Source organism: Enterobacter cloacae complex sp. IR5384 (assembly GCF_049237265.1).
Lineage (GTDB): Bacteria > Pseudomonadota > Gammaproteobacteria > Enterobacterales > Enterobacteriaceae > Enterobacter > Enterobacter cloacae.
This window is the reverse complement of record NZ_JBMKHJ010000027.1, coordinates 1-54,458: the sequence shown is the minus strand read 5'-3', so window position 1 is coordinate 54,458 and position 54,458 is coordinate 1. Positions and strand designations below refer to the sequence as shown.

Genomic DNA, 54,458 nt, shown 5'->3' with positions numbered 1-54,458 from the left:
CACTCCCAGTTCCGGCTTGGTGTCGCCTTCAACTTTAAAATCTTCAATAAAACCTTCGTCCTTCAGCACGTTGGCGATTGCCACTTTCAGCTTGGAGGAAGGCATGGTGACCGCAGCTTTATTCGCGGCCTGACCGTTACGGATACGGGTCAGCATATCCGCGATCGGATCTTGCATGCTCATCTGTCTTTACTCCCGTGATTCAATTGGTGACAATTACCAGCTAGCCTTTTTCAAGCCTGGCACTTCACCGCGCATGGCGGCTTCACGCAGCTTAATACGGCTCAACCCGAACTTGCCCACATAACCATGTGGACGACCTGTTTGACGGCAGCGGTTACGCTGACGAGACGGGCTGGAATCACGCGGCAGAGTTTGCAGCTTGAGAACTGCGTTCCAACGATCTTCGTCGGAAGCGTTCACATCAGAGATGATCGCTTTCAGTTCAGCGCGTTTAGCGAAGAATTTATCAGCTAAAGCTACGCGTTTTACTTCGCGTGCTTTCATTGATTGCTTAGCCATTCAGTAACCCTACCTTACTTGCGGAACGGGAAGTCAAAGGCAGCCAGCAGAGCACGGCCTTCTTCGTCAGATTTCGCAGTAGTGGTAATGGTAATATCCAAACCACGCACGCGGTCGACTTTATCGTAGTCGATTTCTGGGAAGATGATCTGCTCACGGACACCCATGCTGTAGTTACCACGACCGTCGAATGACTTAGCGGACAGGCCACGGAAGTCACGGATACGAGGTACAGCAATAGTGATCAGGCGCTCAAAGAACTCCCACATGCGTTCGCCACGCAGAGTTACTTTACAGCCGATCGGATAGCCCTGACGGATTTTGAAGCCTGCAACTGATTTGCGTGCTTTGGTGATCAGCGGTTTTTGACCGGAGATTGCTGTCAGGTCAGCTGCTGCGTTATCCAGCAGTTTCTTGTCAGCGATCGCTTCACCAACACCCATGTTCAGGGTGATCTTCTCGACCCGAGGGACTTGCATGACAGAATTGTAGTTAAACTCAGTCATGAGTTTCTTAACTACTTCGTCTTTGTAGTAATCATGCAGTTTCGCCATCGTACTACTCCAAATTACTTGATAGTTTCGCTGTTAGACTTGAAGAAACGGACTTTTTTGCCGTCTTCGAATCTAAAGCCTACACGGTCAGCCTTGCCGGTTGCCGCATTGAAGATTGCAACGTTAGAAACCTGAATAGCAGCTTCTTTTTCAACGATGCCGCCTGGTTGGTTCAGGGCCGGAACCGGCTTCTGATGTTTCTTAACCAGGTTGATACCTTCAACAATGACCTTGCCGGAAGACAGGACATTTTTTACTTTACCGCGTTTACCTTTATCTTTACCGGTTAACACGATAACTTCGTCATCACGACGGATTTTCGCTGCCATGATTCGCTCCTTAGAGTACTTCTGGTGCCAGAGAGATAATTTTCATGAACTTCTCAGTACGAAGTTCACGAGTTACCGGCCCAAAGATACGCGTGCCGATTGGCTGCTCGCTGTTATTGTTCAAAATAACGCATGCATTACCATCGAAGCGAATGACAGAACCGTCAGGGCGACGAACACCCTTCTTGGTGCGCACCACTACCGCTTTCAGCACATCACCTTTTTTGACCTTACCACGTGGAATTGCTTCTTTGATGGTGATCTTGATGATGTCGCCTACGCCTGCGTAGCGACGGTGCGAGCCACCCAGAACCTTGATACACATTACGCGACGTGCACCGGAGTTGTCGGCGACGTTCAGCATAGTCTGTTCTTGGATCATTTTAGTGCTCCGCTAATGTCAACTACTACCTGAGACTCTAAAATCAGAGCCGTTAAAAAGCCCCATATCGAGGGCGCGGCATTATAACACCGCTTCTGCAATATGGGTAGAAAAAATAAACGGCTCATCGCTGAGCCGTTTATTCGTATCGAGAACGGGTACTGTATTACAGAACCGCTTTCTCTACAACGCGAACCAGCGTCCAGGACTTAGTCTTGGACAGTGGACGGCATTCACGGATTTCAACCTTGTCGCCGATACCACATTCGTTGTTCTCGTCATGTACGTGCAGTTTGGTCGTACGCTTGATGAATTTACCGTAGATCGGGTGTTTCACAATGCGTTCGATAGCAACAACGATGGATTTCTCCATTTTGTCGCTAACAACACGACCTTGCAGAGTACGGATTTTATCGGTCATTACGCACCCGCCTTCTCAGTCAGTAAAGTCTTAACGCGTGCAACATTGCGACGCACTTGCTTCAGCAGGTGGGTCTGTTGCAGCTGGCCACTTGCAGCCTGCATACGCAGGTTGAACTGCTCGCGCAGCAGGTTCAGCAGCTCAGCGTTCAGCTCTTCAACGCTCTTTTCACGCAGCTCTTTTGCTTTCATTACATCACCGTCTTAGTTACAAAGGTGGTTTTGATAGGCAGTTTCGCTGCTGCCAGGCCGAAGGCTTCACGGGCCAGCTCTTCCGGAACACCGTCCATTTCATACAGGACTTTGCCCGGTTGGATCAAGGCAACCCAGTACTCCACGTTACCTTTACCTTTACCCATACGAACTTCCAGCGGCTTCTCGGTGATCGGTTTGTCCGGGAATACACGGATCCAGATCTTACCTTGACGCTTAACTGCACGGGTCATTGCACGACGTGCTGCTTCGATCTGACGTGCAGTCAGACGACCACGGCCAACAGCTTTCAGACCGAAAGTGCCGAAGCTAACATCCGTACCCTGCGCCAGACCACGGTTGCGGCCTTTGTGCACTTTACGGAATTTTGTACGCTTTGGTTGTAACATCAGCGACGCTCCTTATTTACGGCCTTTACGCTGCTGCTTTTTAGGTTGAGCAGCCGGTTTTTCCGGTTGTTCAACAGCAGCCATACCACCCAGGATCTCACCTTTGAAGATCCATACCTTAACGCCGATTACACCGTAAGTGGTGTGCGCTTCAGAGGTGTTGTAGTCGATGTCAGCACGCAGAGTGTGCAGCGGTACGCGACCTTCACGGTACCATTCGGTACGTGCGATTTCCGCGCCGCCCAGACGGCCGCTAACTTCAACTTTGATACCTTTAGCGCCCAGACGCATTGCGTTCTGTACAGCACGCTTCATAGCACGACGGAACATAACACGACGTTCCAGCTGAGAAGTGATGCTGTCAGCAACCAATTTAGCGTCCAGTTCAGGCTTACGAACTTCAGCGATATTGATCTGTGCAGGAACGCCAGCGATATCCGCTACGACCTTGCGCAGTTTTTCTACGTCTTCGCCTTTCTTACCGATAACGATGCCAGGGCGAGCAGTGTGAATAGTCACACGGATGCTCTTAGCTGGACGCTCGATAACGATACGAGATACAGACGCTTTAGCCAGTTCCTTCGTCAGGTACTGACGTACTTTAAAATCGCTGTCCAGGTTGTCAGCGAATTCTTTGGTGTTCGCAAACCAGGTAGAGTTCCATGGTTTTACAATACCCAGGCGAATACCATTAGGATGTACTTTCTGACCCATTGCTAGTCTCCAGAGTCTCAGCGATCGGACACAACCACAGTAATGTGGCTGGTGCGCTTCAGGATGCGATCTGCACGACCTTTCGCACGCGGCATAATGCGCTTCATGCTTGGGCCTTCATCTACGAAAATTTTCGCGACTTTCAGATCGTCGATGTCAGCGCCATCGTTGTGTTCAGCGTTAGCAATGGCAGATTCCAGTACTTTCTTGACCAATACCGCAGCTTTCTTGTTGGTATAGGTCAGGATGTCCAGGGCCTGCGACACTTTCTTACCGCGAATCAGGTCAGCAACAAGGCGAACCTTCTGTGCAGAAGAACGAGCATGGCGATGTTGAGCTAAAGTTTCCATCTCTTCCTCCTACCTTATTTCTTCTTCGCTTTTTTATCAGCAGCGTGGCCGCGATAAGTACGAGTCGGTGCGAATTCACCCAGTTTGTGACCAACCATTTCGTCGGTAACAAAGACTGGAACGTGCTGACGACCATTATGGACAGCGATGGTCAAACCGATCATGTTAGGAAAGATCGTTGAACGACGGGACCAAGTGCGCAGGGGCTTCTTGTCTCCGCTTTCCACCGCTTTCTCTACCTTCTTCAGCAAGTGCAGGTCAATAAAAGGACCTTTCTTGAGAGAACGTGGCATGGCTTATCCTCTAAAATTATTTGCTACGGCGACGTACGATAAATTTATCAGTACGCTTGTTGCTGCGGGTCTTCTTACCTTTGGTCTGAACGCCCCACGGAGTTACCGGGTGCTTACCAAAGTTACGACCTTCACCACCACCATGTGGGTGGTCTACTGGGTTCATCGCAGTACCGCGAACGGTAGGACGAACACCACGCCAGCGTGCAGCACCAGCTTTACCCAGAACGCGCAGCATATGCTCAGCATTGCCAACTTCGCCCAGAGTAGCGCGGCAGTCTGCTTCGACTTTACGCATTTCACCAGAACGCAGACGCAGGGTGACATAAGCACCGTCACGCGCAACGATCTGAACGTAAGTACCCGCGGAACGCGCCAGCTGACCGCCTTTACCTGGTTTCATTTCTACGTTATGAACGGTAGAACCAACCGGGATATTGCGCATCGGCAGGGTGTTGCCTGCTTTGATTGCAGCATCAACGCCAGACTGAATCTGGTCGCCAGCTTTCAGGCCTTTAGGGGCCAGGATGTAACGGCGTTCGCCGTCTTTGTACAGAACCAGCGCGATGTTCGCGGAACGGTTCGGATCGTACTCAAGACGCTCAACAACTGCTGGGATACCGTCTTTGTTGCGTTTGAAGTCAACAATACGATAAGCCTGCTTGTGGCCACCACCGATGTGACGAGTGGTGATACGGCCATTGTTGTTACGACCACCGGATTTGCTGTTTTTTTCCAGCAACGGAGCAAAAGGTTTGCCCTTGTGCAGCTCAGGGTTAACCACTTTAACTACGTGGCGACGACCCGGAGATGTCGGTTTACATTTAACAACTGCCATTGTATTACTCCTCCGACTTACTCAGCGCCGCCAACGAAGTCCAGGTTCTGGCCTTCTTTCAGGGTGACGTAAGCTTTTTTCCAGTCGCTACGACGACCGATACGCTGTCCGTGACGTTTAACTTTCCCTTTAACTACCAGGGTGTTAACGACTTCGACTTCGACTTCAAACAGTTTCTGCACAGCAGCTTTGATCTCTGCTTTGGTCGCGTCTTTAGCAACTTTGAGAACGATGGTGTTTGTTTTTTCCATCGCAGTAGACGCTTTTTCAGAAACGTGCGGTGCGCGCAGCACCTTCAGCAGACGTTCTTCACGAATCATGCCAGCATCTCCTCAACTTGCTTAACAGCATCAGCAGTCATTACGACTTTGTCGAAGGCGATCAGGCTAACCGGGTCGATACCAGTCGCGTCGCGTACGTCAACCTTGTGCAGGTTGCGCGCGGCCAGGAACAGGTTCTCGTCCAGCTCACCGGTGATGATCAGCACATCTTCCAGAGCCATGTCTTTCAGTTTCTGTGCCAGCAGCTTAGTTTTAGGCGCTTCTACAGAGAACTTCTCGACAACGATCAGACGATCCTGACGTACCAGTTCGGACAGGATGCTTTTCAGCGCGCCGCGGTACATCTTTTTGTTAACTTTTTGACTGTGGTCCTGTGGACGCGCAGCGAAGGTCACGCCACCTGAACGCCAGATCGGGCTCTTGATAGAACCTGAACGCGCACGGCCGGTACCTTTCTGGCGCCATGGCTTTTTGCCAGAACCAGTTACTTCAGCACGAGTCTTCTGAGCACGAGTACCCTGACGAGCACCAGCTGCATAAGCAACAACAACCTGGTGAACCAGCGCTTCGTTGAAATCACGACCGAAGGTAGTTTCGGAAACAGTCAGCGCGCTCTGCGCGTCTTTCAATACTAATTCCATTGCTATCCCCTTACGCCTTCACAGCTGGTTTAACGATCAGGTCGCTACCGGTTGCACCCGGGACCGCACCTTTAACCAGCAGCAGGTTGCGCTCAGCGTCAACACGTACTACGTCCAGGCTCTGAACAGTTACACGTTCGTTGCCCAGCTGACCTGCCATTTTCTTGCCTTTGAACACTTTGCCCGGAGTCTGGTTCTGACCGATAGAACCCGGAACGCGGTGAGACAAGGAGTTACCGTGAGTAGCGTCCTGGGTACGGAAGTTCCAGCGCTTAACGGTACCAGCAAAACCTTTACCTTTAGAGGTACCGGTTACGTCAACTTTTTTAACGTCAGCAAACAGCTCAACGCTAATGTCCTGACCTACGGTGAACTCTTCGCCTTCAGCAAGACGGAATTCCCACAGACCACGGCCAGCTTCAACGCCAGCTTTAGCGAAGTGACCCGCTTCTGGTTTGGTTACACGGTTAGCTTTTTTAGCACCAGTGGTAACCTGAATAGCGCGGTAGCCATCGTTAGCCAGATCTTTAACCTGAGTAACGCGGTTTGCTTCAACTTCGATTACGGTTACTGGGATAGAAACGCCATCTTCAGTGAAGATGCGGGTCATACCCACTTTTTTACCGACTAAACCAATCATTGTTTCAACCTCTCAATCGCTCGATGACCTGATTAACCCAGGCTGATCTGCACGTCTACACCGGCAGCCAGATCCAGACGCATCAGAGCATCAACGGTTTTCTCAGTTGGCTCAACGATGTCAACCAGACGCTTGTGAGTGCGGATTTCGTACTGATCACGCGCGTCTTTGTTCACGTGCGGGGAGATCAGAACGGTGAAGCGCTCTTTGCGGGTCGGCAGCGGGATCGGACCACGGACTTGCGCACCAGTGCGCTTAGCAGTCTCGACGATTTCCGCGGTTGATTGATCGATCAGACGATGATCAAACGCTTTAAGGCGGATACGGATTCTTTGGTTCTGCATGAGACCAGAGCTCCAATTATTTTATAAACGAAAATGATTACTCCTCAAACCCATTACGATTGATGGGAGAGTGTAACCGTTCTTACGTAGCTCCCCAATTGGGAGCATTGTTGAGTAACAAAATGAGTCACTCCGGTTCAGATTGAACCCGCCGTCAATTACGACAAGCCCGCGCATTATACGTAAATCTGGGCAAGACGCAAGTGCCGTTTAGAATTTAAGCGCTAAAGGTGTACCTTGCGTAAGGCCTCGCACTATTTTCTGCAATCCGTCCCCTTTCTTCTGTTCTTATGAAACCACTACGCAATTACATTTTTTGGCTATTGCCAGGCATTCGTGGTGTGGAGAGTATGCGCTGAAATTCACTTGAGGTTTCGTTCATGCTTACTCTCCTCCCCTTCCTGCTCATCTATTTTGTTCTCTCATGTTTACTGGTGCGTGAAGATATTCGCTCAGGCATTCTCCCTGATAAATATCTCTGTCCCCTGTTATGGGCTGGTTTGCTCTATCAACTCTGTCTTCACCCTGATTTTCTGCCTGGTGCAGTGGTCGGGGCGATGGCAGGGTATGTCGGCTTTGCCATGATCTACTGGGGTTATCGGCTAATATTTCGCCGTGAAGGGATGGGCTATGGCGATGTGAAGTATCTTTCGGCACTCGGTGCATGGCATGGTTGGTGCGTGTTGCCCGAACTGGCACTGGTTGCCGCACTATTGGCGCTGCTCTACCTTCTTATGACTTCGTTGTTCAACCCTGCCAGACGGACATTAAAAAACCCACTGCCTTTTGGGCCATTTCTGGCGGCAGCGGGTTTATGTGTAGGTTGGCAGACGCTGGTTAATCTTCCACTTTAATCTGCGACTGGAGATAGTTTTGCAGGCCAATTTTGCCAATGAGATCCAGCTCGGTTTCCAGCCAGTCGATATGCCCTTCTTCATCGGCCAGAATCTGGATCATCATATCGCGGCTAACGTAGTCATGGACGCTGTCTGCGTAGGCAATAGCTTCGCGAAGGTCTTTTGCGCCTTCAAGTTCAAGTCTGAGATCGGATCGCAGCATCTCTTCAACATCTTCACCGATGCCGAGTTTACCGAGGTCCTGCAGGTTGGGGATGCCTTCGAGAAATAAAATACGCTCGATATATTTATCGGCATGTTTCATCTCATCGATGGATTCGTGATACTCAACGTCGTTGAGGCGCATGAGGCCCCAGTTTTTAAACATTCTCGCATGGAGAAAATACTGATTGATTGCGACAAGCTCATTTCCCAATAATTTATTGAGATAACTTATGATTTTAACATCACCTTTCATTATATAGTCCCTCCGCTTCCACTCATTGAAGCGTAGATCGGGCTACAGGGATGTCAAAAAAAAGATGGGCGCTTACGCGATCTCTTTGTATTCCGGGATCTGCATCAGTTCATCCTGCATGATTTCACGCGCTGCGCGTACGCATTTACCGCATTGATTTCCCACTGGAACAAACTTGCGAAGTTGCTGGAAGGACTGTGGCTGAAACTGGCGAACGGCCTGACGTATTTTTTTGTCACTCACACCATTACATAAACAAACGTACATAAAGACTCCCGTTCAAAATATGCGCAAAGTGTAAGTGAGAATGGTTATGATTACAATAGCACAAACGCCAGTATACGGGGCGGGAGCAAACAAAAAATGCGAAAATTTGTGACAAGTACACACGCTAAGAAAACAAAAAAGGACGCCGAAGCGTCCTTTTTTTTATTCGGGGATAATTAATTAGCCCAGAACTTTAGCAACAACGCCCGCGCCAACGGTACGGCCGCCTTCACGGATTGCGAAACGCAGACCGTCGTCCATCGCGATTGGGTGGATCAGAGTCACAACCATCTTGATGTTGTCGCCTGGCATTACCATCTCTACGCCTTCTGGCAGTTCGATGGTACCGGTCACGTCAGTTGTACGGAAGTAGAACTGTGGACGGTAGCCTTTGAAGAACGGAGTATGACGGCCGCCTTCGTCTTTGGACAGGATGTACACTTCAGATTCGAACTTGGTGTGTGGCTTGATTGAGCCTGGCTTCGCCAGAACCTGACCACGTTCGATTTCTTCACGTTTGATACCACGCAGCAGAACACCAACGTTCTCACCAGCACGGCCTTCATCCAGCAGTTTGCGGAACATTTCAACGCCAGTACAGGTAGACTTCGCAGTCTCTTTGATACCAACGATTTCAACTTCTTCACCCACTTTGATGATACCGCGCTCTACACGACCGGTAACAACGGTACCACGACCGGAGATGGAGAATACGTCTTCGATTGGCAGCAGGAATGGCTTGTCAATCGCACGCTCTGGTTCTGGGATGTAAGAATCCAGGTAGCCAGCCAGTTCGATGATTTTCTCTTCCCACTCTGCTTCGCCTTCCAGCGCTTTCAGCGCGGAACCACGAACGATTGGGGTATCGTCACCTGGGAAATCGTACTGAGACAGCAGTTCACGAACTTCCATCTCTACCAGTTCCAGCAGCTCTTCGTCATCAACCATGTCGCATTTGTTCAGGAACACGATGATGTAAGGAACGCCTACCTGACGACCCAGCAGGATGTGCTCACGAGTCTGAGGCATTGGGCCGTCAGTCGCAGCTACTACCAGGATCGCGCCGTCCATCTGCGCAGCACCGGTGATCATGTTTTTAACATAGTCGGCGTGGCCTGGGCAGTCTACGTGTGCGTAGTGGCGAGTCGGGGTGTCATATTCAACGTGAGAGGTGTTGATGGTGATACCACGAGCTTTTTCTTCTGGTGCGTTATCGATCTGGTCGAATGCACGAGCAGAACCACCGTAGGTTTTAGCCAGAACGGTAGTGATTGCAGCAGTCAGGGTAGTTTTACCATGGTCAACGTGGCCGATAGTACCAACGTTGACGTGCGGTTTTGTACGTTCAAATTTTTCTTTAGACACGGCTATATTCCTTACTATAGTGCTCTCCCCTCAGGAGAGAGCACGGGACTTAGGTTTTAATCCTGTGGATTACTTACCACGGGCTTCAATAACGGCCTGAGCAACGTTGTTAGGCGCATCATCATACTTCAGGAATTCCATGGTGTATGATGCACGACCTTTGGTCAGAGAACGCAGCTGAGTTGCATATCCGAACATTTCAGACAGCGGAACTTCAGCGTGGATCTTAACGCCAGTTACTTCGGATTCCTGACCGCGCAGCATACCGCGACGACGGCTCAAGTCACCGATAACGTCACCGGTGTTCTCTTCAGGAGTTTCTACTTCAACCTTCATGATTGGCTCAAGCAGAACTGGTTTTGCTTTCTTAAAGCCTTCTTTAAAGGCAATAGACGCAGCCAGTTTAAACGCCAGTTCAGAGGAGTCAACGTCGTGGTAAGAACCGAAGTGCAGACGGATACCCATGTCAACAACCGGATAGCCAGCCAGAGGGCCCGCTTTCAGCTGTTCCTGGATGCCTTTATCAACGGCAGGGATGTATTCGCCAGGAATTACACCACCTTTGATGTCGTTGATGAACTCGTAACCTTTCGGGTTAGAGCCCGGCTCCAGTGGGTACATGTCGATCACAACGTGACCGTACTGACCGCGACCACCAGACTGCTTAGCGTGTTTACCTTCGATATCGGTAACTTTCGCGCGAATCGCTTCGCGGTAAGCAACCTGAGGTTTACCCACGTTCGCTTCAACGTTGAACTCGCGCTTCATACGGTCAACGATGATGTCCAGGTGCAGTTCACCCATACCTGCGATGATGGTCTGGTTAGATTCTTCATCAGTCCATACGCGGAATGATGGGTCTTCTTTCGCCAGACGGCCCAGAGCCAGACCCATTTTTTCCTGGTCAGCTTTGGTTTTTGGTTCAACCGCGATGGAGATTACCGGCTCAGGGAATTCCATACGCTCCAGAATGATCGGGTGATCCGGGTCACACAGGGTGTCACCGGTGGTCACGTCTTTCAGACCGATAGCTGCAGCGATGTCGCCCGCACGAACTTCTTTGATCTCTTCACGTTTGTTAGCGTGCATCTGTACGATACGGCCAAAACGTTCACGCGCCGCTTTCACGGAGTTCAGGATGGTGTCACCGGAGTTAACCACACCAGAGTAAACGCGGAAGAAGGTCAGGTTACCCACGAATGGGTCGGTAGCAATTTTGAACGCCAGTGCAGAGAACGGCTCGTCGTCGCTTGCGTGACGCTCAGCCGGAGTATCTTTACCGTCGTCCAGGATGCCGTTGATCGCAGGAACGTCAACCGGGGATGGCAGGTAGTCAACTACCGCATCCAGCATCGCCTGAACACCTTTGTTCTTGAACGCAGAACCACAGGTTACCAGGATGATTTCGTTGTTCAGAACACGCTGACGCAGAGCTTTTTTGATCTCTTCTTCAGTCAGTTCTTCACCACCCAGGTATTTCTCCATCAGCTCTTCAGAAGCTTCAGCAGCGGATTCGATCAGGTTCTGGTGCCATTCGTCAGCCAGGTCCTGCATCTCAGCCGGGATATCTTCGTATTCGAAGGTAACGCCCTGGTCTGCATCGTTCCAGTTGATGGCTTTCATTTTCACCAGGTCGATAACGCCGGTGAAGCCTTCTTCAGCACCAATTGCCAGCTGCAGCGGAACAGGGTTCGCGCCCAGACGGGTTTTGATCTGACCAACAACTTTCAGGAAGTTAGCACCCATACGGTCCATTTTGTTAACGAACGCGATGCGTGGAACTTTATATTTGTTCGCCTGACGCCATACGGTTTCAGACTGTGGCTGAACACCACCAACTGCGCAATAAACCATTACCGCGCCGTCAAGAACACGCATGGAACGTTCTACTTCGATGGTGAAGTCAACGTGCCCTGGGGTGTCGATGATGTTTACGCGATGCGGTTCGTACTGCTTAGCCATACCTGACCAGAATGCAGTAGTCGCTGCGGAGGTGATAGTAATACCACGCTCCTGCTCCTGTTCCATCCAGTCCATGGTGGCTGCGCCGTCATGAACTTCACCGATTTTATGGTTTACACCGGTGTAGAACAGAATACGTTCGGTAGTAGTGGTCTTACCGGCGTCGATGTGCGCACTGATACCGATGTTACGGTAGCGTGCGATGGGTGTTGTACGAGCCATTTGATTCCTCGTTTGTTTCTTTAGGCGTTCAGTTAAGTAACCCAGAGCGGGCAGCTTCTCTGAAGCGCCCGCCTGGTGACTAATACTCCGAAGGGATTACCAACGGTAGTGTGCGAACGCCTTGTTGGCTTCTGCCATACGGTGAACGTCTTCACGTTTCTTAACTGCAGTACCTTTGTTTTCTGCAGCATCAGAAAGTTCGTTCGCCAGACGCAGAGCCATGGATTTATCACCGCGTTTACGAGCAGCTTCAACGATCCAACGCATTGCCAGGGCATTACGACGAACCGGACGAACTTCAACTGGAACCTGATAAGTAGAACCACCAACGCGGCGGGACTTAACTTCTACAGTTGGGCGAACGTTGTCGAGAGCGACTTCGAAAGCTTCCAGTTCATTTTTACCAGAACGCTGAGCCAGGGTCTCCAGCGCGCTGTATACGATTGCTTCTGCAGTAGATTTTTTACCATCTACCATCAGGATATTTACAAATTTTGCCAGCAGTTCTGATCCGAATTTCGGATCTGGAAGAATTTTACGCTGACCAATGACGCGACGACGTGGCATGGGAATACTCCGTTGTTAATTCAGGATTGTCCAAAACTCTACGAGTTTAGTTTGACATTAAGATAAATCAGTTTGGCCTTACTTAACGGAGAACCATTAAGCCTTAGGACGCTTCACGCCGTACTTGGAGCGAGCCTGCTTACGGTCTTTAACACCTGAGCAGTCCAGCGCACCACGAACGGTGTGGTAACGAACACCCGGAAGGTCTTTAACACGACCGCCACGGATCAGGATCACGGAGTGCTCCTGCAGGTTGTGACCTTCACCACCGATGTAGGAAGTCACTTCGAAACCGTTAGTCAAACGCACACGGCATACTTTACGCAGTGCGGAGTTTGGTTTTTTAGGAGTGGTGGTATACACACGAGTACATACACCACGTTTCTGCGGGCATGCTTCCAGCGCAGGCACGTTGCTCTTTGCAACTTTGCGTGCACGTGGTTTGCGTACCAGCTGGTTAACTGTTGCCATTAAATAGCTCCTGGTTTTAGCTTTTGCTTCGTAAACACGTAATAAAACGACCTCATACAATATGAGGACGCGAAATTTTAGGGCTACGTCGAAAAGGTGTCAAGAAATATACAGCGATCTCAAATCACCAGTTCATTTGACTGGCGTGCGTCACAGTAAGATTGACGAAATCAGTATAGCCAACCACGTCAATTTTGGCTGAAATTTGACCAGAAAGACCCCGCGCATCCAGATCGTCCTTTAGCGCAGAGACAGTTATGGGGGCATTTGTAAGGATTTCAACGAAACGGCTGCCTTCCAGCGCAGCAAGTACGCCATCCTGAATCAGCAGCAGGTCATCACCTTCGCGCAGCATGCTCAGTAGCGTGTCGATATCACATTGCCACGGTGAGCGGCTCAGGGTATGGAGCATGGCAGCCTCAGAAAGTCAGAACAGTGTCGTAGTGAGAGAGTTGTTCGCGTAGCGCAGCAGAAGACAGGCACGTGACATCCAGAACAAAAGGCGTCTTCTCATCTAATCCGCGAGCGGCCAGCGAGTCGGCACACACATAGAAGGTTTCAATGTCGTACAGCGGCAACACTTTAAAGGTGGCGATGTAATCCCGCATCAAAATCGCCTGCGGTTGCTGTCCCGCCAGAAGCTGAAACACCCCGTCCCCTAAAAAGAAGACGCCGATCTCCTCGGTCAATGCAGATGTCGCGAGCAGCGCATCCAGCCCTTCTCGGCCCGATGCGCTACCGTGCGGGGCAGTGGTAAAAACAAACGCTACGCGTTTCATCAGAATTGCACCACTCGGTCACAGGTGAGCGCAGCCTGCGCCAGCGCGCCCAGACCACTTAGTGAAAATCCGGGCTGCAGGTTGGAACCGGCTAAACCAAGACGCGCGGCTTCGGTTGTATCAGCCACACCGCGACGCAGGGCCGCTGCCACGCAGATATGCAATTCAACACCCTGCGTCTCATTTAACGCCTGCCAGGCGCGCACCAGATCAAACTCATCGCTGGCCGGCGACGTAAACTGGTTCGCGTTATAGACCCCTTCCCGATAAAAGAAGACGCTCACCAGTTCATGTCCGGCTTTTAGCAGCGCCTGGGCAAATTGCAGCGCGCTCCTGGCCTGCTGAGTGCCATACGCCGGGCCTGTCACCATTAACGCAAAACGCATTACTTATCCTGCCCCAGGAAATCACCGCTTTTGAACTGGCGAATATAGAGGTAGACCGTATGTTTGGAAATGTTCAGGCGGTCAGCCACCTGATTGATGGCGTCTTTGATATCAAAAATGCCTTTTTCATAGAGATTCAGCACGATCTGACGGTTCTTGGCGTTGTTCGATACGTTGCGATCGGCATTCACCTCTTCAATCGTGAACTCCAGCGTCTGCGTGACGAGATCCTCAACTGAAGAGGCAAAGTTAACAGAAGAGCCCACGTCTGGCGTTTCAGGCGGAATAAAGGTGCTCATGATTTGCGAGAATGGCACATCAAGGTTCATGTTGATGCACAGCAGTCCGATCACACGATGCTCGCGATTTCGAATAGCAATGGTTTCTGATTTCATCAGCACGCCGCTTTTGGCGCGAGTGAAATAGCATTTGGAGACGCTGCTGTCCGCGCCGGTCATGTCATGCAGCATACGCAATGCAAGGTCGGTAATTGGCGAACCAATTTTACGGCCAGTATGCTCACCATTAGCAATGCGGATGGCGGAACACTTCAGATCTTGCAGGGAGTGCAATACGATTTCGCAGTGGGACCCAATGAGCATCGCTAACCCGTCCACCACCGCTTCGTAGGATTTCAGAATATCGAAGTCGGTCTGGTCGAAAGGACGTTGATCCAGCAAATCAAGTTCACTGGTTTCGTTGGTTAAAAGCGACCTGGACATGAAAAAAACACTCCTTTTCAGGAGCCTGTCGTTAGGTTTTCAGGGCAGGCTCATTATCTACACGGACAACTAAATTAATACAGCGTACCTGGCACTTTCCAGTGTTAATTATATCTGCCCCACAATAAAAAAACCGCCGCCTTAAAGGCGGCGGTTTTCATCACATTACTTCTTCGCGTCTGCGGCAGCTTTTTGATCTGCCTGCGCTTCTGGTTTCGCATCGGCTTTCGGTGCCGGTTTGATATCCAGCAGCTCTACGTCAAACACCAGCGTAGAGTTGGCAGGGATACCCGGAACGCCGGTTTTGCCATAGGCCAGATCCGGTGGGATAACCAGCTTGATCTTACCGCCTTTCTTGATGTTTTTCAGACCTTCGGTCCAGCCTGGGATCACACCATCCAGACGGAAGGAGAGCGGCTCACCGCGGGTGTAGGAGTTATCGAACTCTTTACCGTCGATCAGCGTACCTTTGTAGTTCACCACGACAGTATCGCTGTCTTTCGGTGCATCACCGGTACCTTCTTTCTCAACTTTGTATACCAGGCCGGTAGAAGAGGTTTTTACGCCCTTCTCTTTAGCAAAGGTATCGCGGTAGGCTTTGCCTTTCGCTTCGTTGTCTTTCGCGTCCGCTTCCATCTTCGTTTGAGCGGCACCTTTCACACGCGCTTCGAACGCCTGCAGAGTCTGTTCAATTTCCTGGTCAGACAGTTTGCTCTTATCAGCAAACGCATCCTGAACACCCGCGATCAGCTGAGCTTTGTCCAGTTTGATGCCCAGTTTCTCTTGTTCTTTCAGAGAATTTTCCATGTAACGACCCAGAGATGCGCCCAGTGCGTAGGCAGATTTCTGGTCGTCATTTTTGAACGCCGCTTTGCTGTCTGCAGTTGCAGCAGGCTTCGCAGCAGTATCAGCAGCGAAGGACAGCGGCGCGTTCAGCGCAACAGCCATCGTCGTCGCCAGCAGCGTTACTTTAAACAGTGATTTCATCCATATCTCCAGGGCCTGGGGACTCTCACCCCAGCATTAAACGTAAATGAGCTACGTACTATAAAACGTTGTGGAAGAAATCTACAGACAGACTCTCCCGATTCTCGCCACTTTTAAGACTATTTTTGTTTAAATAAGTTTCTTGCCAAAGGGATGGATACTGCACTAAGGAACAAACTCAGTTAAACTTCGCCACCGCTGGCCCATTATGGCGAATCAGAAACAGACGAGGTGAATGATGAAGGACACAACGATTGAAGCGAGACTGGCTGAACTGGAAAGCCGCCTGGCTTTTCAGGACATCACCATCGAAGAGCTTAACCAGACCGTGACCGCGCATGAACTCGAAATGGCGAAACTGCGGGATCATATGCGCCTGCTGACGGAAAAGCTGAAGGCTACGCAGCCGTCAAACATCGCCTCACAGTCTGAAGAGACGCCACCACCTCACTATTGAGGCGAAAAAAAAGCGGGATAATCCCGCTTTTTTATTTTCCGTTATACGGAATTAGTGGCAGCCACAGCCGCCGTTACCGCAACCACCTTTACCGTGGTCGTGACCATGGTCGTGGCCGTGGCCACCGCAGCAGCCGTCATGGCCGTGATCGTGGTCATGGTCGTGACCGTGCGCACCGTGAACGTGGCCATGAGCCAGCTCTTCTTCGGTTGCTTCACGGATAGCGACAACTTCTACGTTGAACTTCAGGTTCTGGCCAGCCAGCATGTGGTTGCCATCAACCACAACGTGGTCGTCTTCAACTTCAGTAATTTCAACCGGAACCGGGCCCTGGTCAGTTTCCGCCAGGAAGCGCATGCCAACCTGCAGTTCGTCAACGCCCATGAACACGTCTTTAGGAACGCGCTGAACCAGGTTGTCGTCATACTGGCCGTATGCGTCGTTCGCGCCTACAGCAACGTCAAATTTATCGCCAACTTCATGACCTTCCAGCGCGTTTTCCAGGCCGGAAATCAGGGAACCGTGACCATGCAGGTAGTCCAGCGGCGCACTCACCGGAGACTCATCAACCAACACACCGTCTTCTGTACGTACCTGATAGGCCAGGCTGACCACCAGGTCTTTTGCTACTTTCATGATATCTCCTGAGCGTGGGAAAATTGCTGGCGCAGATTGTAGCGGAAATCTGCACCCGTGTACCCTTTAGCTTAAAAAAACTCAGGGCATATCGCTAGTCCGGATGAAAAATGCCGATCACTTGCTCTTCTTTGCGCACATGATCGCGTGCTTCTTTGTCGGCCTCACGCATCTGGTGGCCGCACTTAACACACTCAACAACATCAATATTATTTTCACGCCACATTGCCAGAGTATCTTGCGCCTGGCAGGAGGGGCACTTTGCGCCCGCAATAAAGCGTTTACGTACAGCCATATTTGGTTACCCTTTATTCAAATTCGTCCCAGCCGTCCAGCTGGCGTCGTTCCTGCTGCATCTCGCGCTGGAAAATCTCCTCCAGCTCGCGACGCGCTTCCCGCACGCGGGAAATCTGCGCCGTATCCGTGTGTACGGGCATCAACTCGCGCAGCATTCGCATATCCAGCCGTCGGAAGTGCATCTGGGCCCGCTGCGCCTGATGCGGGTGCATACCCAGCGAAATCAACGCTTTGCGCCCCAGCTCCAGCGCACTGGAAAACGTCTCACGCGAGAAGTGTTTCACACCCGCCTGCAACAGTTCGTGCGCTTCAACACGTCCCCGCGCACGCGCCAGAATATGCAGATGCGGGAAATGCTGCTGGCAGAGTTCGACCAGCTTCATCGTATCTTCCGGATCGTTACAGGTTATGACGATCGACTCCGCCGCCTCCGCACCTGCGGATCGCAGCAGTTCGAGTTGCGTCGCATCGCCGTAGTAAACCTTATAACCATATTTGCGCATCAGGTTGACCGCGCTGATATCCCGCTCGAGCACCGTGATGCGCATTTTGTTCGCCATCAGCAGACGACCAATCACCTGCCCGAAGCGGCCAAACCCCACCACAATCACTTGCGGCTTATCGTCTTCCACCCACGGGGCTTCGTCTTCATCATCAGCCGGGTTTAAGCGGCGCGACAGCAGTTTATCCACCAGCTTCATCAGCAGCGGTGTGGTCATCATCGACAGCGTGACCGTCACCAGCAGAAGCGCCATCTGATCGTCTTTGAACAGTTTCTGGGACGATGCCGTAGAGAACAGCACAAACGCGAACTCTCCCCCCTGGCTTAGCACGCTGGCAAACTGCATACGTTCCGAACTGCGCAGCCCGGATATACGCGCCAGGACATACAGCACCAGCGTTTTCACCGCCACCAGCACAGCCACGCTCACAATAACCCACAGCAGATGGGTATAGAGCACACCGAGATTGAGCGCCATGCCCACCGAAATAAAGAACAGCCCTAACAGCAGCCCTTTAAAGGGTTCGATCGCAATTTCCAGTTCGTGGCGGTATTCGCTCTCGGCGAGCAGCACCCCGGCGATAAACGTACCCAGCGCCATCGACAGCCCCAGCGCGTCCATAAACAGCGCAGAGCCTAATACCAGCAGCAGCGTTGCGGCTGTAAACACCTCGCGCACGCCTGACGCGGCGATAAAGCGGAACACCGGCCGCAGCAGAAAACGCCCCCCAATCAGCATGCCCGCAAAAGCCAGCACCTTCATGGAGACTTTTGCCCAGTCAAAGTGATCGTCACCCGGCCCGGCCAACAGCGGCACCAGCGCTAACGCCGGGATCACCGCTAAATCCTGAAACAGCAGCACCGAAAAGCCCAGTTGCCCCGACTCACTGCGGTTCATGCCCTTATCCCGCATCAGCTGCAATGCCATCGCCGTTGAGGACATGGCAAGGCCAATACCGCCGATGGTCGCCGCCTGCCACGAAAAGTCAGTGAGCATCAGCAACCCGGCCAGAATGGCCGCGCTGAACAGCACCTGCGCCGCACCAACGCCAAAGATAGAGCGCCGGAGCTGCCACAGCTTTGACGGATTCAGCTCCAGGCCAATGATGAACATCAGGAAGACCACACCCAGCTCGGAGAAATGGAGAATTTCATCGACATCGCTGATGAATCCCAGCCCCCAGGGGCCAATCGCGATCCCCGCCAGCAGATACCCGAGTACCGCGCCAATACCGAGCCGTGCGGCCAACGGTACAGCCACCACCGCGGCAAACAAAAACAGCACCCCGGCGAGGAGTAAATTCGATCCTTCCATTAACGCCCTCCTGCCGGAATCGGTGATGCCAGCCATTCGCCATACGCTCTGGCGTGGCTCGCCAGCTCCTTCGGATCCTGACGCCGTGCCCAGTAGACAATAATCGGGCTCATCCAGTGCATTCGGCACATCGCCGCCGTCAGTTCAAACGGTCGCAGGATATCGCTCATCGGATAACGGTTAAGGCCATCGTAGCGGTAGGCGCTCTCCGGCTCACCGGTGGTAATCACACTACGCCAGTACTTTCCCGCCAGTTGGTTGCCCCCCACCCCGCTGGAAAACCCCCGGCTCAGCACCCGATCCAGCCACTCTTTCAGCAGGGCCGGACAGCTATAGGTATAGAGCGGATGCTGGAACACAATCACATCATGCTGACGCAGCAATTCCTGCTCGTACGGAATATCGATAAAGAAATCAGGGTAGTGCGCGTAGAGATCGTGCACCGTCACGTTACTGAGCTGAGTAGCCGGCTTAAGCAGGACGCGGTTTGCCACCGAGTCCTGAGATTCCGGATGGGCATACAGCAGCAGCACTTTTGCTGTCTGAGACATCACTCCCCTCCCGGTTCTGTTTCTGTTTTTGTGTATCGTCGTTGTTTTGGGCTACCATGGCGGCCCGGTGCGGAAAATGGCCCACACCTTACATTATCATAATGACAAATTAACATAGTCGGAACATACGGCGCTTCTATGATTGTTTTCTCCTCGTTACAAATTCGCCGCGGCGTGCGCGTCCTGCTGGATAACGCCACCGCCACCATTAATCCAGGTCAAAAAGTGGGTCTGGTCGGAAAAAACGGCTGCGGTAAATCCACCCTGCTGGCGCTGCTGAAAAACGAGATTAGCGCGGATGGCGGTAACTTTACTTATCCGGGAAACTGGCAGCTCGCCTGGGTAAACCAGGAGACGCCCGCCCTGAGTGAGCCGGCGCTCGACTATGTTATTGATGGCGATCGTGAATACCGTAAGCTGGAAGCGGAACTGAACGCCGCCAACGAGCGCAACGATGGCCACGCCATCGCCACCGTCCACGGCAAGCTGGACGCCATCGACGCGTGGACCATTCGCTCCCGCGCCTCCAGCCTGCTCCACGGCCTGGGGTTCAGCAACGAACAGCTTGAACGTCCCGTCAGCGACTTCTCCGGTGGCTGGCGAATGCGTCTTAACCTGGCGCAGGCGCTGATCTGCCGCTCCGATTTGCTGTTGCTCGATGAACCGACCAACCACCTCGATCTCGATGCGGTCATTTGGCTGGAGAAGTGGCTCAAGAGCTATCAGGGCACTCTGATTCTGATCTCCCACGACCGCGACTTCCTCGATCCGGTGGTGGATAAAATCATTCATATCGAACAGCAAAATATGTTCGAGTACACCGGTAACTACAGCTCTTTCGAACGCCAGCGCGCAACGCGCCTCGCTCAACAGCAGGCGATGTACGAAAGTCAGCAGCAGCGCGTGGCGCATCTGCAGAGTTTTGTTGACCGCTTCAAGGCCAAAGCCTCGAAGGCCAAGCAGGCCCAGAGCCGCATCAAGATGCTGGAACGCATGGAGATGATTGCCCCGGCGCATGTGGATAACCCGTTCCACTTTAGCTTCCGCGAGCCGGAGAGCCTGCCAAACCCGCTGCTGAAGATGGAAAAAGTGAGCGCCGGATACGGCGATCGCATCATCCTCGACTCCATCAAACTCAACCTGGTGCCGGGTTCGCGCATTGGTCTTCTGGGGCGTAACGGTGCCGGTAAGTCAACGCTCATCAAACTGCTGGCGGGCGAGCTTAACCCCGTAAGCGGCGAAATCGGTCTGGCGAAAGGCATCAAGCTGGGCTACTTCGCCCAGCATCAGCTGGAATTTTTACGCGCGGACGAGTCCCCTATCCAGCATCTGGCACGTCTGGCGCCGCAGGAGATGGAGCAGAAGCTGCGCGACTACCTCGGCGGCTTTGGCTTCCAGGGTGATAAGGTCACTGAAAACACAGAGCGTTTCTCCGGCGGCGAAAAAGCGCGTCTGGTGCTGGCGCTGATCGTCTGGCAGCGCCCGAACCTGCTGCTGCTCGATGAACCGACCAACCACCTCGACCTCGACATGCGTCAGGCGTTGACCGAAGCGCTGATTGAGTTTGAGGGCGCGCTGGTTGTGGTCTCGCACGATCGGCACCTGATCCGCTCCACCACGGACGATCTCTATCTGGTGCACGACGGTAAAGTCGAGCCGTTTGACGGCGACCTGGAAGACTATCAGCAGTGGCTGACGGACGTGCAGAAGCAAGAGAACCAGCCGGAAGAGTCGGCGAAAGAGAACGCCAACAGCGCGCAGGCGCGTAAAGATCAGAAGCGTCGTGAAGCTGAACTGCGTACTCAGACTCAACCACTGCGTAAAGAAATTGCCCGTCTCGAAAAAGAGATGGAAAAGCTCAACGCCACGCTTGCCGCCGTTGAAGAGAAGCTGGGCGACAGCGAACTGTATGACCAGAGCCGTAAAGCGGAGCTGACCGACTGTCTGCAAACCCAGGCGAAGACCAAATCCAGCCTCGAAGAGTGCGAAATGGCATGGCTGGATGCCCAGGAACAGCTGGAAGCGATGCTGCAGGCTGACTGACACGCCGGGAGGGTTATGGGTTTCGATATCACGAGCGACATTACATTCCGTAAGCTCAGCATCTTCATGACGTTTATGGAGAAGGGCAATATCGCGCGTACTGCCGAAACGCTGGGTCTGAGCGGCGTCAGCGTGCATCGTGCACTGCATACTCTGGAAGAGAACGTCCGCTGTCCGCTCTTTACCCATAAGGGACGTAACCTGATTGCCCTTCCGTCCGCCTGGACGCTGCTGGAGTATTGTCAGGAAGTTATGCAGGTGATGGAGCGCGGGCTGGAAGAGTCCCGTAAAGTCGCCGGTATTGGTCAGGGACGGTTGCGCGTCGGCACGCTCTACTCGCTGACGCTGGAAACCGTGCCGCGCCTGATCATGGGCATGAAGCTGCGTCGCCCGGATCTGGAGATGGATCTGACCATGGGCTCCAACGATACGTTGCTGCATATGCTTGACGACGGTACGCTGGACGCGATCCTCATCTCGATTTCCGAAAGCAATATCGACCGCAACAGCCTTGAAGTCCTGCCCCTGTTTCATGATGACATTTTCCTGGCCGCGCCTGCCTCTGCCACGCTGAATACCAGCGGGCTGGCGGATTTACGCGATTACAAAGATCAGAAATTTGTCTCGCTGGCAGAAGGGTTTGCCACCTATGCGGGGTTCCAGGAAGCATTTCATATCGCTGGATTTGAACCGGAAATCGTCACCCGCGTGAATGACATTTTCTCAATGCTCAGCCTGGTTCAGGCGGGCGTCGGCTTTACGCTGATGCCGGGCAGGATGAAGAAGGTCTACGAAAATTCAGTGCAGCTACTGAAGCTGGCAGAACCGTACCAGATGCAGCAGCTTATCGCGATTGTGTTCGCCCGCAACCGCGAGCAGGACCCGAGCCTGCGGGCATTAGCCGCCGAAGGGCGGATGTATGCGCGCAGCCTGCAGGAAAGTGTGTGATACAAAACAAGGCAACCGAACCCGTAGGCCCGGTAAGGCGTAGCCGCCACCGGGCTAAAAATTCACGCACGAAGCCTTCCTGCCAGATGCACCGCCACATCCACACCGCTGCGCTCGAGTGATATGGTCTCCCCTTCCCACGCCGCCTGACGTGTCAGGCAGGTCAGGACGCCACCGGGCGGCATCTCGATCGCCAGCCGGGCTTCACGTTCATTCGCGGCAATCACCGCCTCCTGCCAGCGCACGGTGCGCGCCATGTTCATGGCAAGATCGTCCGCGATTTTCTCCGGCTGCCAGAGCACGCGTCCGGTGCTGCCGCTCAGATACGCACAGCGCGGTCGGGAAAGGGTGACCGCTTCAAACGCCGAGGCCAGCTTTTGTGCCGGCTCCGCCAGCAGTTCACAATGGGATGGCACGCTGACTGCCAGCCTTTGCACTTTGCTCGCCCCCTTTTCCAGGGCGCGTTTTGCCACCTGCGCCATCCCTTCATCGGATCCGGCAATGACGATCTGCGTTTCGGCATTCAGGTTAGCAATATACGTTCCGCTACCCTCGATAAGCTGTTCCACCTGCGGCAGGGTTAAGCCCATGATGGCCGTCAGGCCGTAGCCGTGGGGCCAGGCCTGCTCCATCAGGTCGCCACGCAGCGCCACCAGCTTAAGCGCGTCCGTAAATTCCAGCGCCCCTGCCACTACCGCCGCGGGATAAGCGCCAATCGATAAACCGCTGACGATGTCAGGCGACACGTCACGTCGCTCCAGCTCGCGCGCCCAGGACACGCCAGCAATCAGCAGAGAAAGCTGAACCGCACGGGTATGGGTTAACGAGGCGGCACTGTCCAGCGTATCAACTTCGGCACCCAGCACCTCACGCGCCTGAGCCAGTTCCGTTCCCGGCAGGTTTTGCAGCATACCTTCATGCTGCGTACCCTGCCCCGGAAAGGTAAACAGTATTTTCATCACTCCTCCCTGCGCCATGGGTCAACCACCAGGCGTGGCCCACGGCGGGTTTTCAGCAGCGTTTTGCCATCGCGCAGCCACTCCGCCAGCGCGAATCCGCCCTCTGGCGTATCCACCTGGGTATCAGCCCGGCACAGCGCACCACTCAACTGCGACTGCCAGGCGGTAAACGCGTCGGGTGATATCGGCTGCGGGGCGCGGATCAGCAGATCAAGATCGCTGTCGGCATGGATCACCGGAATGCCGGTCGCCAGCGCATAGCCGGTGCTGCCGGTTATGCCCCACCTCCACGGCCACGGCTGCTGCGCAAGCTGTAACGCCACCTGAACCGGTGGCTGGGTGACAAACGGCGAACGCAGCAGATCGGCGGTGACGCATAGCTCTTCAGGTGACACCACGCGTAACACATTCCCGGGCTTCACCCATCCAGCCGCCCGCTGGTCGCGGCGCAGTCCGCGCACGCCAACGGGGATTCGGCCATCGTTATCAACATCACGCCGCACCACCACCGGCAAGCCGGTATGCCAGGCGGCATCCACCCAGGTTTCAGTAATACCTTCCAGCGCGTCGCGCGAGGTAAGCCAGATGAGGTCGTGGGGGCGTAATGTTGTGGTCATGATTACATTCCTGAAGTCAGCGAGATAAACAGCGGCAGCGACAGGATACACAGGACTGAGCTTAACAGCAGTACCGCTTCTGCATCCGGTGACTGCACGCCAAAGCGGTTACCAAACACGACCCCGAAGAAACCTGCAGACAGCGCAATCATCAGAATAGCGGTGATCGCCACGGAGCCGTGCAGACCGAAGATTAAAACGATACCCCAGGCAATGGCTGGCTGGATCAGCAGCTTAGCGATGGTGGAAGTGATCACCATGGTGTTGATCTGCAGCTTACGGGCAGAGAGGATCACCCCGGTCAGGAACAGCGCCGCAGCGGTGGCGGACAGCCCCAACGGTTTAATTGCAGAGAGGACCAGTTCCGGCATTTTGATGCCGATGGCGGATAAAATCACACCCAGCAGAGGCCCCATCACGATCGGTTTTTTAATGGATCGCCACATCAGCACCGGCAGCATAGAGAGGGTTGAGCCGGAGGTATTGCCCTCAGCGCGCGCTTTTTCCCGCTCCAGGATCAGCAGACAGAACGGCGTCATCAGCACGGACCCGCAGGCAATAGAGACCGCCACAGACAGAGACGTGGTAGATCCTTCACCCAGCACGCTGCCCAGAATCGGCAGACCAAGCGCCGCATAGTTTGGCAGCGCGACGGTGAGCGTCAGGACGGCCGCATCCTGAGGGGATTTTTTAAAGACCTTCGTGGCAAGGAAATAGATGGCTGCGTAGGTGATCCACATCGCCAGAGTCAGTACCAGGATCAGCGGCGACTGCGCCACGATACCGGTCCACGAGGTTTGCACGGTCGCGCTGAACAGCGCGGCAGGCAGCGCAAAATCCATGACGAAGATATTGAGCAGGGAAACATTTTTGTTATCGACCATCTTTGCCTTACCGGCCCAGAATCCCAGCAGCATGATGACGAAAATCGGTGCGAGAGCATGAACAATTACGTAAGTCATAAATCACCTGTGATTAAAAAGAAGTAGCACTGGCGCGATGATTATTATTTTCAGGATGCAGCTTCCCGCACGGGCGTAACGGATACGCCCGTGAGGTTGTGCATCTGGCAGGTCTCTTTTTACTTACCAGCTGGCGCGCATACGTTCGCGTACGAGCGCCGAACTGCGGCGATTGTCAGCACCCAGACGGCTTTTCAGCGTCGGATCCTGACGAGCGTCACTGATGGCCTGTTGCAGGGTGGTTTTCACCAGCGTCAGGTCGCTATCGGATGGGGCATCCGGGTTACTGATATCCAGCAGGCTCGAGAGCAGCCCCAGCGTGGCGTAGTTGCTGATGTCATACGCCATAGGTGGAATAGTGGCGGCCAGTTTTTCCAGCGCCTCCACGCTGCGCAGCGTGATCCGCGCGGCAGACGCTTTCCCCATGGCATGGATGAGCACGCCTTTATCGTTAAAGGCAATCAGGCGGTTGGCCTGGTAGCCATGCGCCAGAAACGCGCCGGACATGGCTTTACCCACAATCAGGCCAATCACCGCATGACCCGCCAGGCGCGCGTTGGCGTAGGCGGCCGCAGCGCCTGCCAGCGCCTGGTGGATACCAAACGCCTCTTCGCGACGGCCATAAGCCTGGCTTGGGACGTCGATCACCGCCACAATCGGGCGTTTAACGGCTTTATCAGCATCTGCCGCGACGGTTTCGCTGACCACTTTCGCCAGCGTCCAGCCTTCAAGCAGGCCGACTTCCCCTTTCGCCGCGCGCGGGAAGTGGTTGTTGGCATCCGGCACTACGGCGATAAAACGCACCGTTTCACCGTTCAGCTCGCCGTCTGCCGCCTGCACGGACGGGCACAGCCCCTCAATACGTTTGGCGTTCGGGGCGAGGGTTTCCAGCCAGCGTGCGCCACGGCTCATTGCATTACTCATCATTTCACCTCCCGGGCAAAAAGCGCGTTAATCTGTTCGGCATCGGCCTGTTTGCGGGTGTCGAAATTCATCAGGCGGTTCAGGTAATCGTCGTAGTTATCGGTGCGATGTTTTGCCGGTACGCCTTTGGCGATGGCCTCGTTCATCGCGGCTTTCACCGCATTCACGCCATCGCCGACCAGCGCGTCCACCAGCCCGCTCTGATAGCGCACCTCACCGCCGGTCATGCTCCAGATAAACGGACGGTCGCGGGAGTCGTACTCTTCAATGCCCGCTTCCTGCTCAATAACCTGCGGGCCGTTTAACCCCAGACGCGCTTCGCGGGTCACAATCAGGTAGCTGCAAAGCGCCGCGGCGATGGACATGCCGCCGAAGCAGCCCACGGTCCCGGCCACAATCCCGATAACGGGCGTGTAGCGACGCAGGCCAACAATCGCCGCGTGGATATCGGCAATCGCCGCCAGGCCGAGGTTAGCTTCCTGCAGGCGTACGCCGCCGGTTTCGAGGCACAGCACCGCCTGAGTCGGAATGCCGTTGCGGTTATCTTCCGCCGCCAGCTCCAGCGCTGCTGCCATTTTCGCGCCGGAGACCTCGCCCATGCTGCCGCCCTGGAACGCGCCTTCAATCGCCACGACGACCGCAGGCTGGCCGTTGATAGTCCCTTTCGCGACCACCATGCCGTCATCGGCCTGAGGCACAATGCCCTGTGGCCCCAACCACGGAGAGATAATGCCTGCAAACGGATCCAGCAGCTCGCGGTAGCTGCCCTCGTCGAGCAACGCCTGCGCACGCTGGCGCGCTTTTAATTCGATAATGCTGCTATCATCACGCATGGCTCACCCCTTCAAAAACCTGTTCGATACGAATGCGCGCCACGCCCGGCGTCGCGCCAAAGTCGTGGATGGTCAGCTTGCCTGCGGGCAGACTGCTGACGATCTCCAGGCGGCTGAATAACGCCTCCCAGCGCCCACGGCTGTTGTCGACGGAGGTGGTGATATCAATGGTTAAGGTCTGGCCCGGTTCGGCGGTGAACAGCACCTCCATATCCCCGGATCCAACTACCCCTGCCAGCGCCCGGCCGCTTAACGTGCGGCTGGCTGGCATGGTCAATGTGATTTTTTCCATAACATCCTCTTAATGCTTTGAATAGGGCGTTTCGACACGGTCAAGAAACAGCGTGGCGGCAAGCAGGTCGGCTGCACCGCCCGGTGAGGCATTGAGCGTCAGCATCTGGCGATCTAACCGCGCCAGCGCCTGCTGCCCCGCGAGCGTTGCGCAACCTCCGGCATTCAGTACCGCCCGGGCGCCGTTCTGCATGGCGTCCAGCCCCTCCATTCCGGCGCGCGACAGCACGCAGGTATCGGTGAGCGAGGTCATGATTGCCATCAACGCGTCGAGTCTGGCGTTTGTTTCGCTGCTGCCGTTGAGGCGGCTCAGGCGAAGCTGCGGCAGCGCGCGCTGCATGATGTGCGGAAACGCCTGCTGAGCCTCTTCCCGCGCGCCAGGTACGCGGTAGCGGTGCGTGGCACGTAACCCCTTACTGAACACCTTCGGTGCCGCGTCGTCCGGGAGTTTCGCCAGCTGTGCGGCGGTGTTAGCGACGGTTTGCGCGCGGGCATCGCCGCCCAGCATCGCCACCGCGCTCACCAGCAGTCCCAGCGCCCAAATTGCGCCACGGTGCGTATTCACGCCGTCGGTGGCGATCATCATCTGCCGTTCGCCTTCACGGCCAAGGCGGCCAACGGTTTGCCGTAGGGCAATATCCGCCGGACGCTGCCAGCTCTGCTGCGCCAGCGCCTGAAACGTGGAGGTCAGGCTGTGCGCGGAGCGCTCCATCAGCGCAAGCGATAAATCGTGGTGCGCGCCGTTCCCCCGACTGTCCACCAGACCGGGTTTCGGGCTTAAGCGTGCTTCGTCAATCAGACACTGCGTGGCGGTTCGCGCCAGCCATTCGGCACCGCCTTCAACCTGAATCTGGGGCAGTAGTGTCATTACCAGCTCCGGAATTTCGCAGGTGGGTTGTAGAGACCGCCGGACCACTCAACGAGGTCAGCCACGCTGCCCGCCGCCAGCAGAGAGCGGGTGGCATCAGTACGGCGAATCCCCATGTCTTCCGGGTACACGACCTTGCCGCTCTGGCGCAGTTCCGCCACGCGTCTGGCATCCACGCCCAGACCGATATCGGTGATACCGGCCACGGCTGCGACCATGGCGCGACGCTCTTCCAGATCTTTTGCCCGGTAGAGGTAGGCAATCCCCTCTTCCGTCAGCACGTGGGTGACGTCATCGCCGTAAATCATCACCGGTGCCAGCGGCATGCCGGAGGCTTTCGCCACGTCAACGGCGTCCAGTTTTTCCACGAAGGTGGGCTTCACGCCCGCCTGGAAGGTTTCCACCATCTGCACGACCAGTTTTTTACCGCGTTGCATCGGGTCGGGTTCGGTGATCATGTTCAGCCAGGCCGGAGTGGCGTGGCGACGGCCGTGTGGATCATGGCCCATGTTCGGCGCGCCGCCGAAGCCGGAGAGACGACCGCGGGTCACCGTTGAGGAGTTGGCGTAACTATCCACCTGCAGGGTTGAGCCGATAAACATATCCACCGCGTACTGGCCCGCCAGCTGGCAGAAGGCGCGGTTGGAGCGCATGGAGCCGTCAGCACCGGTGAAGAACACGTCCGGACGGGCGCGGATGTACTCTTCCATCCCCAGTTCGCCGCCGAAGCAGTGCACGCTCTCCACCCAGCCGCTTTCAATTGCCGGGATCAGCGTCGGATGCGGGTTCAGCGTCCAGTGTTTACAGATTTTGCCCTTCAGGCCGAGCTGTTCACCGTAAGTGGGCAGCAGCAGCTCAATTGCCGCGGTGTTAAAACCGATCCCGTGGTTCAGAGACTGCACCTGATGTTCAGCGTAGATGCCTTTGATGGCCATCATCGCCATCAGGATATGTTCCTGTTTGATCAGGCGCGGGTCGCGGGTAAACAGCGGTTCGATAAAGAATGGCTTGTCGGCCACCACCACGTAGTCAATCCAGGAGCCTGGGATATCAACGCGCGGCAGGTCGCATTCGTCGTCCACCAGCTCGTTAACCTGTGCGATGACGATGCCATCGTGGAACGCGGCGGCCTCCACCAGCGCCGGGGTATCTTCGGTACTTGCCCCGGTGTAGAGATTGCCTTTGCGGTCTGCTTTAAACCCGGCGATCAGCGCCACGTTTGGTGAAAGGTCGACGTAGAGACGTGAATACAGTTCGATATAGGTATGAATAGCACCGATTTCGAGTTGACCATCCTCCAGCAGCTGGGAGATGCGCAGGCTCTGTGTGCCGGAGAAGGAGAAGTCCAGCTTACGGGCAATGCCCTTCTCAAAGATATCCAGATGTTCACTGCGGCCAACGCTTGGCATGATCATGTGCAGGTCATGCACAATTTGCGGGTTTACTTCGGCCAGCGAGCGGGAAAGAAAATCCGCCTGCTTCTGGTTGTTGCCTTCCAGAACGACCTTATCGCCTGGTGCGATCAGCTTTTCCAGCATGGCGACAAGGTCGCCGGTTGGCAGAACCTTGCCCTGCACCGGTACGGAGGCCAGACGACGCGCTTTTTCGCTGCGTCGGGTGTTCCATTGCCGGGTGGGTATTTGCCCAGATAACATTATTAACCTCCTGATTCAGCACATCATTTTGATTTGCTTAACGCTGAGTAAAGTCTGCACCCTGGCGGAAAAGGCATCAATTAAGCGTAGAATGGAATCATTAGCCTGAGAGTAATAATCAAGGTAAATATTTGTGATCGGGATCAGTTCATGCTTCGGAAAACCAGGCTAAACGGGGTACAATTCGGAAGGTATAGTAAATTTCTGACAAGAATCAGCATCGCCCTTATGACCCAAATCATTCCCTCAGACTTCGACCTCACCGCCGAAGACAGCACTGATTTCGTGCCCATGCGCGGCGTGGCCAACTGCCACCTGCAGACCATGCTGCCGCGCCTGATCCGCCGCAAGGTGCAGTTCACTCCGCACTGGCAGCGGCTGGATTTGCCGGACGGTGATTTTCTGGATCTCGCCTGGAGCGAAGATCCCGAACAGGCGCGCCATAAACCCCGCCTGGTGGTGTTTCATGGTCTGGAAGGCAGCCTGCACAGCCCGTATGCCCATGGGTTAATCCAGGCGGCAAAAGCGCGCGGCTGGCTGGGCGTGGTAATGCATTTTCGGGGATGCAGCGGCGAGCCGAATCGCCAGAAACGCATCTATCACTCCGGCGAAACCGAAGATGGCACCTGGTTTTTGCATTGGCTGCGGGATAATTTCGGCACCGTGCCGACGGCGGCGGTGGGCTATTCGCTCGGCGGAAATATGCTGGCCTGTCTGCTGGCCAAAGAGGGAGACGCGGTACCGCTGAATGCCGCGGTGATTGTCTCTGCCCCCTTCATGCTGGAACAGTGCAGCTACCACATGGAGAAAGGCTTTTCCCGGGTCTATCAGCGCTATCTGCTCAACCTGCTAAAAGCCAATGCGGCGCGCAAGCTGAAGGCCTATCCGGATACCCTGCCAGTAAGCCTGCGTCAGTTGAAAAAGGTCCGCCGCATTCGTGAGTTCGACGACCTGATCACCGCCAAAATTCATGGGTTCGCCGATGCCATTGACTACTATCGTCAGTGCAGCGCCATGCCGCTGCTCAGCAAGATCACTCAGCCGACGCTGATCATTCACGCGAAAGATGACCCGTTTATGGATCATCACTCCATCCCTGCACAGGAATTTCTGCCCGACAACGTTCACTACCAGCTGACCGAGCACGGCGGTCACGTGGGGTTTGTCGGCGGAACGCTGCGTCGCCCGAAAATGTGGCTGGAGACGCGCATTCCTGACTGGTTAACCCCTTACCTGGACGGTGCAACATGATTATCCCCTGGCAGGATCTGGCGCCCGAAACGCTCGATAATCTGATTGAAAGCTTTGTCTTGCGTGAAGGCACCGATTATGGTGAACATGAACGCTCGCTTGAGCAAAAGGTCAACGATGTTAAACGCCAGCTTAAAAGCGGCGACGTGGTGCTGGTGTGGTCTGAACTGCATGAGACGGTCAATATCATGCCCCGCAACGCGTTTCACGGCTGATCTTTCAACCTTTCCAGTCAGGGAGTTGCTATGTCTGCCAGACATCCGGTTATTGCCGTTACGGGGTCGAGTGGTGCGGGAACCACCACCACCAGCCTCGCGTTTCGCAAGATTTTCGCCCAGTTGAATCTCCGCGCGGCGGAGGTCGAAGGCGACAGCTTTCACCGCTATACGCGCCCGGAGATGGATATGGCCATCCGCAAAGCGCGTGATTTAGGCAAACACATCAGCTACTTCGGCCCGGAGGCCAATGACTTCGGCCTGCTGGAGCAAACGTTTCAGGAGTACGGCCTAAGCGGCAAAGGCCAGTCCCGCAAGTATCTGCACACCTACGACGAAGCCGTTCCCTGGAATCAGGTCCCGGGCACCTTTACTCCCTGGCAGCCGCTGCCGGAACCTACCGACGTGCTGTTTTACGAAGGATTGCACGGCGGCGTGGTGACGCCGCATCACGACGTGGCGCGACATGTGGATCTGCTGGTCGGCGTGGTGCCAATCGTGAACCTGGAGTGGATCCAGAAGCTGACGCGAGACATCAGCGAGCGCGGCCATTCACGCGAGGCGGTGATGGATTCGGTTGTGCGCTCAATGGAAGATTACATCAATTATCTGACACCACAGTTTTCCCGCACCCACATCAACTTCCAGCGTGTGCCGACGGTGGACACCTCCAACCCGTTCGCGGCCAAAAGTATCCCGTCGCTGGATGAGAGCTTTGTGGTGATCCATTTCCGCAATCTCGACGGCATCGATTACCCCTGGCTGCTGGCGATGCTGCAGGGCTCGTTTATTTCTCACATGAATACGTTAGTGGTGCCCGGCGGAAAAATGGGGCTGGCGATGGAGCTGATCATGACGCCGCTGGTGCAGCGGTTGATGGAAGGGAAACAGATCGCATAATCATATTCCCTCTCCCGGTGGGAGAGGGTTAGAGTGAGGGCATCAACACGCACGATGCCCCATCAATCACGCCTCGATCACTTCATACGAATGGGTAATTTTTACCGCTTTCTCCAGCATTAACGCCACAGAGCAGTATTTCTCCGCAGACAGATCCACCGCGCGTGAGACGGCAGCATCTTTCAGCGCTTTCCCGGTGACAACAAAATGCAGGTTAATGTGCGTGAACAGACGTGGCGCCTCTTCGCGACGTTCTGACGTGAGCTTGACTTCACAGTCGGTCACATCATGACGCCCCTTTTGCAGAATCGACACCACGTCAATCGCGCTGCATCCCCCTGCCGCCATCAGCACCATCTCCATTGGGCTGGGTGCTTTATCGCCGGAGTTACCGTCCATCAAAATCTGGTGTCCCGACGAGGACTCGCCCAGGAACGTTAAACCTTCTACCCATTTCACGCGCGCTTGCATATTCATTAGCTCCAACGTTGCATTTTTGGTGACAGATTACGCGTGCGTTACATTTCTCGCAATGGAAGGCGACCTGCGTCATGCTGAAGCGAGACACCAGGAGACACGCGGCGAAAGCTATGCTAAAACACTCTGGATGCTACAGTAATACATTGACGTTACACATGTATGCAGAGGACATCAAACTTTACTGGCTGCGAAACGTTACGACAGCCGACTTCCCAGGTATGGGTAAGAATTCGATTGCAACCCCAGAGTCCGGATGCATCTTATGACTCTGGTGACAGCTTATAACAGAGGATAACAGCGCATGGTGCTTGGCAAACCGCAAACAGACCCGACTCTCGAATGGTTCTTGTCTCATTGCCACATTCATAAGTACCCATCGAAGAGCACGCTGATTCACCAGGGTGAAAAAGCGGAAACGTTGTATTACATCGTCAAAGGCTCGGTGGCAGTGCTGATCAAAGATGAAGAAGGGAAAGAGATGATCCTTTCTTATCTGAACCAGGGCGATTTTATCGGTGAACTGGGCCTGTTTGAAGAAGGCCAGGAACGTAGCGCCTGGGTTCGTGCAAAGACAGCATGTGAAGTGGCTGAAATTTCCTACAAGAAATTCCGTCAGTTGATTCAGGTTAACCCTGACATCCTGATGCGTCTTTCTTCGCAGATGGCTCGCCGTCTGCAGGTGACATCAGAGAAAGTGGGTAACCTCGCCTTCCTGGACGTGACCGGCCGTATCGCGCAGACCCTGCTGAACCTGGCGAAACAGCCAGACGCTATGACCCACCCTGACGGCATGCAAATTAAAATTACCCGCCAGGAAATTGGTCAGATCGTCGGTTGCTCCCGTGAAACAGTGGGCCGTATCCTGAAAATGCTGGAAGATCAGAACCTGATCTCCGCCCACGGTAAAACCATCGTGGTTTACGGAACCCGTTAATCCCGATAAAACGGCGTGCCATCGCAAGGTGTCACGCCGTTTTTGTCTCTACTCCCCATGTGGCGCAGGCTGATTTATCACCCGGAAGTTAACTACGCACTGCGACAAACGCTGGTGTTGTGCCTTCCTGTGGCCGTGGGCCTGATCCTTGGGCATCTTCAGCAGGGGCTGCTGTTTTCACTGGTTCCCGCCTGCTGCAACATTGCCGGTCTCGACACCCCGCATAAGCGTTTTTTCAAACGTCTGATTATCGGCGGTTCGCTGTTTGCCGGGTGTAGCCTGGCCGTGCAGCTTTTGCTGGCCCGCGATATTCCGCTGCCGCTGATCCTGAGCGTGCTGGCGATGACGCTGGGGGTGACCGCCGAAATCAGCTCGCTGCACGCGCGTTTACTGCCCGCCTCACTCATCGCGGCCATCTTTACCCTGAGTCTCGCAGGTAATATGCCGGTGTGGGAGCCGCTGCTGATCTACGCCCTCGGTACGCTATGGTATGGCCTGTTTAACTGGTTCTGGTTCTGGCTGTGGCGGGAACAACCGCTGCGTGAATCCCTGAGCCTGCTCTATGTCCAGCTTGCGGAGTACTGCGAAGCCAAATACACACTGCTGACCCAGCATACCGACCCGGAAAAATCGCTACCGCCGCTGCTGACGCGCCAGCAGAAGGTGGTGGATCTGATAAGCCAGTGCTACCAGCAGCTGCATATGCTGGCCGCCAACAAGAACCACGAATATAAACGGCTGCTGCGCACCTTCCAGGTGGGGCTGGATCTGCAGGAGCATATCTCCGTGAGCCTGCACCACCCGAAGGAGGTGCAAAAGCTGGTGGAGCGCAGCCATGCCGAAGCGGTGATCCGCTGGAACGCGCAGACCGTGTCCGCACGCCTGCGGGTACTGGCCGACGACATTCTTTATCACCGCTACCCCACCCGCTTTAACATGGACAAGCAGCTCGGCGCACTGGAGAAAATCGCCCGCCAGCACGAGGATAACCCGGTAGGCCAGTTTGCCGCCTGGCACTTCAGCCGTATTGCCCGCGTGCTGCGTACCCAGCGCCCGCTCTATCCCCGCGATCTGATGGCGGATAAGCAAAAGCGCCTGCCGCTGCTGCCTGCGCTTAAAAGCTATCTCTCGTTTAAATCTTCCGCCCTGCGCAACGCCGCCCGGATTAGCGTGATGCTGAGCATCGCCAGCCTGATGGGCATGGCGCTGCATCTGCCCAAACCCTACTGGATATTAATGACGGTACTGTTTGTCACCCAGAACGGCTACGGCGCCACGCGAGTGCGTATTCTGCACCGGGCGGGAGGAACCATGGCGGGGTTGATTATCGCGGGCGTAACGCTGCACTTCCACGTGCCGGAAGGCTATACGCTGGCAGGCATGCTATTGATTACCCTGGTGAGCTACCTGATCATCCGCAAAAACTACGGCTGGGCGATGGTGGGCTTTACGGTCACGGCGGTATACACCCTGCAGTTGCTTACGCTCAATGGCGAACAGTTTATTGTCGCCAGGCTTATCGATACCCTGATTGGCTGTCTGATTGCCTTTGGTGGTATGGTCTGGCTGTGGCCACAATGGCAAAGCGGCCTGCTCAGGCAGAACGCCCACGACGCGCTGGAGGCCGACCAGCAGGCTATCCGCCTGATCCTGAGCGACGATCCGCAGCCCTCCCCGCTGGCGTATCAGCGGATGAAGGTCAACCAGGCGCATAACGCCCTGTTCAACTCGCTGAATCAGGCGATGCAGGAGCCCGGCTTTAACTCGCACTATCTGGCGGATATGAAGCTCTGGGTGACGCACAGCCAGTTCATCGTCGAACATATCAACGCGATGACCACGCTGGCGCGTGAACATACCATGCTGACGCCAGACCTGGCGCAGCGCTATTTGCAGTCGTGTGAGATTGCCCTGCAGCGGTGTCAGCAGCGTCTGGAGTATGACGCGCCGGGTGAATCGGGGGATTCGAACATTCTGGAAGCGCCGGAAACGCTCACCCACGGGCCAATGAGCACGCTGGAGCAGCATCTGCAACGCATTCTGGGGCATCTGAACACCATGCACACCATTTCGTCGGTGGCATGGCGTCAGCGTCCGCATCATGGAGTGTGGCTCATGAGGCGGCTAAAAAAGACGCCTTATTAATTAAATTCATTTGGAAGTAGCCAACGAGCGCTGTTTTTTAAAAACTATTTATACTATTGGAATGTTATCTCGCCCTGAACACTGAGCCATTGTCGTCACGTTTTATCAGCGTCCAGCAGACGCGCTGCGGCGAATCCTTAGCACCCGTGAGGTAAGGCAACGCCTGCCCCTGTCCGACAGAAGCGTATTTCATCTCGCTACCGGTAAACACCGACCAGTCGCCGGAATGAGGACTCAACTCTCCCGACCAGGCACTGATATATTCGCCTTCACGGGTAATATAGTCTTTTTCCCGTTCCGGCCAGCTGTATAACTCGTCCGGTGTTTTATTGGGGAAAAAACCTTCCGGCGGCACGTCCAGATATTCACCTTCCACCCGACGGATTAACGTCCAGCCGGTTTCTGCCCAACGAGTTTCCAGCCAATTATAATTATATTTTCCTGTAATCCGGTTTAAAGTGCCTTTACGTTTTATCCCCTGACGACAAGTGGGTGGGTTACCATACTCAACACCGGGGTAAAGCAACTGGGCGGGTGCCTGTTCGACGTCCGGCAAATAAATCCCGGTAATAACAGGACGTTCGCCTTTATCAACACGAACGCTCAAATCCAGTTCATAACGCGGTATACGCTTTGGAAGTTCTGCAAGCTGATATAAATCACCCTGAAAATATGTTAAATCTCCCTCACTCCACTTCCCGCTAACAGTCATTGTCAACACTTTATCCAGCCAGTATGCATTACCTTCTGCCCTGGCAATTTGGTTTTGTTCTTTATCGGTCATCCAACCATTCCAGAATTCACAAATGTTCCGATTGAAATCATTCATGGCGTGCCCAATTCTGAAAGCCTCTGGATTGTTATGTGTCCGTAATATATATGCATTAATATATTGTTCACGAGATGGTCTTATATTAGGTAACACCCGGCTACCCCACACCACATCTCCCTGTTTCCACAGCGGCTCTTTGCGGTTCCGTACCGGTAGCTCCTGCTGATAACGTGCATATGCCGCTTCATGGGCATCAATAAATGCAATGATTGCATCACGGGTGGCAGCAAAGTGCGCCGGGGAACTGAACTGTTCCAGCAGATAGCATTCCAGCGGATGAAGTATTGCCATTTTATTTCGTCCTAAACACAGAACCATTATCGTCACGTTTTAACAGCGTCCAGCAGACTCGCTGCGGCGAATCGTTGGCACCGGTCAGATAAGGCAGCGCCTGCCCCTGTCCGACAGAAACGTATTTCATCTCGCTACCGGTAAACACCGACCAGTCACCGGAATGTGGACTCAACTCTCCCGACCAGGCGCTGATATATTCCTCCTCGCGGGTGATATAATCCTTTTCCCGCTCCGGCCAATTATAGAGTTCTTCCGGTGTGCCGTTGGGGAAAAAACCTTCCAGCGGCACGTCCAGATATTCACCTTCCATCCGACGGATTAACGTCCAGCCAGTTTCTGCCCAGCGGGTTTCATCCCAGTTATAATCACGCTTTCCTGTTTTTTCATCCACCCATTCACTGCGTTTTACTCCCTGCCGACAGGTGGGTGGGTTACCGTATTTTACCCCGGGATAAAGCAACTGGGCGGGTGCCTGTTCGACATCCGGCAAATAAATCCCGGTAATAACAGGACGTTCGCCTTTCTCAACCCGAACGCTCAAATCCAGCTCATAGCGCGGTATACGCTTTGGAAGTTCAGCAAGCTGATATAAATCACCCTGAAAATATGTTAAATCTCCCTCACTCCACTTCCCGCTAACAGTCATTGTCAACACTTTATCCAGCCAGTATGCATCACCTTCTGCCCTGGCAATTTGGTTTTGTTCTTTATCGGTCATCCAACCATTCCAGAATTCACAAATGTTCCGATTGAAATCATTCATGGCGTGCCCAATTCTGAAAGCCTCTGGATTGTTATGTGTCCGTAATATATATGCATTAATATATTGTTCACGAGATGGTCTTATATTAGGCAACACCCGGCTTCCCCACACCACATCTCCCTGTTTCCACAGCGGTTCTTTGCGGATCCGTGCCGGCAGGTCCTGCTGATAGCGCCGGTATGCCGCTTCGTGAGCATCAATAAATGCAATAATTGCATCGCGGGTGGCCGCAAAGTGTTCCGGAGAACTAAATCGTTCCAGTAAGTAACATTCCAGAGGATGAAGTATTGCCATTTTATTTCGTCCTAAACACAGAACCATTATCGTCACGTTTTATCAGCGTCCAGCAGACGCGCTGCGGCGAATCATTGGCACCGGTCAGATAAGGCAACGCCTGCCCCTGTCCGACAGAAACGTATTTCATCTCGCTACCGGTAAACACCGACCAGTCACCGGAATGTGGACTCAACTCTCCCGACCAGGCGCTGATATATTCCTCCTCGCGGGTGATATAATCCTTTTCCCGCTCCGGCCAATTATAGAGTTCTTCCGGTGTGCCGTTGGGGAAAAAACCTTCCAGCGGCACGTCCAGATATTCACCTTCCACCCGACGGATTAACGTCCAGCCAGTTTCTGCCCAGCAAGTCTCGTCCCAGCTATAATCACGCTTTCCGGTATCTTCATCCACCCATTCACTACGTTTGACTCCCTGTCGGGAGACTGGAGATCTCGTTGTATGTTTATTCGGATAAAGTAACTGCGCCGGGGCAAATTCCACATCAGGCAGGTAGATCCCAATTTCAACCGGTTTTTCACCTTTCTCCACTCGGACATTTTTATCCAGTTCATAACGGGGAATACGTTTTGGCAGACTATCTAAACTATAATGGCTATTAGGACCGAGATAAGTGAGTTTACCTTCCTGCCACCAACCATCGACCGTCAGCGTCAGTTTTTTATCCAGTTCAGTAGCCAGAACATCTGCATTCCAAATCCGTTTTTTCTCCTCCTCTGTCATCCAGCCATTCCAGAATTCACTGATCCCTTTAGAGTAATTACTCATGGTATGGCCAACTTTATAGAAGGCTTCCGGATCATTATGCGTCCGCAGAATATACGCCTGAATATAACGCTTTCTTCCACCACGTATGTTTGGTAGTACGCGGCTACTCCATACCACTTCTCCCTGTTTCCAGAATGGCTCGCTACGTATACGAACAGGTAAATCTTTCTGCAAGCGCTCACAGGCTGCTTCATGGGCATCAATAAATGCTATAATAGCATCGCGGGTGGCGGCAAAGTGTGCCGGGGAGCTGAACTGTTCCAGCAAGTAACATTCCAGTGGGTGAAGTATCGCCATGTTATTTTCCTTCTATTCATACCATTTATTTGTCAGTGAAGGGAGTCCAGTAAACGGTGATAGCGGGTCACTGGAGACATCCTGCTCTCCCCATCCCGTAGCCATACGCGGGTTGGTAAATTCTTTTTTTAGTTCTGCAGGATCCACCACAATTTGCACAGCCCCACCTTCCAGCGAATACTCTTTCGCTTCCTCTTTGACTTGAGTAGCTGCACGCCCTTCCCAAACCTTTAATGGCTCACCTTTGGGGACGGTGTATACCACATATTCTCCGTTCTCGTTCCAGCTTTTCCATACAGCAAAGTTACGCCGCCAGTCACTTTTCGATTTCAGTTTTAAAAACTCCTCTTCCCGCATCCAGCAGATACTGTTATCAGTCGAACTGGAGTCCACTATACGGTACAATCTTGTTCCAGAAGGTAACTCCACGGCGTGCATAGAATCATCAAAAGTGTTGTATTTGCTTTTCAGCACCCCTTTATCTGAATCGTCACTAATATCCGGCCAGCCCTTTTTAATATCTTTTTGATAAGACGCTTTTAATTCCCCTAATGCTGAATATTTACCTTCAACGTCTTTATCTACCCAGTCAGGTTTTTCTTTTTTTAATAACTCAAGCTCTTCCGATGCCCGATTCATTCCCTTTTCATCAAGAATATGTCTGTTCTCTCCGACATAGGCCCGGTAGGCATTATCTCCTTCGACGTGTAATCGATTAGCAAGCTGTTCCAGTGCTTCATTCAGCGGTCCCAAAGTTTTTGCCAACCCGACATTCGCCATCTTCTTGAGTTCGGTCAGTTCACGAAGATTATTATTGATCGGCTGCCGTATTGATTCTGGTCCCCAGCTTTTCGCGGTATCCAACAGATCTTCTGTAGCAGAAATTAATTTATCAAGTTGTGCGCTTAACTGATTGGCATTTACTATCTCCATAGCTTTGCGCAGTTCCTTTTCGAGGAATTCATAGGCATTGCTGATCTTCAGGAAATGCAATGACTGTTGCACTGCCGGGATATCAAGGTATTTATTGAGTTGCGTCAGACCATCATTGATCCCCATGGAGATAATATTTTGTAAATTACTTCCAGCCAGAAATTTCGAACCTATCTTTCTGAGAACCAGCTTTAAACCACCTTTTGCCAAAGAACCCAGCACAGGAAAAATTCCTACCAGTGTTAACGCCAGAGCCACCCATGCCCATGTATCATTACTGTTTTCTTTAATATTTTTACTATTAGCGATGAGATCCCTCACATCACAAATCTGATCCACTAAAGGGATCATTGATATAAGTGTCCCCGTCACCACCTGTCCGGTAGTCTGATTATCGTTAAAGTCACCCTGAATAGTTTCCCATACCCATACCCCTGCTGCTTCCATTTTCCGGGATAAGCCCGAAAACCAGCCATCCGGCGCAGGCTGATAAAATGCCAGCGCATTTTGAAGATCCTGATCCATGTTATCCTTCCAGTTAACCGATAAATGATGAAGAAGTGGCCTGAGTCAGCTTTGAATATGGAGGCCATGGGGTATCTGGTAATGGTTCGGGCAACTGATAAACAACTTTTGCCCCTTCTTCCGGAACATTTTTATGCAGAGCATAACCATTCTTATCAAGCTGTCCCTGTAGTACCTTTCCACCATCAAACGTCACCGTATAGGCAGCATCTGCTATCGGCTGATTACCCTGGTCAAAAAAATTCAGGGCAAGATTTACCATTCCGGTGATTTCACCTGGAAGCGTTGCCAGTGCCATTTTCTGGTTCGCTTTCTGCTGTCGATCATAATGCCCGGCTCTTGTTCGGTAATCCCCGAGCGTCGCAAATTCAATCGCGTTCGCATCCAGCGTGATATAACTTCCCCCTCCGTTCAGCGTGATCTTCTTCTTCGCAAGGATCTTGATTTCATCTTCCGTGCAGACGATGCTGATTTCTTTTCGTGCCAGCAATTCCATCAGATCGTTCTGAGCCTGCACCTGCACCGGCCCCTGGTTGGCGATAAGTTTTATACCGAGCTTTCTCACAAACACGCTCAGCGTGTTCCCCACCCCGATAAAGAAATCCTTCACCACGCTGAGATCGGCATTTTTCCCTGCCGCCGCTATCAGGTTCTGGCCCGCCGACAGTTGCAAGTGTTCACCGCTGACTATCCCTGCCCCCTGTGGCGCGCTCAGCAGAATCACCGCCTGCTTCAGGTCCTCCAGCTTCTCCTCCAGCAATGTCACCTGCGCCTGTAAATCTGCCGGGTTTGCCGTTGCCATCTGCGCATCATCCGATATCGCCTGCATCTGCGCCTGGGCATTACTCAGCAGGGCTGTCGCCGCGGCCATCTCACGCACCTGGCCCTGCGCCTTCGGCTGCCCGTCCGCGCTGATGAAGATCCCCTTCTGCGCCCGTATCGCGCCCCACGCATCTGTACGCAGCTCAAATCCCTCGCCACGGGGCTGTTTTTCACCGTCAACCAGATGCCCCAGGTTCAGCTGGCTCTTACCTCCGTAATCTGTGCTGACCTTGATATGCTCTTTTCCGCGCGTGTCATCGAGACGGATTTTATTGTTCGCTGGGGTGCGCAGGACGTTACGTCTGTAGTTCTGGATGGTGACGTGGTCGGCGTGCGCCGAGTCGTGCAGTACGCCAGCAATGTACGGCCGGTCAGGGTCACCCTGCTCAAAGGCTATCGCCACTTCCGTTCCTGCCAGCAGCGGCAGGTGCAGGCCATACGTGTCCCCCGCATACGGGCGTGCCTGACGCACCCACAGACTCTCCTCACCGGGCTGCCAGTGGTCGCGGTCCAGCAGCAGGTTCACCCGGTAGCGGCCGTCCCGGTCAATATGACCGTAGATATCGTTCTTCTTCGTGCTGGTCACCCGCGCTGGCAGCGTGCCCGCCATCACCGGTTTGTTACCCGACTGCGGGCGGAAGCAGTAATTCTCCGAATACGGGATTGCGTCAAATTCCACTTCATAACTGCGGTCGCGCCGGGCGAGACAGTGCATGCCGGTAATCACCACGCCCTTGCGGAAGGTGTCCGTCACCTCCAGCCCGCCGGTCACCTTCAGCTCCAGGCCCGGTGCCAGCGTCGCGCAATTTGTTTTCCCGTTCAGCCGGGTCTGGTTGTTCAGGTAGCGCTCGTGACGTAGCCGGGCATAGAACGCCCCGCTCTCTGGCGCCGGGTTGCGCTGCCCGACGCTGCCCGGGGTCAGGTAATTGTCACCCCAGTGGTACGCCTCGCCGTAGGTGGTGCTGTCGCCAGAAGTGACATCCGCGCTCAGGCTCATATCCTCAGGCGCGTTTCGGTAGTTGTAGTCGCGGGTGAATACCGACTGCTCCACCACGTTGTGGTGGCTCACTATCTCCCATACCGACTCCGTGCCGCTGTCGTGCTGCCCGGACGGCGGCACTGACGGCAGCGTAAGCCCCCGCTCGTAGTGCTGTGGGTCGTCGTGAAAAGCCACAACATCGATGTGAAGCCGGGTGTCAGCGGTGAAACGGAACCAGATACCCACCTCCCCGAGCAGGCGGGTGATAAAGCGCAGGTCGTCCTCACCATACTGCATCACCTGTTCGCGCCTGGGATACTCATTCGCAAGGGTGAAGACAAAATCCTCCCCGCGCATGCCGTGGCGGGTGCGCAGGATATGCTCCACAATCTGTGGTACCGACATGTCCTGGTAAATCAGGTTCTGGTGGCTGCGTGAGAGCAGCGCAAGCCGCGGCTGAAGGGTCAGGAAGTAGCGGGTTTCATCTTTTGATGTTGAGAGACGTTCAAACGCCGTCACTACGCCCTGAATCGTGCGCACCGGCTGCCGGAATTTAATTCCGAAGCCCTGATCCACCGGTGCCTGAAGGATGAAGGTTGCGTCCTGCATCAGCATCTGCTGCGCCGTGATGGCGTGGTCGGTGCTGGTGAACTCTGTCACGTAACGGAACGGCTCGCTCAGTGCCTCATGGCCTTCAAAGGCCAGCACGTCCAGGGGAGAAGAACAGCCACGCACTGTTAACAGATGGTGGCTGTGATCGAAACTAATCTTATTAAGCATGGTGGATAATATTTCCCTAAAAATCCAACAGCTCATTTATAAGACTAAAAAAGTGCCAGGTAAATATAAAACTTAAATATTATCAAATATTTACGCGGTACATGTTTATATAAAAAATATCACCATCAAGAATAATTTATTCACTGCTTTCAGCCTCTGCTCAAAAATAAATAATCATTTTTTGTACTTGATTATGATATTAATCATATACAGGTGATTGATTTAACCGCCGCGGCAAAGCGGGCTAATCCATCTTCAATATCGTTCTCTTCGACCACCAGCGACGGCGCAAAGCGCATCACGTCCGGGCCGGCGTTGAGTACCATCACCCCTTCGTGAGCAGCGGCGTGCAGGAAATCGCGTGCGCGGCCTTTGTACTGCGGCTTCAGCTCAGCGCCAATCAGTAGTCCCATGCCACGGATCTCGCTGAAGACGTCGTACGTTTCGTCGATCTGCTGCAGATGTTTCACGAACAGCTCGCGCTTCGCCTGAACGCCGCTTAATACCTCCGGCGTATTGATGATATCAAACGCCGCACCGGCGATGGCGCAGGCCAGCGGGTTTCCGCCGTAGGTGGAGCCGTGAGAGCCAACGTGGAACGCGGAAGCGATCTCCTGGGTAGTGAGCACCGCGCTGACCGGGAAGCCGCCGCCGAGCGCTTTGGCGCTGGTCAGAATATCCGGCGTCACGCCGTAGTGCATATAGGCGAACAGGGAGCCGGTACGCCCCATCCCGCTCTGGACTTCATCAAACACCAGCAGCGCCTGATGCTGATCGCACAGCACGCGCAGCCCTTTGAGGAATTCCGGCGTTGCCGCCGTCACGCCGCCTTCACCCTGAATCGGCTCAACCACGACCGCGCAGGTATGATCATCCATCACCGCTTTCACCGCATGCAGATCGTTAAACGGCACATGAATGATATCGGCGGGTTTCGGACCAAAGCCGTCGGAATACTTCGGCTGGCCGCCAACGGAAACGGTAAACAGTGAACGACCGTGGAAAGCGTTATGGAAAGCGATGATTTTGGTTTTGTATGGGCTGTGGCGTGTGGAAGCGTAGTAGCGCGCCAGCTTGAAGGCGGTTTCGTTGGCTTCGGTCCCGGAGTTCATAAACAGCACGCGCTCGGCGAAAGTCGCGTCAATGATCTTGCGCCCCAGGCGCAATGCCGGTTCGTTGGTAAAGACGTTGCTGGTGTGCCACAGGGTTTCGCCCTGGGTTTTCAGTGCCTCGACCAGTGCAGGATGGCAATGCCCCAGCGCCGTCACCGCAATCCCCCCGGCGAAATCCACGTACTCTTTCCCCTGCTGATCCCAGACGCGGCTGCCTTTTCCCTTTACCGGGATAAACTCGGCCGGTGCATAAATCGGCAGAATGACTTCATCGAATGTCGCGCGGGTAATTGCAGATTGTTCAGTTGCCATGTCATGACCATCCATTTTATGTCACATTGATTGTGAAAATATAATCACAAAATATGCATAAAAAATCACAGCAAGGCAACAGATATTCAGCGATTGAGGAAATTAGCCAGCAGCTGGTGCCCCTGTTCGCTGAGAATACTCTCCGGGTGGAACTGCACCCCTTCGAGATCCCATTCACGATGGCGAATGCCCATGATCTCCTGCGTCTCGCTCCAGGCGGTCACCTCAAAGCAGTCGGGCAGCGTCGGCGGGTCAATCACCAGAGAATGGTAGCGCGTGACGGTTAACGGGTTATTTAACCCGCTAAACACGCCCGTGCCGGTGTGGGTAACCGGGGAGGTTTTACCGTGCATCACCCTGGCAGCACGGACGATGGTGGCGCCAAACACCTGCCCGATGGCCTGATGGCCAAGGCAGACGCCAAGAATCGGCAGCCTGCCGGCGTAGTAGCGGATCACATCCAGAGAGATTCCCGATTCCGATGGGGTACACGACCCCGGCGAGATAACGATTTTCTTTGGGGCCAGCGCGTCAATCTCGGTCAGGCTGATGTCGTCGTTACGGCGGACAACCACCTCTGCACCCAGTTCACAAAAATACTGGTAAAGGTTCCAGGTGAAGGAATCGTAGTTATCAATCAGCAGAATCATGGCGGCTCCCGAAAAAAATGCCGCCCTATTCTACTCAGATTCCCGCGCTTCGCTCACTACTTTGGCAAAGATAGCGTTCAGGGCGGACAAATCTCCCGTTGCGCCGCTCTGGTTAGCCGCGACCCACTGCTCAGGATCGATATCGCGCCAGTCCAGCAGGTAACCCGCATGGATCGCCAGCTGTTCAAAGAAAACACGCTGCGCAATGCCATTACCGCTGGCAAAAGGATGCAGCATATTGATTTCACAATAGTAATGGCTTATCCGCTCGATAAACTCCTCTTTCTGAAGACCCACCAGGTACCGGTCGCTTTCCAGTGCCGACATCAATTCATTGCCCATCTTCTCAATGTATTCGAAATGGCAAAAAGGAATGTCCCCTTTGAAAATATCGTCCGTACGGTATTCACCTGCCCGTTTCATCTCTCTGCGATACAGATGGCGGTGAATAAGGCACAGATGGGGCAACCCAGGCGCTGAAGGCCCAAGTTCCAGCGTCTCAATCTGGGGATCTGAAGGACCATGACCCTTTTCAAGGAGACAACTGGCCTGAAAATTGACGTTACGCTGCTGCTCCCAGAGACGGGATTTTTGCTTATCGGTGAGTTTTTTCACTTAACGCCTCCCTGAATATGTCCGTTTGCCAAAGTATAAGCAGCAAAACGCGCTTTCGCAGGGAGGGCTAACAACACGGGCGAGACGCGCCCGTGTCAAAGAGGGTTACGGCAGTACTTTTGCAGAGAGGATCACGACCGGTTTGGATGGTACATTCTGGTATGGCCCAACGTCGTGGGTCTGTACCTGAGAAATCTTGTCCGCCACGTCCATCCCTTTTACCACTTTACCAAACACCGCATAGCCGAAGTCACGCTGGCCGTGGTCGAGGAAGGCGTTATCCGCCACGTTGATAAAGAACTGGCTGGTAGCGCTGTCTTTATCCGCCGTACGCGCCATGGCGATGGTGCCACGGGTGTTCAGCAGGCCGTTGTCCGCTTCGTTTTTGATCGGTGGATTCGGCTGTTTCTGCTGCATCTGCTCGTTGAAACCGCCGCCCTGCACCATAAAGCCTGGGATCACGCGGTGGAAGGTGGTGTTGTTGTAAAAGCCGCTGTTTACGTAGTCGAGGAAGTTTTTCACAGAAACCGGGGCTTTCTGGCTATTCAGTTCCAGCTCAATATTCCCTGCGGAGGTGGTCAGCAGAACATGAGGGTCCCCTTTTGCTGCCAGCGCAGCCGGGGAAACGGCAGAAAGAGCAAACACAGCTGCGACAGCCGCCAGTGTTGATTTGAGCATGAGAATTCCTTAACAAAGCGCAGTATAAAAAGCGAATGGCTTGATTCTAAAGAGCAGTATGAACGGAGACCAGCCTTTTACCTAATTTTACGAAATTGAAACAGTTGTTACCGCGCAAACGATTGGTTATGACGCAATTTTATGTGATCACGATCACATAAAAACCTGCAATGAAGCTCATATTTTCTTTAAAAGATATGAATGGATCACTTTCACGACTAAAATCTGCCCGCTCTCAGCGCCTATCCGGCGCTTTTCTTTTCCTGAACAGGCCAGACATGACTAACAGCAATCGTATCAAGCTCACATGGATCAGCTTCTTCTCCTACGCCCTGACCGGCGCGTTGGTGATCGTCACCGGGATGGTGATGGGAAATATCGCAGACTACTTCCAGCTGCCCGTTTCCAGCATGAGTAACACCTTCACCTTCCTCAACGCGGGGATCCTGATCTCCATTTTCCTGAATGCCTGGCTGATGGAAATTGTTCCGCTGAAAACGCAGCTGCGTTTTGGTTTTGTGCTGATGGTCGCCGCCGTGGCGGGTCTGATGCTGAGCCACAGCATCGCCCTGTTCTCCGCCGCCATGTTCGTGCTCGGTCTGGTCAGCGGGATCACCATGTCGATTGGTACCTTCCTGATTACCCATATGTATGAAGGCCGTCAGCGCGGCGCGCGCCTGCTGTTTACCGACTCCTTCTTCAGCATGGCCGGGATGATTTTCCCGATGGTCGCGGCCGTTCTGCTGGCGCGCAGCATTGAGTGGTACTGGGTCTACGCTTGTATCGGCCTGGTTTACGTGGCCATCTTCATCCTGACCTTCGGCTGCGAATTCCCGGTTCTGGGTAAAAAAGCACAGACCACGGCAGAGCCTGTGGCGAAAGAGAAATGGGGTATCGGCGTACTGTTCCTCTCCATTGCCGCACTGTGCTACATCCTGGGTCAGCTGGGCTTTATCTCCTGGGTGCCGGAATACGCCAAAGGTCTGGGCATGAGCCTGAACGACGCGGGTAAACTGGTGAGCGATTTCTGGATGTCTTACATGTTTGGCATGTGGGCGTTTAGCTTCATCCTGCGCTTCTTCGATCTGCAGCGCATCCTGACCGTGCTGGCAGGCCTGGCTACCGTGCTGATGTATCTGTTCATCAACGGTTCGCCGGAGCATATGCCGTGGTTCATTCTGACCCTGGGCTTCTTCTCAAGCGCCATTTACACGTCGATCATCACTCTGGGCTCCCTGCAGACCAAAGTGGCCTCGCCGAAGCTGGTGAACTTCGTACTGACCTGCGGCACAATCGGCACCATGCTGACCTTTGTGGTGACGGGCCCGATCGTCGCCCACAGCGGTCCGCTGGCGGCGCTGCACACCGCTAACGGCCTGTACGCCGTGGTGTTCATCATGTGCTTCATCCTGGGCTTTGTAACCCGCCACCGCCAGCATAACGCTGCAGCGGCGTCGCACTAATCCCTGCGCCCCTCTGCGCTACGCAGAGGGGCTGTTTCTGGCAAAACTTATCTCTTCTCCCCCGCTATCCATCTGGATCCAGGTCTGCGCCAGCTGCGTGGTGGCAATAATCCGCCCCTGCCGAATGGACCAGCGCACCGGCACCTGACAGCGTACCGCCTCAAACCCACTCTCTGCAGGCAAAATCACCAGGTTCGCCGGGTTACCCGTCTCAATACCGTAATCGCTCAGGCCAAAGGTGCGGGCGCTGTTATGGGTGATCAGGTTCAGGCCGCTGTCAATTTGCGGGTAGCCCATCATCTGGCAGACGTGCAGCCCCATATGCAGCACCTGCAGCATATTGCCGGTACCGAGCGGATACCATGGATCAAACACATCATCATGACCAAAGCAGACGTTAATGCCCGCCGCCTGTAGCTCCTTCACGCGGGTAATGCCCCTACGCTTCGGATAGTCGTCAAAGCGCCCCTGCAGGTGGATATTCACCAGCGGATTCGCCACGAAGTTAATACCCGACATCTTCAGCAGGCGGAACAGCCGCGAGGTGTACGCGCCGTTGTAAGAGTGCATGGCGGTGGTGTGGCTGGCCGTGACCCGCGCGCCAATGCCAGCTTCATAGGCCAGCGTGGCGACCGTCTCCACAAAGCGGGACTGCTCATCGTCGATTTCATCACAATGAATATCCAGCGGACGGTCGTATTTCTTCGCCAGGTCAAAGGCGATATGCAAGGACTGCACGCCGTATTCCCGGGTGAATTCGAAGTGCGGGATGGCACCCACCACATCCGCGCCCAGCGTTAATGCCTCTTCCAGCAGCGCCGCGCCGTTCGGGTAAGAGAGAATGCCTTCCTGCGGGAATGCCACGATTTGCAGCGTCACCCACGGGGCGACCTCCTGTTTAACCTCCAGCATCGCCTTCAGGGCGGTAAGCGTCGGGTCGGAGACATCCACGTGGGTGCGGACAAACTGGATCCCGTTGGCAATTTGCCACTTCAGCGTTTTCCATGCGCGCGCTTTGACATCTTCATGGCTGAGCAGCGCCTTACGCTCCGCCCAGCGTTCAATCCCTTCAAACAGCGTGCCGGACTGGTTCCAGTGTGGCTCGCCCGCCGTCTGCGTGGTATCCAGGTGAATATGCGGCTCAATAAACGGTGGAATGGCAAGTCCGCCGCGGGCATTTAAGACCTCATAGCTTTCGCTGTGGGTCTCGTCCATGGGCGTGATAGCACCAAACCGACCGTTCTCGATGGCGATCTGCCACAGCCCTTCGCGATCCGGTAAACGAACATTCTGCACAAGCCAAAGCGGTGTTGTAGACATACCTTTCCCCTGAAAAACGCGGCTGAAATTAAGGAGTATCTGTTTTTCCAAAAATAGCCACTCTTTTTGTACATAAAATCGACGACAACGAAAAGCCAGCGATTTCCATAACTTAGAAAAATCCTGACAAATCATACATCTACCACCTAGGGAGTAGGCGAAGGCGTATTTGATTTGCATCAATAAGTGCCCCTGCTGAATCGTTAAGGTAGGCAGTAATAGAAAAGAAATCGAGGCAAAAATGAGCAAAGTCAGACTCGCTATCATCGGTAACGGCATGGTCGGCCACCGCTTTATTGAGGATCTTCTCGATAAAGCCAGCGCTGAGCAGTTCGATATTACCGTGTTCTGTGAAGAACCCCGCAAGGCGTACGACCGTGTGCACTTGTCTTCCTACTTCTCCCATCATACCGCCGAAGAGCTCTCTCTGGTGCGTGAAGGTTTCTATGAGAAGCATGGCGTAAAAGTGCTGGTGGGCGAACGCGCTATCACCATCAACCGTCAGGAGAAAGTGATCCACTCCAGCGCTGGCCGTACGGTTTTTTACGACAAGCTGATCATGGCGACTGGCTCATATCCGTGGATCCCGCCTATCAAAGGTTCGGAAACGCAGGATTGCTTCGTTTACCGTACCATTGAAGATCTTAACGCCATCGAATCCTGCGCACGCCGCAGTAAACGCGGCGCGGTGGTCGGGGGCGGCCTGCTGGGTCTGGAAGCAGCCGGAGCGTTGAAAAACCTCGGCGTTGAAACGCACGTCATCGAATTTGCCCCGATGCTGATGGCCGAACAGCTGGACCACATGGGTGGCGATCAGCTGCGCCGTAAGATTGAAAGCATGGGCGTGAAAGTCCACACCAGCAAAAACACCAAAGAGATTGTGCAGGAAGGCACCGAAGCGCGTAAAACCATGCGCTTTGCCGACGGCAGCGAGCTCGAAGTTGACTTTATCGTCTTCTCCACCGGTATTCGCCCACGCGACAAGCTGGCCACCCAGTGCGGTCTGGCGGTTGCCCAGCGCGGCGGGATCATGGTGAACGATACCTGCCAGACCTCCGACCCGGATATCTATGCTATCGGCGAATGTGCCAGCTGGAATAACCGAGTGTACGGTCTTGTGGCGCCGGGCTACAAAATGGCGCAGGTCGCCGTTGACCATATCCTCGGAAACGAAAACGCCTTCGAAGGCGCGGACTTGAGCGCCAAGCTGAAGCTGCTGGGCGTGGACGTGGGCGGCATCGGCGATGCGCATGGACGCACGCCGGGCGCGCGCAGCTACGTTTATCTCGACGAGAGCAAAGAGATCTATAAACGCCTGATCGTCAGCCAGGACAACAAAACCCTGCTCGGCGCGGTGCTGGTGGGCGACACCAGCGACTACGGCAACCTGCTGCAACTGGTGCTGAACGCCATCGAACTGCCGGAGAATCCGGACGCGCTGATCCTCCCGGCGCACGCTGCCAGCGGCAAGCCGTCTATCGGCGTCGATAAACTGCCGGACAGCGCGCAGATCTGCTCCTGCTTCGACGTCACCAAAGGCATGTTGATCTCCGCCATCAACAAAGGCTGTCACACCGTTGCGGCGCTGAAAGCGGAAACCAAAGCCGGAACCGGCTGCGGCGGCTGTATCCCTCTGGTCACACAGGTGCTTAACGCCGAACTGGCGAAACAGGGCATCGAAGTGAACAACAACCTGTGCGAGCACTTCACGTACTCTCGCCAGGAGCTGTATCACCTGATCCGCGTGGAAGGCATTAAATCCTTCGACGAACTGCTGGCCAAGCACGGCCAGGGCTATGGCTGCGAAGTGTGTAAACCGACCGTCGGCTCCCTGCTGGCCTCTTGCTGGAATGAGTACATCCTCAAACCAGAACATACGCCGCTGCAGGACACCAACGACAACTTCCTGGCAAATATCCAGAAAGACGGGACTTACTCCGTTATCCCACGCTCTGCGGGCGGTGAAATCACCCCGGAAGGGCTGGTGGCCGTGGGCCGTATCGCGCGTGAATTTAACCTCTACACCAAAATCACCGGTTCCCAGCGTATCGGCCTGTTTGGTGCACAGAAAGATGACCTGCCGGAGATCTGGCGTCAGCTGATTGAGGCGGGCTTCGAAACCGGTCACGCGTATGCCAAAGCGCTGCGCATGGCGAAAACCTGCGTGGGCAGCACCTGGTGCCGCTACGGCGTGGGCGACAGCGTGGGCTTCGGCGTCGAGCTGGAAAACCGCTACAAAGGCATTCGTACCCCGCACAAAATGAAGTTCGGCGTCTCCGGCTGTACCCGTGAATGTGCCGAAGCGCAGGGGAAAGACGTGGGGATCATCGCCACCGAGAAAGGCTGGAACCTGTACGTCTGCGGTAACGGCGGGATGAAACCACGCCACGCTGACCTGCTGGCGGCCGATCTTGACCACGACACGCTGATTCAGTATCTCGACCGCTTCATGATGTTCTACATCCGTACCGCCGACAAACTGACCCGTACCGCTTCCTGGCTGGATAATCTGGAGGGTGGCATCGACTACCTCAAGTCGGTCATCATCGACGACAAGCTGGGGCTGAACGAACATCTGGAAGCCGAGATGGCGCGCCTGCGCGCGGCGGTGATTTGCGAGTGGACGGAAACCGTCAACACGCCAGCGGCACAGACACGCTTCAAACACTTCATCAACAGCACCCAGCGCGACCCGAACGTGCAGGTAGTAGCAGAGCGCGAACAGCATCGTCCGGCGACACCTTATGAACGTATTCCGGTGACGCTGGTGGAGGAAAACGCATGAGCCAGTGGGTAAACATCTGCAACATTAACGACATTCTGCCGGCAACCGGCGTCTGTGCGCTGCTGGGAAACGAGCAGGTCGCGATTTTCCGCCCTCGCCACGACGAACAGGTTTTTGCCATCAGCAATATCGACCCGTTTTTTGAGGCCAGCGTCCTCTCCCGCGGGCTGATTGCCGAGCATAAGGGTGAACTGTGGGTCGCCAGTCCGCTGAAAAAACAGCGTTTCCGTTTAAGCGACGGACTGTGCATGGAAGATGAAAGCTACTCGGTGAAGCACTACGACGTTCGCGTGAAGGACGGCCAGGTGCAGTTAAAAGCCTAACCCCCCGCCTTTCCTATAGGAAAGGCTTATGACCCCTTATGGGTAACGGCAGGAAAAACCGTATGTTTCCGGCGATTCCTGCTGTTATTCTGACGTCAATTCTTACCCCCTCCATGAATGCTGTGAGGTAATGTCGTGGACCACCTGCCGATTTTCTGTCAATTACGCCATCGCGACTGCCTGCTTGTGGGTGGCGGCGATGTGGCTGAACGCAAAGCCCGCTTGCTGTTAGAGGCAGGTGCCCGTCTTACGGTTAACGCCCTCGCCTTCGCACCACAGTTTGAAGCCTGGGCGAAGGAAGGGATGCTCACGCTGAATCAGGGGGAGTTTAACGAGTCCCTACTGGATACCTGCTGGCTGACTATTGCCGCGACGGATGACGATGAAGTGAATCAGCGCGTTAGCGATGCCTGCGAAGCGCGCCGTATATTCTGCAACGTGGTGGATGCGCCGAAAGAAGCCAGCTTTATCATGCCGTCGATAATCGACCGTTCACCGCTGATGATTGCGGTGTCGTCAGGTGGCCGCTCGCCGGTTCTCGCCCGCCTGTTGCGGGAAAAACTGGAAGCACTGCTGCCGCAACATCTTGGGCAAATTGCCCACTATGCAGGGCAACTGCGTTCACGAGTGAAGCAAACCTTCGCGACCGTGGGCGAGCGCCGTCGCTTCTGGGAAAAATTCTTCGTCAATGACCGGCTGGCCCAGTCGCTGGCCAATCAGGACGTGAAGGCGGTTGAAGAGACGACCGAGCAGTTACTCTCTGAACCGCTGGATCATCGTGGCGAGGTGGTGCTGGTAGGCGCAGGCCCCGGCGATGCGGGATTACTGACGCTGAAAGGACTCCAGCAGATCCAGCAGGCCGATACCGTTGTGTATGACCGTCTGGTCTCCGATGAGATCATGAATCTGGTACGTCGCGATGCGGACCGGGTGTTTGTGGGTAAACGTGCGGGTTATCACTGTGTGCCGCAGGAAGAGATTAACCAGATCCTGCTGCGGGAAGCGCAAAAAGGAAAACGTGTGGTGCGCCTGAAGGGCGGGGATCCGTTTATCTTTGGTCGCGGCGGCGAGGAACTGGAAACCCTCTGCAACGCAGGTATTCCGTTCTCTGTGGTGCCTGGCATTACGGCGGCATCCGGCTGTTCGGCATACTCCGGTATTCCATTGACCCATCGTGATTACGCGCAGAGCGTGCGTCTGGTAACGGGGCACCTGAAAACCGGCAGCGAACTGGACTGGCACAACCTGGCCGCCGAAAAGCAGACGCTGGTCTTCTATATGGGGCTGAATCAGGCCGCTACGATCCAGGCGAAATTACTGGAACACGGCATGGAAGCGGATATGCCCGTCGCGCTGGTGGAAAACGGCACCTCCATTAGGCAGCGCGTGGTAAATGGGGTGCTGACGCAGTTGGGTGAGCTGTCGCAGCAGGTTGAAAGCCCGGCGCTGATAATAGTCGGCCGCGTGGTCGAGCTGCGCGATAAACTCAACTGGTTCTCAAATCACTAGCGCATATTCTCCCTTCTTCGAGTAGTCCTTAACCGGACTACTCCCCTGTTACTGCTGTCGATAACATACCTCCCGCGAAATGGAACTTTTCCATTTATTCCCTCGTGTTACATCCAATTTAGTTTTTTTAAGACAAGGAATGCGTATGTTCAAACTGGCTAAAGCTGCCGTTCTGGTAGGCCTGTTATCGACTCTGACGGCCTGCACCGGCCACGTGCAAAACACCAAAAATAACTGCAGCTACGATTACCTGCTGCACCCGGCGATCTCCATTTCGAAGATCATCGGGGGTTGTGGCCCGGCGGCACAGCAGTAAGCTGTTTTACAGGTGTAAAAAAACCGGGGATTCCCCGGTTTTTTTGTTTAGAAAAGTGCGGCGTGATGCCCTCACCCTGGCCCTCTCCCACAGGGCTGAGGGATCCCCAGTAATATGGTCATGCCACCATGACCATATTACTGTACTCTTTTCCCAGCTTTTTCATCTCGTTAACTATATTCAGCCGTCTCACTTTCCCGGGCTCATGCCGGATGACTTCTTCTGCCAGACTCAGGTATGACAGCACCCGTCTGTGCCTGATGCTGCTTGCCTGATAGTGCCAGTGTAAACACTGCCTTTCTGCCCTGTAACCTGCCAGCCACATCACCAGGCTTGCCATTGCCGCGACCAT

General features: G+C 54.3%; 64 protein-coding genes and 1 pseudogene (1 of these 65 running past the window's edge). 14 read left to right on the top strand and 51 right to left on the bottom strand.

Going from position 1 to position 54,458, the window contains the following annotated elements:
- The 16 genes from rpsH to rpsJ all read right to left on the bottom strand — a co-directional run.
- Window positions 1–183: the 5' portion of a 30S ribosomal protein S8 gene (gene rpsH / locus ACOTX3_RS19105; RefSeq protein WP_421631646.1), read on the bottom strand. 210 nt of this gene lie to the left of the window's left edge; the window shows 183 of its 393 coding nt (coding positions 1–183); it begins with the start codon at window positions 181–183; the stop codon falls past the left edge of the window.
- A 33-nt stretch (window positions 184–216) separates the two neighbouring features.
- On the bottom strand, window positions 217–522 hold the full coding sequence (gene rpsN, locus ACOTX3_RS19100; protein WP_013099026.1) for a 30S ribosomal protein S14: 306 nt from the start codon (window positions 520–522) through the stop codon (window positions 217–219).
- A gap of 14 nt (window positions 523–536) precedes the next feature.
- Window positions 537–1,076, bottom strand: coding sequence for a 50S ribosomal protein L5 (rplE, locus tag ACOTX3_RS19095; RefSeq protein ID WP_001096202.1), 540 nt, complete (start codon window positions 1,074–1,076; stop codon window positions 537–539).
- Between the two features lie 14 nt (window positions 1,077–1,090).
- A complete protein-coding gene (gene rplX / locus ACOTX3_RS19090; protein ID WP_000729185.1) occupies window positions 1,091–1,405 on the bottom strand; it encodes a 50S ribosomal protein L24 in 315 nt (104 codons plus the stop codon).
- A gap of 10 nt (window positions 1,406–1,415) precedes the next feature.
- Complete coding sequence (rplN, locus tag ACOTX3_RS19085) at window positions 1,416–1,787, bottom strand: 50S ribosomal protein L14 (protein WP_002919748.1); 372 nt, start codon at window positions 1,785–1,787, stop codon at window positions 1,416–1,418.
- A gap of 166 nt (window positions 1,788–1,953) precedes the next feature.
- Window positions 1,954–2,208 carry a 30S ribosomal protein S17 gene (gene rpsQ, locus ACOTX3_RS19080; protein WP_008503489.1) on the bottom strand — a complete coding sequence of 85 codons (255 nt, stop codon included), beginning with the start codon at window positions 2,206–2,208 and terminating at the stop codon, window positions 1,954–1,956.
- A complete protein-coding gene (gene rpmC / locus ACOTX3_RS19075; protein ID WP_013099027.1) occupies window positions 2,208–2,399 on the bottom strand; it encodes a 50S ribosomal protein L29 in 192 nt (63 codons plus the stop codon). Before rpmC ends, rpsQ begins: the two co-directional genes overlap by 1 nt.
- Entirely contained in the window at window positions 2,399–2,809 is a 411-nt protein-coding gene (gene rplP, locus ACOTX3_RS19070; protein WP_002919759.1) for a 50S ribosomal protein L16, read from the bottom strand. Before rplP ends, rpmC begins: the two co-directional genes overlap by 1 nt.
- A gap of 12 nt (window positions 2,810–2,821) precedes the next feature.
- Entirely contained in the window at window positions 2,822–3,523 is a 702-nt protein-coding gene (rpsC, locus tag ACOTX3_RS19065) for a 30S ribosomal protein S3 (RefSeq protein WP_000529945.1), read from the bottom strand.
- Window positions 3,524–3,540: 17 nt separating this feature from the next.
- Window positions 3,541–3,873 carry a 50S ribosomal protein L22 gene (rplV, locus tag ACOTX3_RS19060; RefSeq protein ID WP_002919773.1) on the bottom strand — a complete coding sequence of 111 codons (333 nt, stop codon included), beginning with the start codon at window positions 3,871–3,873 and terminating at the stop codon, window positions 3,541–3,543.
- A gap of 14 nt (window positions 3,874–3,887) precedes the next feature.
- Window positions 3,888–4,166: a 30S ribosomal protein S19 gene (gene rpsS / locus ACOTX3_RS19055; RefSeq protein ID WP_001138117.1), complete on the bottom strand. Its 279-nt coding sequence runs from the start codon at window positions 4,164–4,166 to the stop codon at window positions 3,888–3,890.
- A 16-nt stretch (window positions 4,167–4,182) separates the two neighbouring features.
- Window positions 4,183–5,004, bottom strand: a complete 822-nt coding sequence (rplB, locus tag ACOTX3_RS19050; RefSeq protein ID WP_000301859.1) for a 50S ribosomal protein L2 — start codon at window positions 5,002–5,004, stop codon at window positions 4,183–4,185.
- A 17-nt stretch (window positions 5,005–5,021) separates the two neighbouring features.
- Window positions 5,022–5,324 carry a 50S ribosomal protein L23 gene (gene rplW, locus ACOTX3_RS19045; protein WP_000617546.1) on the bottom strand — a complete coding sequence of 101 codons (303 nt, stop codon included), beginning with the start codon at window positions 5,322–5,324 and terminating at the stop codon, window positions 5,022–5,024.
- A complete protein-coding gene (gene rplD, locus ACOTX3_RS19040) occupies window positions 5,321–5,926 on the bottom strand; it encodes a 50S ribosomal protein L4 (RefSeq protein WP_000424395.1) in 606 nt (201 codons plus the stop codon). Before rplD ends, rplW begins: the two co-directional genes overlap by 4 nt.
- A gap of 10 nt (window positions 5,927–5,936) precedes the next feature.
- A complete protein-coding gene (gene rplC / locus ACOTX3_RS19035; RefSeq protein ID WP_003863274.1) occupies window positions 5,937–6,566 on the bottom strand; it encodes a 50S ribosomal protein L3 in 630 nt (209 codons plus the stop codon).
- A 32-nt stretch (window positions 6,567–6,598) separates the two neighbouring features.
- A complete protein-coding gene (rpsJ, locus tag ACOTX3_RS19030; RefSeq protein WP_001181005.1) occupies window positions 6,599–6,910 on the bottom strand; it encodes a 30S ribosomal protein S10 in 312 nt (103 codons plus the stop codon).
- 380 nt (window positions 6,911–7,290) lie between these two features.
- Here rpsJ and ACOTX3_RS19025 point away from each other — a divergent pair, with 380 nt between their 5' ends.
- Entirely contained in the window at window positions 7,291–7,764 is a 474-nt protein-coding gene (locus ACOTX3_RS19025) for a prepilin peptidase (protein WP_057072483.1), read from the top strand.
- Here the strand turns inward: ACOTX3_RS19025 and bfr are convergent.
- The 11 genes from bfr to fkpA all read right to left on the bottom strand — a co-directional run bounded on the left by bfr (window position 7,748) and on the right by fkpA (window position 15,952).
- Window positions 7,748–8,224, bottom strand: a complete 477-nt coding sequence (bfr, locus tag ACOTX3_RS19020; RefSeq protein ID WP_013099029.1) for a bacterioferritin — start codon at window positions 8,222–8,224, stop codon at window positions 7,748–7,750. The two genes, ACOTX3_RS19025 and bfr, sit on opposite strands and share 17 nt — an antisense overlap.
- A 72-nt stretch (window positions 8,225–8,296) precedes the next feature.
- A complete protein-coding gene (gene bfd, locus ACOTX3_RS19015; RefSeq protein WP_008503493.1) occupies window positions 8,297–8,491 on the bottom strand; it encodes a bacterioferritin-associated ferredoxin in 195 nt (64 codons plus the stop codon).
- Window positions 8,492–8,671: 180 nt separating this feature from the next.
- Entirely contained in the window at window positions 8,672–9,856 is a 1,185-nt protein-coding gene (tuf, locus tag ACOTX3_RS19010) for an elongation factor Tu (protein ID WP_023620081.1), read from the bottom strand.
- Window positions 9,857–9,925: 69 nt separating this feature from the next.
- Window positions 9,926–12,040, bottom strand: a complete 2,115-nt coding sequence (gene fusA, locus ACOTX3_RS19005) for an elongation factor G (RefSeq protein WP_013099032.1) — start codon at window positions 12,038–12,040, stop codon at window positions 9,926–9,928.
- A gap of 96 nt (window positions 12,041–12,136) precedes the next feature.
- Complete coding sequence (gene rpsG / locus ACOTX3_RS19000) at window positions 12,137–12,607, bottom strand: 30S ribosomal protein S7 (protein WP_003861706.1); 471 nt, start codon at window positions 12,605–12,607, stop codon at window positions 12,137–12,139.
- Window positions 12,608–12,703: 96 nt separating this feature from the next.
- A complete protein-coding gene (rpsL, locus tag ACOTX3_RS18995) occupies window positions 12,704–13,078 on the bottom strand; it encodes a 30S ribosomal protein S12 (protein ID WP_000246815.1) in 375 nt (124 codons plus the stop codon).
- A 124-nt stretch (window positions 13,079–13,202) separates the two neighbouring features.
- Window positions 13,203–13,490 (bottom strand): sulfurtransferase complex subunit TusB, encoded by a 288-nt coding sequence (tusB, locus tag ACOTX3_RS18990; protein WP_013099033.1) that lies wholly within the window; start codon window positions 13,488–13,490, stop codon window positions 13,203–13,205.
- Between the two features lie 7 nt (window positions 13,491–13,497).
- Entirely contained in the window at window positions 13,498–13,857 is a 360-nt protein-coding gene (tusC, locus tag ACOTX3_RS18985; protein WP_048972831.1) for a sulfurtransferase complex subunit TusC, read from the bottom strand.
- Window positions 13,857–14,243 (bottom strand): sulfurtransferase complex subunit TusD, encoded by a 387-nt coding sequence (gene tusD, locus ACOTX3_RS18980; RefSeq protein WP_058679222.1) that lies wholly within the window; start codon window positions 14,241–14,243, stop codon window positions 13,857–13,859. Before tusD ends, tusC begins: the two co-directional genes overlap by 1 nt.
- Entirely contained in the window at window positions 14,243–14,965 is a 723-nt protein-coding gene (locus ACOTX3_RS18975) for a helix-turn-helix transcriptional regulator (RefSeq protein ID WP_003861697.1), read from the bottom strand. The genes tusD and ACOTX3_RS18975 overlap by 1 nt, the downstream gene beginning before the upstream one ends.
- Before the next feature lie 165 nt (window positions 14,966–15,130).
- The gene (fkpA, locus tag ACOTX3_RS18970) at window positions 15,131–15,952 is read right to left on the bottom strand and encodes an FKBP-type peptidyl-prolyl cis-trans isomerase (RefSeq protein WP_013099036.1); all 822 of its coding nucleotides are present in this window, start codon (window positions 15,950–15,952) and stop codon (window positions 15,131–15,133) included.
- 238 nt (window positions 15,953–16,190) lie between these two features.
- Here fkpA and ACOTX3_RS18965 point away from each other — a divergent pair, with 238 nt between their 5' ends.
- Entirely contained in the window at window positions 16,191–16,409 is a 219-nt protein-coding gene (locus tag ACOTX3_RS18965; protein ID WP_003861693.1) for a protein SlyX, read from the top strand.
- 51 nt (window positions 16,410–16,460) lie between these two features.
- On the opposite strand, the gene slyD is transcribed toward ACOTX3_RS18965, so the two are convergent.
- The 4 genes from slyD to kefG form a co-directional block, all read right to left on the bottom strand.
- The gene (gene slyD, locus ACOTX3_RS18960; RefSeq protein WP_013099037.1) at window positions 16,461–17,045 is read right to left on the bottom strand and encodes a peptidylprolyl isomerase; all 585 of its coding nucleotides are present in this window, start codon (window positions 17,043–17,045) and stop codon (window positions 16,461–16,463) included.
- A 94-nt stretch (window positions 17,046–17,139) separates the two neighbouring features.
- Window positions 17,140–17,340, bottom strand: coding sequence for a YheV family putative zinc ribbon protein (locus ACOTX3_RS18955; protein WP_013099038.1), 201 nt, complete (start codon window positions 17,338–17,340; stop codon window positions 17,140–17,142).
- A gap of 13 nt (window positions 17,341–17,353) precedes the next feature.
- Entirely contained in the window at window positions 17,354–19,159 is a 1,806-nt protein-coding gene (gene kefB / locus ACOTX3_RS18950) for a glutathione-regulated potassium-efflux system protein KefB (protein ID WP_020690480.1), read from the bottom strand.
- Window positions 19,159–19,710 carry a glutathione-regulated potassium-efflux system ancillary protein KefG gene (gene kefG / locus ACOTX3_RS18945; RefSeq protein ID WP_013099040.1) on the bottom strand — a complete coding sequence of 184 codons (552 nt, stop codon included), beginning with the start codon at window positions 19,708–19,710 and terminating at the stop codon, window positions 19,159–19,161. The genes kefB and kefG overlap by 1 nt, the downstream gene beginning before the upstream one ends.
- Before the next feature lie 138 nt (window positions 19,711–19,848).
- On the opposite strand from kefG, the gene ACOTX3_RS18940 reads away from it, so the two are divergent.
- A complete protein-coding gene (locus ACOTX3_RS18940; RefSeq protein WP_013099041.1) occupies window positions 19,849–21,753 on the top strand; it encodes an ABC transporter ATP-binding protein in 1,905 nt (634 codons plus the stop codon).
- A gap of 15 nt (window positions 21,754–21,768) precedes the next feature.
- On the top strand, window positions 21,769–22,701 hold the full coding sequence (locus ACOTX3_RS18935) for a LysR family transcriptional regulator (RefSeq protein ID WP_013099042.1): 933 nt from the start codon (window positions 21,769–21,771) through the stop codon (window positions 22,699–22,701).
- Window positions 22,702–22,763: 62 nt separating this feature from the next.
- On the opposite strand, the gene mdcH is transcribed toward ACOTX3_RS18935, so the two are convergent.
- From mdcH to mdcA, 8 genes are all read right to left on the bottom strand, one after another.
- A complete protein-coding gene (gene mdcH, locus ACOTX3_RS18930) occupies window positions 22,764–23,660 on the bottom strand; it encodes a malonate decarboxylase subunit epsilon (protein ID WP_038981575.1) in 897 nt (298 codons plus the stop codon).
- Window positions 23,660–24,277 carry a malonate decarboxylase holo-ACP synthase gene (locus tag ACOTX3_RS18925; RefSeq protein WP_038981573.1) on the bottom strand — a complete coding sequence of 206 codons (618 nt, stop codon included), beginning with the start codon at window positions 24,275–24,277 and terminating at the stop codon, window positions 23,660–23,662. The genes mdcH and ACOTX3_RS18925 overlap by 1 nt, the downstream gene beginning before the upstream one ends.
- A 2-nt stretch (window positions 24,278–24,279) precedes the next feature.
- Entirely contained in the window at window positions 24,280–25,239 is a 960-nt protein-coding gene (locus tag ACOTX3_RS18920) for an AEC family transporter (protein WP_421631639.1), read from the bottom strand.
- Between the two features lie 123 nt (window positions 25,240–25,362).
- Window positions 25,363–26,163 (bottom strand): biotin-independent malonate decarboxylase subunit gamma, encoded by an 801-nt coding sequence (mdcE, locus tag ACOTX3_RS18915; protein ID WP_045295074.1) that lies wholly within the window; start codon window positions 26,161–26,163, stop codon window positions 25,363–25,365.
- Window positions 26,163–26,996 carry a biotin-independent malonate decarboxylase subunit beta gene (locus ACOTX3_RS18910; RefSeq protein ID WP_058679223.1) on the bottom strand — a complete coding sequence of 278 codons (834 nt, stop codon included), beginning with the start codon at window positions 26,994–26,996 and terminating at the stop codon, window positions 26,163–26,165. Before ACOTX3_RS18910 ends, mdcE begins: the two co-directional genes overlap by 1 nt.
- Window positions 26,989–27,288: a malonate decarboxylase acyl carrier protein gene (gene mdcC / locus ACOTX3_RS18905; RefSeq protein WP_013099048.1), complete on the bottom strand. Its 300-nt coding sequence runs from the start codon at window positions 27,286–27,288 to the stop codon at window positions 26,989–26,991. The genes ACOTX3_RS18910 and mdcC overlap by 8 nt, the downstream gene beginning before the upstream one ends.
- A 9-nt stretch (window positions 27,289–27,297) precedes the next feature.
- Window positions 27,298–28,155 (bottom strand): triphosphoribosyl-dephospho-CoA synthase, encoded by an 858-nt coding sequence (locus tag ACOTX3_RS18900; RefSeq protein WP_013099049.1) that lies wholly within the window; start codon window positions 28,153–28,155, stop codon window positions 27,298–27,300.
- On the bottom strand, window positions 28,155–29,810 hold the full coding sequence (mdcA, locus tag ACOTX3_RS18895) for a malonate decarboxylase subunit alpha (RefSeq protein WP_058679224.1): 1,656 nt from the start codon (window positions 29,808–29,810) through the stop codon (window positions 28,155–28,157). Before mdcA ends, ACOTX3_RS18900 begins: the two co-directional genes overlap by 1 nt.
- A gap of 228 nt (window positions 29,811–30,038) precedes the next feature.
- On the opposite strand from mdcA, the gene ACOTX3_RS18890 reads away from it, so the two are divergent.
- Genes ACOTX3_RS18890 through ACOTX3_RS18880 form a run of 3 tightly spaced genes read left to right on the top strand, consistent with a single transcriptional unit; the run spans window position 30,039 to window position 32,176 of the window.
- Window positions 30,039–31,061: a hydrolase gene (locus ACOTX3_RS18890; protein WP_013099052.1), complete on the top strand. Its 1,023-nt coding sequence runs from the start codon at window positions 30,039–30,041 to the stop codon at window positions 31,059–31,061.
- Complete coding sequence (locus ACOTX3_RS18885) at window positions 31,058–31,276, top strand: YheU family protein (protein WP_013099053.1); 219 nt, start codon at window positions 31,058–31,060, stop codon at window positions 31,274–31,276. The genes ACOTX3_RS18890 and ACOTX3_RS18885 overlap by 4 nt, the downstream gene beginning before the upstream one ends.
- 30 nt (window positions 31,277–31,306) lie before the next feature.
- On the top strand, window positions 31,307–32,176 hold the full coding sequence (locus tag ACOTX3_RS18880) for a phosphoribulokinase (protein ID WP_013099054.1): 870 nt from the start codon (window positions 31,307–31,309) through the stop codon (window positions 32,174–32,176).
- Between the two features lie 66 nt (window positions 32,177–32,242).
- Here ACOTX3_RS18880 and ACOTX3_RS18875 read toward each other — a convergent pair whose 3' ends face one another.
- Window positions 32,243–32,647: an OsmC family protein gene (locus ACOTX3_RS18875; RefSeq protein WP_028027906.1), complete on the bottom strand. Its 405-nt coding sequence runs from the start codon at window positions 32,645–32,647 to the stop codon at window positions 32,243–32,245.
- A 310-nt stretch (window positions 32,648–32,957) separates the two neighbouring features.
- On the opposite strand from ACOTX3_RS18875, the gene crp reads away from it, so the two are divergent.
- A complete protein-coding gene (crp, locus tag ACOTX3_RS18870; protein WP_000242758.1) occupies window positions 32,958–33,590 on the top strand; it encodes a cAMP-activated global transcriptional regulator CRP in 633 nt (210 codons plus the stop codon).
- Window positions 33,591–33,647: 57 nt separating this feature from the next.
- Complete coding sequence (locus ACOTX3_RS18865) at window positions 33,648–35,735, top strand: YccS/YhfK family putative transporter (RefSeq protein ID WP_040023830.1); 2,088 nt, start codon at window positions 33,648–33,650, stop codon at window positions 35,733–35,735.
- Window positions 35,736–35,799: 64 nt separating this feature from the next.
- Here ACOTX3_RS18865 and ACOTX3_RS18860 read toward each other — a convergent pair whose 3' ends face one another.
- The 9 genes from ACOTX3_RS18860 to ppiA form a co-directional block, all read right to left on the bottom strand.
- Window positions 35,800–36,858 carry a hypothetical protein gene (locus tag ACOTX3_RS18860; protein ID WP_058679225.1) on the bottom strand — a complete coding sequence of 353 codons (1,059 nt, stop codon included), beginning with the start codon at window positions 36,856–36,858 and terminating at the stop codon, window positions 35,800–35,802.
- Between the two features lies 1 nt (window position 36,859).
- Window positions 36,860–37,918, bottom strand: a complete 1,059-nt coding sequence (locus ACOTX3_RS18855) for a hypothetical protein (RefSeq protein WP_058679226.1) — start codon at window positions 37,916–37,918, stop codon at window positions 36,860–36,862.
- 1 nt (window position 37,919) lies between these two features.
- Entirely contained in the window at window positions 37,920–38,984 is a 1,065-nt protein-coding gene (locus tag ACOTX3_RS18850) for a type VI secretion protein ImpA (RefSeq protein ID WP_127869218.1), read from the bottom strand.
- Window positions 38,985–38,996: 12 nt separating this feature from the next.
- Entirely contained in the window at window positions 38,997–40,442 is a 1,446-nt protein-coding gene (locus tag ACOTX3_RS18845; protein WP_058679228.1) for a hypothetical protein, read from the bottom strand.
- Window positions 40,443–40,455: 13 nt separating this feature from the next.
- Window positions 40,456–43,023 carry a type VI secretion system Vgr family protein gene (locus tag ACOTX3_RS18840; protein WP_080396563.1) on the bottom strand — a complete coding sequence of 856 codons (2,568 nt, stop codon included), beginning with the start codon at window positions 43,021–43,023 and terminating at the stop codon, window positions 40,456–40,458.
- A 203-nt stretch (window positions 43,024–43,226) separates the two neighbouring features.
- The gene (argD, locus tag ACOTX3_RS18835; RefSeq protein WP_176601169.1) at window positions 43,227–44,447 is read right to left on the bottom strand and encodes a bifunctional acetylornithine/succinyldiaminopimelate transaminase; all 1,221 of its coding nucleotides are present in this window, start codon (window positions 44,445–44,447) and stop codon (window positions 43,227–43,229) included.
- An 86-nt stretch (window positions 44,448–44,533) separates the two neighbouring features.
- Complete coding sequence (gene pabA / locus ACOTX3_RS18830; protein WP_058679230.1) at window positions 44,534–45,097, bottom strand: aminodeoxychorismate synthase component 2; 564 nt, start codon at window positions 45,095–45,097, stop codon at window positions 44,534–44,536.
- Between the two features lie 30 nt (window positions 45,098–45,127).
- Window positions 45,128–45,712, bottom strand: a complete 585-nt coding sequence (locus tag ACOTX3_RS18825) for a putative adenosine monophosphate-protein transferase Fic (RefSeq protein WP_013099060.1) — start codon at window positions 45,710–45,712, stop codon at window positions 45,128–45,130.
- Between the two features lie 105 nt (window positions 45,713–45,817).
- The gene (gene ppiA / locus ACOTX3_RS18820) at window positions 45,818–46,390 is read right to left on the bottom strand and encodes a peptidylprolyl isomerase A (protein ID WP_013099061.1); all 573 of its coding nucleotides are present in this window, start codon (window positions 46,388–46,390) and stop codon (window positions 45,818–45,820) included.
- 278 nt (window positions 46,391–46,668) lie between these two features.
- Here ppiA and tsgA point away from each other — a divergent pair, with 278 nt between their 5' ends.
- Window positions 46,669–47,853 carry an MFS transporter TsgA gene (gene tsgA, locus ACOTX3_RS18815; protein ID WP_021242206.1) on the top strand — a complete coding sequence of 395 codons (1,185 nt, stop codon included), beginning with the start codon at window positions 46,669–46,671 and terminating at the stop codon, window positions 47,851–47,853.
- Window positions 47,854–47,871: 18 nt separating this feature from the next.
- Here tsgA and ACOTX3_RS18810 read toward each other — a convergent pair whose 3' ends face one another.
- Window positions 47,872–49,173, bottom strand: coding sequence for a cytosine deaminase (locus ACOTX3_RS18810; protein ID WP_029882157.1), 1,302 nt, complete (start codon window positions 49,171–49,173; stop codon window positions 47,872–47,874).
- Window positions 49,174–49,414: 241 nt separating this feature from the next.
- Here ACOTX3_RS18810 and nirB point away from each other — a divergent pair, with 241 nt between their 5' ends.
- The 4 genes from nirB to ACOTX3_RS18790 all read left to right on the top strand — a co-directional run bounded on the left by nirB (window position 49,415) and on the right by ACOTX3_RS18790 (window position 54,106).
- Window positions 49,415–51,958, top strand: a complete 2,544-nt coding sequence (nirB, locus tag ACOTX3_RS18805) for a nitrite reductase large subunit NirB (RefSeq protein WP_058679231.1) — start codon at window positions 49,415–49,417, stop codon at window positions 51,956–51,958.
- Window positions 51,955–52,281: a nitrite reductase small subunit NirD gene (gene nirD / locus ACOTX3_RS18800; protein WP_058679232.1), complete on the top strand. Its 327-nt coding sequence runs from the start codon at window positions 51,955–51,957 to the stop codon at window positions 52,279–52,281. Before nirB ends, nirD begins: the two co-directional genes overlap by 4 nt.
- Before the next feature lie 135 nt (window positions 52,282–52,416).
- Window positions 52,417–53,790 (top strand): siroheme synthase CysG, encoded by a 1,374-nt coding sequence (cysG, locus tag ACOTX3_RS18795; RefSeq protein WP_038420738.1) that lies wholly within the window; start codon window positions 52,417–52,419, stop codon window positions 53,788–53,790.
- A gap of 145 nt (window positions 53,791–53,935) precedes the next feature.
- Window positions 53,936–54,106, top strand: a complete 171-nt coding sequence (locus ACOTX3_RS18790; protein WP_008503029.1) for a YhfL family protein — start codon at window positions 53,936–53,938, stop codon at window positions 54,104–54,106.
- Window positions 54,107–54,224: 118 nt separating this feature from the next.
- Here the strand turns inward: ACOTX3_RS18790 and ACOTX3_RS18785 are convergent.
- A pseudogene (locus tag ACOTX3_RS18785) lies at window positions 54,225–54,458 on the bottom strand (IS4 family transposase); the annotation flags it as partial.

Bases quoted from the DNA above. Each gene is read 5' to 3' on its own strand.
- tsgA (WP_021242206.1), top strand. From the start codon at position 46,669: ATGACTAACAGCAATCGTATCAAGCTCACATGGATCAGCTTCTTCTCC.
- rplB (WP_000301859.1), bottom strand. From the start codon at position 5,004: ATGGCAGTTGTTAAATGTAAACCGACATCTCCGGGTCGTCGCCACGTA.
- ACOTX3_RS18890 (WP_013099052.1), top strand. From the start codon at position 30,039: ATGACCCAAATCATTCCCTCAGACTTCGACCTCACCGCCGAAGACAGC.
- bfd (WP_008503493.1), bottom strand. From the start codon at position 8,491: ATGTACGTTTGTTTATGTAATGGTGTGAGTGACAAAAAAATACGTCAG.
- bfr (WP_013099029.1), bottom strand. From the start codon at position 8,224: ATGAAAGGTGATGTTAAAATCATAAGTTATCTCAATAAATTATTGGGA.
- argD (WP_176601169.1), bottom strand. From the start codon at position 44,447: ATGGCAACTGAACAATCTGCAATTACCCGCGCGACATTCGATGAAGTC.
- mdcH (WP_038981575.1), bottom strand. From the start codon at position 23,660: ATGAAAATACTGTTTACCTTTCCGGGGCAGGGTACGCAGCATGAAGGT.
- tusD (WP_058679222.1), bottom strand. From the start codon at position 14,243: ATGCGTTTTGCGTTAATGGTGACAGGCCCGGCGTATGGCACTCAGCAG.
- ACOTX3_RS18935 (WP_013099042.1), top strand. From the start codon at position 21,769: ATGGGTTTCGATATCACGAGCGACATTACATTCCGTAAGCTCAGCATC.
- ACOTX3_RS18955 (WP_013099038.1), bottom strand. From the start codon at position 17,340: ATGGCTGTACGTAAACGCTTTATTGCGGGCGCAAAGTGCCCCTCCTGC.
- rplE (WP_001096202.1), bottom strand. From the start codon at position 1,076: ATGGCGAAACTGCATGATTACTACAAAGACGAAGTAGTTAAGAAACTC.
- ppiA (WP_013099061.1), bottom strand. From the start codon at position 46,390: ATGCTCAAATCAACACTGGCGGCTGTCGCAGCTGTGTTTGCTCTTTCT.
- ACOTX3_RS18845 (WP_058679228.1), bottom strand. From the start codon at position 40,442: ATGGATCAGGATCTTCAAAATGCGCTGGCATTTTATCAGCCTGCGCCG.
- mdcC (WP_013099048.1), bottom strand. From the start codon at position 27,288: ATGGAAAAAATCACATTGACCATGCCAGCCAGCCGCACGTTAAGCGGC.
- rplC (WP_003863274.1), bottom strand. From the start codon at position 6,566: ATGATTGGTTTAGTCGGTAAAAAAGTGGGTATGACCCGCATCTTCACT.
- ACOTX3_RS18975 (WP_003861697.1), bottom strand. From the start codon at position 14,965: ATGTCCAGGTCGCTTTTAACCAACGAAACCAGTGAACTTGATTTGCTG.
- mdcE (WP_045295074.1), bottom strand. From the start codon at position 26,163: ATGAGTAATGCAATGAGCCGTGGCGCACGCTGGCTGGAAACCCTCGCC.
- rplX (WP_000729185.1), bottom strand. From the start codon at position 1,405: ATGGCAGCGAAAATCCGTCGTGATGACGAAGTTATCGTGTTAACCGGT.
- rpsN (WP_013099026.1), bottom strand. From the start codon at position 522: ATGGCTAAGCAATCAATGAAAGCACGCGAAGTAAAACGCGTAGCTTTA.
- rpsL (WP_000246815.1), bottom strand. From the start codon at position 13,078: ATGGCAACAGTTAACCAGCTGGTACGCAAACCACGTGCACGCAAAGTT.
- nirD (WP_058679232.1), top strand. From the start codon at position 51,955: ATGAGCCAGTGGGTAAACATCTGCAACATTAACGACATTCTGCCGGCA.
- ACOTX3_RS18855 (WP_058679226.1), bottom strand. From the start codon at position 37,918: ATGGCAATACTTCATCCTCTGGAATGTTACTTACTGGAACGATTTAGT.
- ACOTX3_RS18790 (WP_008503029.1), top strand. From the start codon at position 53,936: ATGTTCAAACTGGCTAAAGCTGCCGTTCTGGTAGGCCTGTTATCGACT.
- ACOTX3_RS18875 (WP_028027906.1), bottom strand. From the start codon at position 32,647: ATGCAAGCGCGCGTGAAATGGGTAGAAGGTTTAACGTTCCTGGGCGAG.
- ACOTX3_RS18865 (WP_040023830.1), top strand. From the start codon at position 33,648: ATGTGGCGCAGGCTGATTTATCACCCGGAAGTTAACTACGCACTGCGA.
- nirB (WP_058679231.1), top strand. From the start codon at position 49,415: ATGAGCAAAGTCAGACTCGCTATCATCGGTAACGGCATGGTCGGCCAC.
- rplW (WP_000617546.1), bottom strand. From the start codon at position 5,324: ATGATTCGTGAAGAACGTCTGCTGAAGGTGCTGCGCGCACCGCACGTT.
- rpsC (WP_000529945.1), bottom strand. From the start codon at position 3,523: ATGGGTCAGAAAGTACATCCTAATGGTATTCGCCTGGGTATTGTAAAA.
- ACOTX3_RS18940 (WP_013099041.1), top strand. From the start codon at position 19,849: ATGATTGTTTTCTCCTCGTTACAAATTCGCCGCGGCGTGCGCGTCCTG.
- ACOTX3_RS18810 (WP_029882157.1), bottom strand. From the start codon at position 49,173: ATGTCTACAACACCGCTTTGGCTTGTGCAGAATGTTCGTTTACCGGAT.
- fusA (WP_013099032.1), bottom strand. From the start codon at position 12,040: ATGGCTCGTACAACACCCATCGCACGCTACCGTAACATCGGTATCAGT.
- ACOTX3_RS18925 (WP_038981573.1), bottom strand. From the start codon at position 24,277: ATGACCACAACATTACGCCCCCACGACCTCATCTGGCTTACCTCGCGC.
- mdcA (WP_058679224.1), bottom strand. From the start codon at position 29,810: ATGTTATCTGGGCAAATACCCACCCGGCAATGGAACACCCGACGCAGC.
- ACOTX3_RS18885 (WP_013099053.1), top strand. From the start codon at position 31,058: ATGATTATCCCCTGGCAGGATCTGGCGCCCGAAACGCTCGATAATCTG.
- ACOTX3_RS18880 (WP_013099054.1), top strand. From the start codon at position 31,307: ATGTCTGCCAGACATCCGGTTATTGCCGTTACGGGGTCGAGTGGTGCG.
- rpsG (WP_003861706.1), bottom strand. From the start codon at position 12,607: ATGCCACGTCGTCGCGTCATTGGTCAGCGTAAAATTCTTCCAGATCCG.
- ACOTX3_RS18920 (WP_421631639.1), bottom strand. From the start codon at position 25,239: ATGACTTACGTAATTGTTCATGCTCTCGCACCGATTTTCGTCATCATG.
- ACOTX3_RS18860 (WP_058679225.1), bottom strand. From the start codon at position 36,858: ATGGCAATACTTCATCCGCTGGAATGCTATCTGCTGGAACAGTTCAGT.
- rpsS (WP_001138117.1), bottom strand. From the start codon at position 4,166: ATGCCACGTTCTCTCAAGAAAGGTCCTTTTATTGACCTGCACTTGCTG.
- fkpA (WP_013099036.1), bottom strand. From the start codon at position 15,952: ATGAAATCACTGTTTAAAGTAACGCTGCTGGCGACGACGATGGCTGTT.
- ACOTX3_RS18850 (WP_127869218.1), bottom strand. From the start codon at position 38,984: ATGGCGATACTTCACCCACTGGAATGTTACTTGCTGGAACAGTTCAGC.
- kefG (WP_013099040.1), bottom strand. From the start codon at position 19,710: ATGTCTCAGACAGCAAAAGTGCTGCTGCTGTATGCCCATCCGGAATCT.
- rpsQ (WP_008503489.1), bottom strand. From the start codon at position 2,208: ATGACCGATAAAATCCGTACTCTGCAAGGTCGTGTTGTTAGCGACAAA.
- ACOTX3_RS18965 (WP_003861693.1), top strand. From the start codon at position 16,191: ATGAAGGACACAACGATTGAAGCGAGACTGGCTGAACTGGAAAGCCGC.
- rpsJ (WP_001181005.1), bottom strand. From the start codon at position 6,910: ATGCAGAACCAAAGAATCCGTATCCGCCTTAAAGCGTTTGATCATCGT.
- tusB (WP_013099033.1), bottom strand. From the start codon at position 13,490: ATGCTCCATACCCTGAGCCGCTCACCGTGGCAATGTGATATCGACACG.
- kefB (WP_020690480.1), bottom strand. From the start codon at position 19,159: ATGGAAGGATCGAATTTACTCCTCGCCGGGGTGCTGTTTTTGTTTGCC.
- ACOTX3_RS19025 (WP_057072483.1), top strand. From the start codon at position 7,291: ATGCTTACTCTCCTCCCCTTCCTGCTCATCTATTTTGTTCTCTCATGT.
- pabA (WP_058679230.1), bottom strand. From the start codon at position 45,097: ATGATTCTGCTGATTGATAACTACGATTCCTTCACCTGGAACCTTTAC.
- tusC (WP_048972831.1), bottom strand. From the start codon at position 13,857: ATGAAACGCGTAGCGTTTGTTTTTACCACTGCCCCGCACGGTAGCGCA.
- ACOTX3_RS18900 (WP_013099049.1), bottom strand. From the start codon at position 28,155: ATGACACTACTGCCCCAGATTCAGGTTGAAGGCGGTGCCGAATGGCTG.
- rplP (WP_002919759.1), bottom strand. From the start codon at position 2,809: ATGTTACAACCAAAGCGTACAAAATTCCGTAAAGTGCACAAAGGCCGC.
- slyD (WP_013099037.1), bottom strand. From the start codon at position 17,045: ATGAAAGTAGCAAAAGACCTGGTGGTCAGCCTGGCCTATCAGGTACGT.
- ACOTX3_RS18840 (WP_080396563.1), bottom strand. From the start codon at position 43,023: ATGCTTAATAAGATTAGTTTCGATCACAGCCACCATCTGTTAACAGTG.
- rplV (WP_002919773.1), bottom strand. From the start codon at position 3,873: ATGGAAACTTTAGCTCAACATCGCCATGCTCGTTCTTCTGCACAGAAG.
- crp (WP_000242758.1), top strand. From the start codon at position 32,958: ATGGTGCTTGGCAAACCGCAAACAGACCCGACTCTCGAATGGTTCTTG.
- rplD (WP_000424395.1), bottom strand. From the start codon at position 5,926: ATGGAATTAGTATTGAAAGACGCGCAGAGCGCGCTGACTGTTTCCGAA.
- ACOTX3_RS18910 (WP_058679223.1), bottom strand. From the start codon at position 26,996: ATGCGTGATGATAGCAGCATTATCGAATTAAAAGCGCGCCAGCGTGCG.
- rpmC (WP_013099027.1), bottom strand. From the start codon at position 2,399: ATGAAAGCAAAAGAGCTGCGTGAAAAGAGCGTTGAAGAGCTGAACGCT.
- rplN (WP_002919748.1), bottom strand. From the start codon at position 1,787: ATGATCCAAGAACAGACTATGCTGAACGTCGCCGACAACTCCGGTGCA.